53 protein-coding genes, 1 tRNA gene and 2 CRISPR repeat arrays (1 of these 56 cut by a window edge) are annotated in these 55,037 nt (G+C 60.3%); of the genes, 28 read left to right on the top strand and 26 right to left on the bottom strand.

The features are described 5' to 3' along the window. Nucleotide 1: 1 nt before the first annotated feature. Nucleotides 2-1,800: a CRISPR direct-repeat array (repeat unit 28 nt; unit sequence GTGCTCCCCGCGTGAGCGGGGATGAGCC). A gap of 63 nt (nucleotides 1,801-1,863) precedes the next feature. After that, nucleotides 1,864-2,077: direct repeats of the CRISPR family, unit length 29 nt; unit sequence GTACGCCCCACGCACGTGGGGATAGCTCG. Between the two features lie 237 nt (nucleotides 2,078-2,314). Beyond that, nucleotides 2,315-3,034 (top strand): trimeric intracellular cation channel family protein, encoded by a 720-nt coding sequence (locus HMPREF2760_RS12095; RefSeq protein WP_246816511.1) that lies wholly within the window; start codon nucleotides 2,315-2,317, stop codon nucleotides 3,032-3,034. Nucleotides 3,035-3,496: 462 nt separating this feature from the next. On the opposite strand, the gene HMPREF2760_RS12100 is transcribed toward HMPREF2760_RS12095, so the two are convergent. Beyond that, the gene (locus tag HMPREF2760_RS12100; protein WP_070562534.1) at nucleotides 3,497-3,685 is read right to left on the bottom strand and encodes a hypothetical protein; all 189 of its coding nucleotides are present in this window, start codon (nucleotides 3,683-3,685) and stop codon (nucleotides 3,497-3,499) included. Between the two features lie 479 nt (nucleotides 3,686-4,164). On the opposite strand from HMPREF2760_RS12100, the gene HMPREF2760_RS12110 reads away from it, so the two are divergent. Genes HMPREF2760_RS12110 through HMPREF2760_RS12120 form a run of 3 tightly spaced genes read left to right on the top strand, consistent with a single transcriptional unit; the run spans nucleotide 4,165 to nucleotide 8,903 of the window. Then, nucleotides 4,165-4,773 carry a TetR/AcrR family transcriptional regulator gene (locus tag HMPREF2760_RS12110; protein ID WP_070520882.1) on the top strand — a complete coding sequence of 203 codons (609 nt, stop codon included), beginning with the start codon at nucleotides 4,165-4,167 and terminating at the stop codon, nucleotides 4,771-4,773. 12 nt (nucleotides 4,774-4,785) lie between these two features. After that, nucleotides 4,786-8,424, top strand: a complete 3,639-nt coding sequence (gene mfd / locus HMPREF2760_RS12115; protein WP_070597557.1) for a transcription-repair coupling factor — start codon at nucleotides 4,786-4,788, stop codon at nucleotides 8,422-8,424. Then, nucleotides 8,424-8,903: a hypothetical protein gene (locus HMPREF2760_RS12120; RefSeq protein ID WP_070597559.1), complete on the top strand. Its 480-nt coding sequence runs from the start codon at nucleotides 8,424-8,426 to the stop codon at nucleotides 8,901-8,903. The genes mfd and HMPREF2760_RS12120 overlap by 1 nt, the downstream gene beginning before the upstream one ends. Here the strand turns inward: HMPREF2760_RS12120 and HMPREF2760_RS12125 are convergent. Then, the gene (locus HMPREF2760_RS12125) at nucleotides 8,900-10,387 is read right to left on the bottom strand and encodes an amino acid permease (protein ID WP_070597561.1); all 1,488 of its coding nucleotides are present in this window, start codon (nucleotides 10,385-10,387) and stop codon (nucleotides 8,900-8,902) included. The two genes, HMPREF2760_RS12120 and HMPREF2760_RS12125, sit on opposite strands and share 4 nt — an antisense overlap. 81 nt (nucleotides 10,388-10,468) lie before the next feature. Here HMPREF2760_RS12125 and HMPREF2760_RS12130 point away from each other — a divergent pair, with 81 nt between their 5' ends. Next, entirely contained in the window at nucleotides 10,469-11,083 is a 615-nt protein-coding gene (locus tag HMPREF2760_RS12130) for a MazG nucleotide pyrophosphohydrolase domain-containing protein (protein WP_070597563.1), read from the top strand. Here the strand turns inward: HMPREF2760_RS12130 and HMPREF2760_RS12135 are convergent. Further along, nucleotides 11,080-11,502 carry a hypothetical protein gene (locus HMPREF2760_RS12135; protein WP_070520896.1) on the bottom strand — a complete coding sequence of 141 codons (423 nt, stop codon included), beginning with the start codon at nucleotides 11,500-11,502 and terminating at the stop codon, nucleotides 11,080-11,082. The genes HMPREF2760_RS12130 and HMPREF2760_RS12135 overlap by 4 nt on opposite strands. A gap of 239 nt (nucleotides 11,503-11,741) precedes the next feature. On the opposite strand from HMPREF2760_RS12135, the gene HMPREF2760_RS12140 reads away from it, so the two are divergent. The 9 genes from HMPREF2760_RS12140 (at nucleotide 11,742) to HMPREF2760_RS12175 (ending at nucleotide 20,850) form a co-directional block, all read left to right on the top strand. Then, the gene (locus tag HMPREF2760_RS12140; protein WP_070597565.1) at nucleotides 11,742-12,533 is read left to right on the top strand and encodes a lysozyme family protein; all 792 of its coding nucleotides are present in this window, start codon (nucleotides 11,742-11,744) and stop codon (nucleotides 12,531-12,533) included. Nucleotides 12,534-12,676: 143 nt separating this feature from the next. Beyond that, nucleotides 12,677-13,954 (top strand): phosphopyruvate hydratase, encoded by a 1,278-nt coding sequence (eno, locus tag HMPREF2760_RS12145; protein WP_070520900.1) that lies wholly within the window; start codon nucleotides 12,677-12,679, stop codon nucleotides 13,952-13,954. A gap of 231 nt (nucleotides 13,955-14,185) precedes the next feature. Further along, on the top strand, nucleotides 14,186-14,689 hold the full coding sequence (locus HMPREF2760_RS12150) for a septum formation initiator family protein (protein ID WP_070530555.1): 504 nt from the start codon (nucleotides 14,186-14,188) through the stop codon (nucleotides 14,687-14,689). 34 nt (nucleotides 14,690-14,723) lie between these two features. Continuing rightward, entirely contained in the window at nucleotides 14,724-15,272 is a 549-nt protein-coding gene (locus HMPREF2760_RS12155) for a DUF501 domain-containing protein (RefSeq protein WP_070520905.1), read from the top strand. A 16-nt stretch (nucleotides 15,273-15,288) separates the two neighbouring features. Continuing rightward, on the top strand, nucleotides 15,289-16,242 hold the full coding sequence (locus tag HMPREF2760_RS12160) for a Ppx/GppA phosphatase family protein (RefSeq protein ID WP_070597567.1): 954 nt from the start codon (nucleotides 15,289-15,291) through the stop codon (nucleotides 16,240-16,242). Between the two features lie 87 nt (nucleotides 16,243-16,329). Next, nucleotides 16,330-16,406: transfer RNA gene (locus tag HMPREF2760_RS12165), tRNA-Leu, on the top strand. Nucleotides 16,407-16,666: 260 nt separating this feature from the next. Further along, on the top strand, nucleotides 16,667-17,470 hold the full coding sequence (locus HMPREF2760_RS12170; RefSeq protein ID WP_070597568.1) for a Bax inhibitor-1/YccA family protein: 804 nt from the start codon (nucleotides 16,667-16,669) through the stop codon (nucleotides 17,468-17,470). A 1,269-nt stretch (nucleotides 17,471-18,739) separates the two neighbouring features. Further along, on the top strand, nucleotides 18,740-18,991 hold the full coding sequence (locus tag HMPREF2760_RS12915) for a hypothetical protein (protein ID WP_070683832.1): 252 nt from the start codon (nucleotides 18,740-18,742) through the stop codon (nucleotides 18,989-18,991). A gap of 353 nt (nucleotides 18,992-19,344) precedes the next feature. After that, nucleotides 19,345-20,850, top strand: a complete 1,506-nt coding sequence (locus HMPREF2760_RS12175; protein ID WP_070597613.1) for a hypothetical protein — start codon at nucleotides 19,345-19,347, stop codon at nucleotides 20,848-20,850. Nucleotides 20,851-20,930: 80 nt separating this feature from the next. Here HMPREF2760_RS12175 and HMPREF2760_RS12180 read toward each other — a convergent pair whose 3' ends face one another. From HMPREF2760_RS12180 to HMPREF2760_RS12190, 3 genes are all read right to left on the bottom strand, one after another. After that, complete coding sequence (locus HMPREF2760_RS12180; RefSeq protein WP_070523942.1) at nucleotides 20,931-21,191, bottom strand: hypothetical protein; 261 nt, start codon at nucleotides 21,189-21,191, stop codon at nucleotides 20,931-20,933. Between the two features lie 48 nt (nucleotides 21,192-21,239). Beyond that, nucleotides 21,240-21,761 (bottom strand): transcription elongation factor GreA, encoded by a 522-nt coding sequence (gene greA / locus HMPREF2760_RS12185; RefSeq protein ID WP_010187368.1) that lies wholly within the window; start codon nucleotides 21,759-21,761, stop codon nucleotides 21,240-21,242. Nucleotides 21,762-21,878: 117 nt separating this feature from the next. Further along, nucleotides 21,879-22,370 (bottom strand): DUF4307 domain-containing protein, encoded by a 492-nt coding sequence (locus HMPREF2760_RS12190; RefSeq protein WP_070523944.1) that lies wholly within the window; start codon nucleotides 22,368-22,370, stop codon nucleotides 21,879-21,881. Nucleotides 22,371-22,487: 117 nt separating this feature from the next. Here HMPREF2760_RS12190 and mca point away from each other — a divergent pair, with 117 nt between their 5' ends. The 3 genes from mca to HMPREF2760_RS12205 are packed head-to-tail and all read left to right on the top strand — an operon-like array spanning nucleotide 22,488 to nucleotide 24,466. Further along, entirely contained in the window at nucleotides 22,488-23,378 is an 891-nt protein-coding gene (mca, locus tag HMPREF2760_RS12195; RefSeq protein ID WP_070524017.1) for a mycothiol conjugate amidase Mca, read from the top strand. Between the two features lie 3 nt (nucleotides 23,379-23,381). Next, entirely contained in the window at nucleotides 23,382-23,675 is a 294-nt protein-coding gene (locus HMPREF2760_RS12200; RefSeq protein ID WP_070523946.1) for a hypothetical protein, read from the top strand. A gap of 20 nt (nucleotides 23,676-23,695) precedes the next feature. Next, nucleotides 23,696-24,466, top strand: a complete 771-nt coding sequence (locus tag HMPREF2760_RS12205) for an isoprenyl transferase (RefSeq protein WP_070523948.1) — start codon at nucleotides 23,696-23,698, stop codon at nucleotides 24,464-24,466. Between the two features lie 14 nt (nucleotides 24,467-24,480). Here the strand turns inward: HMPREF2760_RS12205 and coaA are convergent, their stop codons facing one another. After that, the gene (gene coaA, locus HMPREF2760_RS12210) at nucleotides 24,481-25,407 is read right to left on the bottom strand and encodes a type I pantothenate kinase (protein WP_070523949.1); all 927 of its coding nucleotides are present in this window, start codon (nucleotides 25,405-25,407) and stop codon (nucleotides 24,481-24,483) included. Between the two features lie 195 nt (nucleotides 25,408-25,602). Between coaA and glyA the strand changes: the two genes are divergently transcribed. Then, a complete protein-coding gene (glyA, locus tag HMPREF2760_RS12215) occupies nucleotides 25,603-26,904 on the top strand; it encodes a serine hydroxymethyltransferase (protein WP_070523952.1) in 1,302 nt (433 codons plus the stop codon). On the opposite strand, the gene HMPREF2760_RS12220 is transcribed toward glyA, so the two are convergent. Continuing rightward, nucleotides 26,901-27,221, bottom strand: coding sequence for a DUF5997 family protein (locus HMPREF2760_RS12220; protein WP_083299207.1), 321 nt, complete (start codon nucleotides 27,219-27,221; stop codon nucleotides 26,901-26,903). The genes glyA and HMPREF2760_RS12220 overlap by 4 nt on opposite strands. A 98-nt stretch (nucleotides 27,222-27,319) precedes the next feature. Here HMPREF2760_RS12220 and HMPREF2760_RS12225 point away from each other — a divergent pair, with 98 nt between their 5' ends. From HMPREF2760_RS12225 to HMPREF2760_RS12245, 5 genes are all read left to right on the top strand, one after another. Beyond that, nucleotides 27,320-28,021, top strand: coding sequence for a LysR family transcriptional regulator substrate-binding protein (locus tag HMPREF2760_RS12225; protein ID WP_070597570.1), 702 nt, complete (start codon nucleotides 27,320-27,322; stop codon nucleotides 28,019-28,021). A 127-nt stretch (nucleotides 28,022-28,148) separates the two neighbouring features. Beyond that, on the top strand, nucleotides 28,149-28,811 hold the full coding sequence (locus HMPREF2760_RS12230) for an LGFP repeat-containing protein (protein ID WP_070597572.1): 663 nt from the start codon (nucleotides 28,149-28,151) through the stop codon (nucleotides 28,809-28,811). A 370-nt stretch (nucleotides 28,812-29,181) separates the two neighbouring features. Beyond that, complete coding sequence (locus tag HMPREF2760_RS12235; protein ID WP_070597574.1) at nucleotides 29,182-30,540, top strand: PhoH family protein; 1,359 nt, start codon at nucleotides 29,182-29,184, stop codon at nucleotides 30,538-30,540. A gap of 71 nt (nucleotides 30,541-30,611) precedes the next feature. Next, nucleotides 30,612-31,187, top strand: coding sequence for a GNAT family N-acetyltransferase (locus HMPREF2760_RS12240; RefSeq protein ID WP_070523963.1), 576 nt, complete (start codon nucleotides 30,612-30,614; stop codon nucleotides 31,185-31,187). An 82-nt stretch (nucleotides 31,188-31,269) separates the two neighbouring features. Beyond that, nucleotides 31,270-32,406, top strand: a complete 1,137-nt coding sequence (locus tag HMPREF2760_RS12245) for a hypothetical protein (protein ID WP_070597575.1) — start codon at nucleotides 31,270-31,272, stop codon at nucleotides 32,404-32,406. A 150-nt stretch (nucleotides 32,407-32,556) separates the two neighbouring features. On the opposite strand, the gene HMPREF2760_RS12250 is transcribed toward HMPREF2760_RS12245, so the two are convergent. The 4 genes from HMPREF2760_RS12250 to glpX all read right to left on the bottom strand — a co-directional run bounded on the left by HMPREF2760_RS12250 (nucleotide 32,557) and on the right by glpX (nucleotide 37,435). Then, on the bottom strand, nucleotides 32,557-34,131 hold the full coding sequence (locus HMPREF2760_RS12250) for an MDR family MFS transporter (RefSeq protein ID WP_070597577.1): 1,575 nt from the start codon (nucleotides 34,129-34,131) through the stop codon (nucleotides 32,557-32,559). After that, entirely contained in the window at nucleotides 34,125-34,736 is a 612-nt protein-coding gene (locus HMPREF2760_RS12255; protein WP_180952101.1) for a TetR/AcrR family transcriptional regulator, read from the bottom strand. Before HMPREF2760_RS12255 ends, HMPREF2760_RS12250 begins: the two co-directional genes overlap by 7 nt. 180 nt (nucleotides 34,737-34,916) lie before the next feature. Next, nucleotides 34,917-36,317 (bottom strand): class II fumarate hydratase, encoded by a 1,401-nt coding sequence (locus HMPREF2760_RS12260; protein WP_070530531.1) that lies wholly within the window; start codon nucleotides 36,315-36,317, stop codon nucleotides 34,917-34,919. A gap of 98 nt (nucleotides 36,318-36,415) precedes the next feature. Continuing rightward, nucleotides 36,416-37,435 carry a class II fructose-bisphosphatase gene (gene glpX, locus HMPREF2760_RS12265; RefSeq protein WP_070530529.1) on the bottom strand — a complete coding sequence of 340 codons (1,020 nt, stop codon included), beginning with the start codon at nucleotides 37,433-37,435 and terminating at the stop codon, nucleotides 36,416-36,418. 201 nt (nucleotides 37,436-37,636) lie between these two features. Here glpX and HMPREF2760_RS12270 point away from each other — a divergent pair, with 201 nt between their 5' ends. Then, complete coding sequence (locus tag HMPREF2760_RS12270; protein WP_070530527.1) at nucleotides 37,637-38,227, top strand: DUF4245 domain-containing protein; 591 nt, start codon at nucleotides 37,637-37,639, stop codon at nucleotides 38,225-38,227. Between the two features lie 4 nt (nucleotides 38,228-38,231). Here HMPREF2760_RS12270 and HMPREF2760_RS12275 read toward each other — a convergent pair whose 3' ends face one another. The 3 genes from HMPREF2760_RS12275 to xseA are packed head-to-tail and all read right to left on the bottom strand — an operon-like array spanning nucleotide 38,232 to nucleotide 40,154. Further along, nucleotides 38,232-38,585 carry a hypothetical protein gene (locus HMPREF2760_RS12275; RefSeq protein WP_070597580.1) on the bottom strand — a complete coding sequence of 118 codons (354 nt, stop codon included), beginning with the start codon at nucleotides 38,583-38,585 and terminating at the stop codon, nucleotides 38,232-38,234. Then, complete coding sequence (locus HMPREF2760_RS12280) at nucleotides 38,586-38,873, bottom strand: exodeoxyribonuclease VII small subunit (protein ID WP_070597582.1); 288 nt, start codon at nucleotides 38,871-38,873, stop codon at nucleotides 38,586-38,588. Nucleotides 38,874-38,912: 39 nt separating this feature from the next. Further along, entirely contained in the window at nucleotides 38,913-40,154 is a 1,242-nt protein-coding gene (gene xseA / locus HMPREF2760_RS12285; RefSeq protein WP_070597584.1) for an exodeoxyribonuclease VII large subunit, read from the bottom strand. Nucleotides 40,155-40,296: 142 nt separating this feature from the next. On the opposite strand from xseA, the gene HMPREF2760_RS12290 reads away from it, so the two are divergent. Beyond that, the gene (locus HMPREF2760_RS12290) at nucleotides 40,297-41,256 is read left to right on the top strand and encodes a 4-hydroxy-3-methylbut-2-enyl diphosphate reductase (protein WP_180952102.1); all 960 of its coding nucleotides are present in this window, start codon (nucleotides 40,297-40,299) and stop codon (nucleotides 41,254-41,256) included. Here the strand turns inward: HMPREF2760_RS12290 and HMPREF2760_RS12295 are convergent. The 3 genes from HMPREF2760_RS12295 to HMPREF2760_RS12305 are packed head-to-tail and all read right to left on the bottom strand — an operon-like array spanning nucleotide 41,253 to nucleotide 44,626. After that, the gene (locus HMPREF2760_RS12295; RefSeq protein WP_246816501.1) at nucleotides 41,253-41,996 is read right to left on the bottom strand and encodes a DUF6542 domain-containing protein; all 744 of its coding nucleotides are present in this window, start codon (nucleotides 41,994-41,996) and stop codon (nucleotides 41,253-41,255) included. The genes HMPREF2760_RS12290 and HMPREF2760_RS12295 overlap by 4 nt on opposite strands. A gap of 35 nt (nucleotides 41,997-42,031) precedes the next feature. Further along, the gene (locus HMPREF2760_RS12300) at nucleotides 42,032-43,102 is read right to left on the bottom strand and encodes a DNA recombination protein RmuC (protein WP_070597615.1); all 1,071 of its coding nucleotides are present in this window, start codon (nucleotides 43,100-43,102) and stop codon (nucleotides 42,032-42,034) included. Nucleotides 43,103-43,138: 36 nt separating this feature from the next. Continuing rightward, a complete protein-coding gene (locus HMPREF2760_RS12305) occupies nucleotides 43,139-44,626 on the bottom strand; it encodes an AI-2E family transporter (protein WP_070597588.1) in 1,488 nt (495 codons plus the stop codon). Nucleotides 44,627-44,673: 47 nt separating this feature from the next. Here HMPREF2760_RS12305 and ychF point away from each other — a divergent pair, with 47 nt between their 5' ends. Both ychF and HMPREF2760_RS12315 read left to right on the top strand, forming a co-directional pair. Beyond that, on the top strand, nucleotides 44,674-45,759 hold the full coding sequence (gene ychF / locus HMPREF2760_RS12310) for a redox-regulated ATPase YchF (RefSeq protein ID WP_070597590.1): 1,086 nt from the start codon (nucleotides 44,674-44,676) through the stop codon (nucleotides 45,757-45,759). Between the two features lie 31 nt (nucleotides 45,760-45,790). Beyond that, the gene (locus tag HMPREF2760_RS12315) at nucleotides 45,791-46,981 is read left to right on the top strand and encodes an amidohydrolase (protein ID WP_070530515.1); all 1,191 of its coding nucleotides are present in this window, start codon (nucleotides 45,791-45,793) and stop codon (nucleotides 46,979-46,981) included. Here the strand turns inward: HMPREF2760_RS12315 and HMPREF2760_RS12320 are convergent. The 6 genes from HMPREF2760_RS12320 to HMPREF2760_RS12345 are packed head-to-tail and all read right to left on the bottom strand — an operon-like array spanning nucleotide 46,978 to nucleotide 51,924. Further along, nucleotides 46,978-47,820, bottom strand: coding sequence for a MurR/RpiR family transcriptional regulator (locus HMPREF2760_RS12320; RefSeq protein WP_070530512.1), 843 nt, complete (start codon nucleotides 47,818-47,820; stop codon nucleotides 46,978-46,980). The two genes, HMPREF2760_RS12315 and HMPREF2760_RS12320, sit on opposite strands and share 4 nt — an antisense overlap. Nucleotides 47,821-47,831: 11 nt before the next feature. Further along, nucleotides 47,832-48,632 carry a phosphonate ABC transporter, permease protein PhnE gene (gene phnE, locus HMPREF2760_RS12325; RefSeq protein ID WP_070530510.1) on the bottom strand — a complete coding sequence of 267 codons (801 nt, stop codon included), beginning with the start codon at nucleotides 48,630-48,632 and terminating at the stop codon, nucleotides 47,832-47,834. Next, nucleotides 48,629-49,423 carry a phosphonate ABC transporter, permease protein PhnE gene (gene phnE / locus HMPREF2760_RS12330; protein ID WP_046649249.1) on the bottom strand — a complete coding sequence of 265 codons (795 nt, stop codon included), beginning with the start codon at nucleotides 49,421-49,423 and terminating at the stop codon, nucleotides 48,629-48,631. The genes phnE (HMPREF2760_RS12325) and phnE (HMPREF2760_RS12330) overlap by 4 nt, the downstream gene beginning before the upstream one ends. After that, nucleotides 49,420-50,220, bottom strand: a complete 801-nt coding sequence (phnC, locus tag HMPREF2760_RS12335) for a phosphonate ABC transporter ATP-binding protein (RefSeq protein ID WP_070597593.1) — start codon at nucleotides 50,218-50,220, stop codon at nucleotides 49,420-49,422. Before phnC ends, phnE (HMPREF2760_RS12330) begins: the two co-directional genes overlap by 4 nt. 31 nt (nucleotides 50,221-50,251) lie before the next feature. Next, the gene (locus HMPREF2760_RS12340) at nucleotides 50,252-51,238 is read right to left on the bottom strand and encodes a phosphate/phosphite/phosphonate ABC transporter substrate-binding protein (protein WP_070597595.1); all 987 of its coding nucleotides are present in this window, start codon (nucleotides 51,236-51,238) and stop codon (nucleotides 50,252-50,254) included. 32 nt (nucleotides 51,239-51,270) lie between these two features. Next, a complete protein-coding gene (locus HMPREF2760_RS12345) occupies nucleotides 51,271-51,924 on the bottom strand; it encodes an HAD family hydrolase (protein WP_070597597.1) in 654 nt (217 codons plus the stop codon). 144 nt (nucleotides 51,925-52,068) lie between these two features. Between HMPREF2760_RS12345 and HMPREF2760_RS12350 the strand changes: the two genes are divergently transcribed. Beyond that, nucleotides 52,069-52,977, top strand: a complete 909-nt coding sequence (locus HMPREF2760_RS12350; protein ID WP_070597598.1) for a cation diffusion facilitator family transporter — start codon at nucleotides 52,069-52,071, stop codon at nucleotides 52,975-52,977. Here the strand turns inward: HMPREF2760_RS12350 and HMPREF2760_RS12355 are convergent. Further along, nucleotides 52,963-53,925, bottom strand: coding sequence for a winged helix DNA-binding domain-containing protein (locus HMPREF2760_RS12355; protein ID WP_070597600.1), 963 nt, complete (start codon nucleotides 53,923-53,925; stop codon nucleotides 52,963-52,965). The genes HMPREF2760_RS12350 and HMPREF2760_RS12355 overlap by 15 nt on opposite strands. 11 nt (nucleotides 53,926-53,936) lie before the next feature. Beyond that, nucleotides 53,937-55,037 carry the 3' portion of a succinic semialdehyde dehydrogenase gene (locus HMPREF2760_RS12360; protein ID WP_070597602.1) on the bottom strand. Its footprint extends 447 nt past the window's final position, so only the last 1,101 of its 1,548 coding nucleotides appear in the window; its start codon lies beyond the right edge, outside the window; the stop codon is at nucleotides 53,937-53,939.

The following is a 55,037-nucleotide window of genomic DNA, read 5'->3' on the forward strand; positions in this document are numbered from 1 at the left end:
CGTGCTCCCCGCGTGAGCGGGGATGAGCCCCACAAGGAGGTAAGCGCTAATGGCACGCCACTGTGCTCCCCGCGTGAGCGGGGATGAGCCCTATCCAGTGTCGTTTGAGGACGTATTCGACGTGTGCTCCCCGCGTGAGCGGGGATGAGCCCCCACCACACCACCAACGACTTCAAGGTTGTAAGTGCTCCCCGCGTGAGCGGGGATGAGCCCACGGCTTTACCGCTACTTCCGCCCCCGGAGACGTGCTCCCCGCGTGAGCGGGGATGAGCCCCACAGCAGGGGAGCAGTCGTGAGATGGGAGAGGTGCTCCCCGCGTGAGCGGGGATGAGCCCGCAGTAGAGCAAGTCAACGCCCATACTCGGGCGTGCTCCCCGCGTGAGCGGGGATGAGCCCACCGCCATCTTCCGCTGCTCCGCCGGTTCTACGTGCTCCCCGCGTGAGCGGGGATGAGCCAGGACGGGGCGGGCCGCTTCATTGACACGGTTGGGTGCTCCCCGCGTGAGCGGGGATGAGCCCAAGACACTCCCTGGGAACTGGGATGCGCTGCCGTGCTCCCCGCGTGAGCGGGGATGAGCCGTGGGTTCCCTACATGCGGACGGCTAATGGCTCGTGCTCCCCGCGTGAGCGGGGATGAGCCCCATTAGCCTCCAGATACGCCTGGGCATAAGCAGTGCTCCCCGCGTGAGCGGGGATGAGCCGAGCAGGTCGTATGCCTGCGTGCCGACAAGCAGGTGCTCCCCGCGTGAGCGGGGATGAGCCGGGTGGGCTGTACGCGGAATCGCCAAGAAAGACGTGCTCCCCGCGTGAGCGGGGATGAGCCGGCCTGCGCGCTATCCCCGAGGACCGGCTCATGGTGCTCCCCGCGTGAGCGGGGATGAGCCCTCCTACCAGCCCCTCGATTCCATCTGCGACCAGTGCTCCCCGCGTGAGCGGGGATGAGCCCGCCGGTGGTAGGGGTAAGAGTCTTGCAGATGTGTGCTCCCCGCGTGAGCGGGGATGAGCCCAGTCCACCAGTGCCCGCCGTCATGGCTACACCGTGCTCCCCGCGTGAGCGGGGATGAGCCGGGTGAGCTACTCGGGTTGCAGCGTTCCAAGGTGTGCTCCCCGCGTGAGCGGGGATGAGCCCGGCGGCGAGGGCAAGAAGGGCCGTATTTTCGTGTGCTCCCCGCGTGAGCGGGGATGAGCCCGGCACCCGCTTCAACGTCATCGACATCGACGAGTGCTCCCCGCGTGAGCGGGGATGAGCCGATGACGGGCGAAACAGTGTTGAGGGCTTCGTAGTGCTCCCCGCGTGAGCGGGGATGAGCCTCCACCTGGACTATCGAGCGCGCCAAGAAGGCTGTGCTCCCCGCGTGAGCGGGGATGAGCCCTCTTCATCCTCGGCCTCAGGCCACAGGTCGATCGTGCTCCCCGGGTGAGCGGGGATGAGCCCAAACTCGCCGCCCCCGTAAGAGCCGATCTTCCGTGCTCCCCGCGTGAGCGGGGATGAGCCGCAAAGTCCAGAGCATTCGGCGCGCCACCAATAGTGCTCCCCGCGTGAGCGGGGATGAGCCGCCTTCCACAAGGCCATTCCACGCGGAGACAATGTGCTCCCCGCGTGAGCGGGGATGAGCCGCGAAGAACTGCACGGCGGCGTTGATGTAGCAGGTGCTCCCCGCGTGAGCGGGGATGAGCCGCTGCGCAGCACGTAGGGGTTACTACATTTGCGGTGCTCCCCGCGTGTGCGGGGATGAGCCCAACTAGGCCCGCGCCCTCACACCACTCGCTAAGTGCTCCCCACCTGACCGCGGAAGCGCTAGGACGACTACAGTTTGCTATAGTCGGATCTACTGTCGGGACGGCGTCCGTGCAGTTGTCGGAGAGTACGCCCCACGCACGTGGGGATAGCTCGCAAAAGGCCTCTAGTTCTTTAAGGTTTGCGGTGTACGCCCCACGCACGTGGGGATAGCTCGCGAGGACACCCAAGCGCGTGACAGGTCGTCAAGTACGCCCCACGCACGTGGGGATAGCTCGTCTCGGGTCACTGACTTCGGGTCAAGCAACATGTATGCCCCACGCATGTGGGGATAACCTAGGTAGCGCTCACCACGTAAACAGGTATGAGTTTGTATAGACCGTTGGAAGCGTTGTGTCCAACGTGGAGTCGAGCGAGTTTCCCAGTCGTTGTTGTTTTCGATATGGCGTGCACTCCGTTGCAGAATTTCGCGCTTTTCTTCGCTGGAGTTTCAACACTGTCCTAATTTCGTAGTTTTTCTTTTCATGAGAAAACTAGGTCTTCTCCTTTCGCAGTACGCTAGGGTCAGTATCTGTGATTCAGGACGTCGACCCGCTCATCCATTCCCTGTACCAGGTCTTTGATCTCATCGGTGTGGTACTCAACGGCATTATCGGTGGCACGATTGCACGCCGTAGGGAATTCGACATTATTGGCTTCGTCTTTCTGGCGCTCTTTTCGGCGCTGGCTGGCGGCATGATCCGTGACATGCTGATCGCCAGCGGTCCGGCTGCGGCTATCTCTGATCCGCTGTATCTCACGCTGGCGTGTGTGGGCGCGCTCATTGCTTTCTTGACGGACCTGAAGGGCAAGGCCTGGGAAATCTTCCTCGAGCACGCGGATGCTGTCATCTTGGGCGTATGGTGCACGACTGGATGCGTGAAGGCGCTGACCCATGGAATGCCGTTCATCGCCTGCGTATTCTTGGGCGTTTTGACCGCAGTGGGTGGCGGAATGGTACGCGATGTTGCTTCCGGCCAGATTCCCTCGGTCTTTGGCGGCAGCCCACTCTATGCCGTGCCGGCGGTGCTTACAGGAATCGTGATGGCATCCTTCGGGCACTTTGACAAGTTTGCCCTCGGCATGGTCATCTCGCCCTTCGTGGGCTTTGGCCTAGCAGTTATGGCGTATTGGCGCGGATGGGTGCTTCCGCGCGCTGGCATTGCTCCCTTGAACTACACCGCGGCGCAGGTGGCATCGATTGCACGGAAAGCTGAAATTAGGGGCTTTCGGCGAGGCCGTAGAAAACGTAAATAGGTTCTCGGCCGGACCTCGGCCTATCTACAGCTCCTATTGGTTGCTGATTTCTTGGTTTTGATTAGACCTGTTTATTTTCCTCGGGATTTACAGCAAGTTCGTTAGCCGCAGGCTTTTGTTGGTTTCGGTTGAGGAAAGTCCTCACGAGAGGAGTAAGGGATGCTAAGCCAAGGATCGTAGCGCCGACGAAAGACTCCGGTGGCTCCAGAAAGAGCAAACAGCAGAAAATGCCGGCAATGGAAGCGAATGTAATGAACGCGGCGACGCGAAAGCCAGCCTTGGCCTCCCAAAGGGCGTGATCGAACGCCTTCTGAGTGTTCAGCCGATCCGCAATTGTGTCTTCGTGGGCGTCGTCCAGAATTCGCTCGCCAAGCCCTGGCTGAATTTTCTCGCAACCATTGATGATGTGGGGTGGAGGAATGGGGCCGGCGTACGTATGGCCGATAATGGGGCCATATTCAATTAATTGCCCGTCGATCCCTGGGATTGCCGGTTGATTTGGCGGCTGATCCTGCCCCCAATTTGGTTGAATACGCGGGTCTGTCGGGTCTGAGTGCTGCGACGGGCGACCGACAGGGCCTTGTCTACCTGACCCGAGTGGCTGAAGGTGATCTTGTCCATCCCGCGCACCGTGGAGTGGAACATCGTCATGACTCAGACCGTACCTTTTCTATGGTTCGTCTGCCTGAGTTACACAATAAATGAGAGGAATAGGCGGGATTGGAGCTGTAGTGAGCAGCCGGACGCAACTGCCGTTTTCTCTGCTGTCACATCCGTATACCCCTGTGTGATGATGCCCGCGGAAAGAGTCTCGCTAGGGCCTCGCTAGCGAGTCTTCTTACTGCCGTCAAAGTCAAAACGAAACACCGCTCTCCTGTGTCAATACAGGTAGAACGGTGCATTATTTTGCTTCCCCACCAGGACTCGAACCTAGAATGACGGTACCAAAAACCGTAGTGTTGCCGATTACACCATGGGGAAACGCGCCCACATTATGAGCGCTGGGGGACATGTTACCCGACGGGTGCGTATCAGACCTAAACAGGTGGCCAAGACTCGCGTTCCCGTTGCTTGCGGCTTACTTTTAGCTGGTGCGGGCCATGTCCGGTGAGGGAGATACAGTAGAAGACATGGTTCGACAAAGGATGACCGGGCGTGAGCGCCGTGAGCAGTTGATCTCCATTGGCCGTGCGGCCTTCGCAGAGCGCGGTTTCGATGGCGCCAGCGTGGAGGACATTGCGGCACGCGCCGGTGTGTCTAAGCCAGTGGTCTACGAGCATTTCGGCGGCAAGGAAGGCCTCTACGCCGTCGTCATTGATCGCGAGCTTGTCGCCTTGGAGAAGGTCGTGACGGAATCGCTACAGACGGGTTCTTGGCGCGAGCGCATCGAGCAGGGGGTCGTCGCGCTGCTGACTTATGTGGAAGAGGAAACCGATGGTTTCTTGATCCTCGTGCGCGATTCCAAGCCAGGGGATGAGCGTAGTTTCTCCACGTTGTTGAATGCAGCAGTTAATCAGATCGCGCACATCCTCGGTGAGGCCTTTGAACACCGCGGGCTCGACCCAGAGCTGGCGGTGCTTTACGGCCAGGCGCTCGTCGGCATGGTGGCCACCACAGCCCAGTGGTGGCTGGATGAGCGTGAGCCTTCGCGTGAGACAGTTGCCGCGCACATCGTTAATCTGTGCTGGAATGGTCTTTCCGGCATGGAAGCAGCACCGAAGTTGAAGGGAGCCAAGTAGGTGGCAACGCCGATGCTGGGCGGGCTTTTAAAAGTAGCCGCCTCAGATCCGAAACTTAAAGGCCTCGCCTCCCAAGCGGGGGAAGCCTCATTGCACATTACTGGCATCGACCAGGCCCGCCCCTGGGCCATCGGTACCTTGGCGCACCACGCACCGGTGCTGGTGGTGACCGCCTCCGGGCGCGAGGCGGAGGACCTTACCGCGGAGCTGACAGCCATGCTGGGGGATAAGGTCGCTTACTTCCCGGCATGGGAGACGCTTCCGCATGAGCGGTTGTCGCCGGCCGCGGATATCGTCGGCAAGCGCGCGCGTGTGCTCGACCTCGTGGGAGCGGGCAAAGCCCAGGTCGTGGTGACCTCCGCCCGCGGGTACTGCCAGCCCATCCTGAGCAAGGTGGAGGGCCGCGCGCCCATTTTCCTGAAGGAAGAGGACGAGCACGAGCTCGCGCATATCCTGTCGGAGCTAGAGTTTCGTGCTTACAAGCACGTGGACATGGTGGCCAAGCGCGGTGAGTACGCCACGCGCGGCGGCATTCTTGATGTCTTCCCGACAACCTCGGATTACCCGGTGCGCGTGGAGTTCTGGGGCGATGAGATTACGGATATCCGTCAGTTCTCCGTGGCTGACCAGCGCGCCATCCCCGAGATCGAGGTGGGAGAGGTCGCCATCTATCCCGCCCGCGAGCTGCCGATCACCAATGAGGTCGCCGCGCGCGCCCGCGAGCTGGCGCAGAAGTTTGGGGGCAACGCAGCGCTGGCGGAGCTTCTGACCAAGGTAGGGGAGCACATCCCGGCCGAAGGTATGGAAGCCGTGCTGGCCGTGCTTGCCGACGCCCCCTTTGTCACCCTCCCCGAACTGCTTGCCCCGGGCACGCACGTGCTGCTCGTGGCACCGGAAAAGATCCGCACGCGAATTGCTGACCTGGAATCCACCGATGCGGAGTTCTTGGCGGCTGGCTGGGAGGCCGCCGCAATGGGTGCGGATGGCCCGTTGGCTGCTGAGGGCTTGGATACCTCGGCGTCGAGTTATCGCTCCTATGAGTCGTTGGAGGCGACGTGCCGGAATATCGAAGCCCCGTTGTGGACTTTCGCCCCGCCGGGAATGTTTGCGGCGGCTGAATCGGAGACTCTGCCGCTGGACTTTGAACCCGGACCAACTCCGCGCGGTGATATTCCAGAGATTGATGCCATGATGGCGCAGCTTCTGGCGCACACGACGGCCGGCGGGCGTGCCGCCTTCATTGCCCCTGCGCAAGGCGCTATCAAGCGCATGGTGGAGCGCTTTGCGGAGAAGGGTATCCCCACGAAGGTGGCCACACCTGGCTGGGAGCCGAGTCCCGGCGAGGTCACGCTCTACCAGGCCTTGTCCCATGCTGGTCTGGTGTTCCCGAAGGTACGCAAGCTCAAGGACGCTGAGGCGCTGCCGCTGGTGGTCATCACGGAAACCGATCTGACGGGTAACCGTGTGGGCGATATTGCGGGGGCGAAGCGTCGCCCAGCAAAGCGCCGTAACCGCGTGGATCCCCTCGCACTCAAGCAGGGGGACTACGTGGTGCATGAGACTCATGGCATCGGCAAGTTCCTCAAGATGGCCGAGCGCACCGTTCAATCCGGTGACGAGACTTCGCGCCGCGAATACATCGTGTTGGAGTATGCCGCCTCCAAGCGCGGTCAGCCGGCTGACCAGCTGTGGGTCCCCATGGATTCGCTGGATTTGCTGAGCAAATACACCGGCGGTGAGACGCCGACGTTGTCCAAGATGGGTGGCTCGGACTGGAAGAACACCAAGAAGAAGGCGCGCGCCGCGGTGCGCGAGATCGCCGGTGAGCTGGTGGAACTCTATGCCAAGCGCCAGGCCGCACCCGGTCACCAATTTGGCCCTGATACGCCGTGGCAGGCGGAGATGGAGGATAATTTCCCCTTCGTCGAGACCGAGGACCAAATGCTGGCCATCGACGCCGTCAAGCAGGATATGGAATCCACGGTGCCGATGGACCGCGTGGTCGTCGGCGATGTGGGCTATGGCAAGACCGAGGTTGCGGTGCGCGCAGCCTTCAAGGCCGTGCAGGACGGCAAGCAGGTCGCGGTCCTCGTGCCCACCACTTTGCTGGCCCAGCAGCACACCGATACTTTCCGCGAGCGCATGCAGGGCTTCCCGGTGGATATCGAGGTGCTTTCGCGCTTTACCTCGGCCAAGGAATCCAAGGAGATTCTGGCTGGTTTGGCGGATGGTTCCGTGGACATCGTCATCGGTACCCACCGCCTGCTGCAGACCGGTGTGCAGTGGAAGAACTTGGGCCTCATCGTGGTGGATGAGGAGCAACGTTTTGGTGTCGAGCACAAGGAGCACATCAAGGCGCTCAAAGCCAGCGTGGACGTGCTCACCATGTCCGCGACGCCGATTCCGCGCACCTTGGAGATGTCCATGGCGGGCATCCGCGAGATGTCTACCATCCTGACCCCGCCGGAGGACCGCCACCCGGTCCTGACCTATGTGGGCGCGTATGAGGATAAGCAGGTGGCCGCGGCCATCCGCCGCGAGTTGCTGCGCGACGGCCAAGTCTTCTTCATCCACAACAAGGTTGCGGATATCGAAAAGAAGGCCCGCGAGCTGCGGGACCTGGTCCCAGAAGCGCGTATCGTCGTGGCACACGGCCAGATGAACGAGGACGTCCTTGAGCGCACCGTCCAAGGATTCTGGGACCGCGAATTCGACGTCCTGGTGTGTACCACCATCGTGGAAACCGGCCTGGATATTGCGAACGCGAATACCCTCATCGTGGAGAACGCCCACCACATGGGCCTGTCCCAGCTGCACCAGTTGCGCGGGCGCGTGGGCCGCTCCCGCGAGCGCGGCTATGCCTACTTCCTGTACCCGAAGGGCGCCACGCTGACGGAAACCTCCTATGACCGCCTGGCCACCATCGCCCAAAACAACGATCTGGGCGCCGGTATGGCCGTGGCCATGAAGGACCTTGAGATGCGCGGCGCCGGCAACGTGCTGGGCGCCGAGCAATCGGGCCACATCGCCGGTGTGGGCTTTGACCTCTACGTGCGTCTTGTCGGTGAGGCAGTGGAGACCTTCAAGGCGCTCGCGCGTGGTGAGACCCCCGTGGTCACGGACGAAGGACCGAAGGAAATCCGCATCGATCTTCCGGTGGATGCCCATATTCCGGAGTCCTATATCAACTCCGAGCGCTTGCGTTTGGAGGTCTACCGCAAGCTGGCGGCCTCCAAGGACAACGCGGACCTGGCACATGTGGTGGAGGAAATGCAGGACCGCTACGGGCCCATTCCGGAGCCGGTCGAGCGCCTGCTCGCCGTGGCTCGCCTGCGCCACCAGGCCCGCCGGGCCGGGGTCAGCGATATCACGGTGCAGGGCACGCGCATCAAGGTCCATCCGGTGGAGCTGGCGGATTCCAAGCAGGTACGCCTCAAGCGCCTCTTCCCAGGCTCCAACTACCGTGCAGCGGCCAAGGCCATCCAGCTCAACTTCCCCAAGGCCGGACGCAACGTCACGGACCCCAAGTTGCGTGACATCGAACTCCTCCAGTGGGTGGCGGACTTCTTGGCCTCGATGTTCGAACTCGAGCGCGTCGACGTCAGCGGTGCTAAGACTAAGAAGAATGTCATTAGCGTAGGAGAAAAATAATGGACGCCAGCACCGCCGCCGGAATTTCTCGGTCCAATCCCAGAATCGTTCTAGTGGCGGTGTGGATGGCCGCCTCGCTGCTCAGCATCCCCGTCTCACTGGTGATCAAGTTCAGCGGTGAGAACGGTGGCTGGCTCACCTTCATGCTGATGATGTTCGGAGTAATCCTGGTTGGCATCTGGGTGCTGCTTGGTTTACTCCCGCTGTTCATCCGCGGTGATTACACAAGCAAGCTGGCATGGGCGTGGGTGTCGCTGGCTTTAGTGTTCATTGGCTTTATCGTGGGCAATGCCAACGTGCCGGATTTTGGGGACGTCGGACCAGCCACTGTTCCGACGTGGTGGTTTGGCAACGAGGAAGCGGCCTCGATCACTGGAGGCATCTTCCTCGTCATCAGCGCTATCGGCCACGTGTTGTGGATAGCAAGCTGCATCGCCTATGCGGTGCTATCGCGCCGCTCGGCGCCCCAGGTTTTCTAGAGCGCTAGGCGGCCCGTGCTCAAGCCCCACACCGCGGCAACCGCGCCGATAACTACCAGCGCTACCACGAACCATTCGAAGGTGTTGAACACGCGTTCCTTCTTGTACAGGCGGGTGGCCACATAAGGAATCATGCTGGGGACCACGGCCAGCGCGCCGAGAAGAACATAAACCGGGTCGGCGGCATAGATGAGCCACAGGGAATAGATGAAGGCGACGAGGCCGATGCAGAGGTGACGGCGATTCTCTCGGCGGCTCACCTCCGGACCTGAAATATCGAAGCGCACCCCGGCATGCGGGTGAGTCAGCCCCTTGCCGCGCACGGCCAAGAGGACCAGGTAAAGGGAAGAGAAGATGTAAGGCAGCAGGTACATGATGGTGGCCAGCTGCACCATCGCGTTATAAGAGGTTTCATTGAGGAAGAAGACGATAACGAAGAGCTGAATCGTCAGCGTAGAAATCAGCTGCGCTACCCACGGCGCACCGGCGATGTTCACGGTGCCGATCTTGCGGGGGAGAAGACCATCGACAGCCATCAGGACAATCGGCTCCGCGCACAGCATCTGCCAGGACACGTAGGCGCCGAGCACGGAGAGACACAGGCCGAGGGAAATGAGAGCGCCGCCCCATTCGCCTACGGCCGCGGTGAGCACGGACGCCATCGAGTTATCCGGCAGCGCTGCGAGCTCCTCCTGGGTAAGCACGCCGAAGCTCAGCGTGGACACGGATACCAGCAACGCCAGAACGCTGATGAAGCCGATGACGGTGGCGCGGCCGACGTCGGCACGCGTGCGCGCCTGCTTGGAGTACACGGATGCGCCCTCCACGCCGATGAAGACCCACACGGTAAAGAGCATGATGCCCTGAATCTGCTCGAAGAGGGACTTATCGGAGGCCTCACCCCAGAAATCAAGAGTGAATTTGTCGCAGCTAAAGCCTACGAAAGCGAGGATGACGATGAAGGCGAGGATGGGGACGATCTTGGCCACGGAGGTGACCATGTTCATGATCGCCGCCTGCTTAATACCGCGCGCCAGCACAGCAAAGATTCCCCAGGACAACACCGATACGGCGATGGCGGAGACCCAGCGGTGGTCGGCGTCAAAGAAAGGCACGTAGTGGCCAATGGTGTTGAAGAACAAGGTGGCGTAGCCCACCTGCGCCATGACGGAACCGAGCCAGTAGCCCCAGCCGGACGTAAAGCCAATAAAGTCACCTAAGCCGGCGCGGACGTAGGAGTACACACCGGAGTCGAGGTGTGGCTTGCGGTGGGCAAGAATCTGGAAAACGAAGGCGACAGAGAGCATGCCGACGCCTGCGATGAGCCAGCCGATGAGCATGGCGCCAGGGCCGGCCACGGAGGCGATGTTCTGCGGAAGAGAGAAGATTCCGGCGCCCACCGTGGAACCGATGATGAGCGCGATGAGCGTCCACAACGTCACAGAGTGCGTGCGCGGCGATTCGGTGAGATTGGAAGTGGTCATTGGTTAAAAATACCCCTTTAGGCGGGCGTTTGCGCAACTGCAGCGAAAGTTCAAAGAACTGGGGACCTATACTCGTTGCTTATGACTGTCCTGTTGTTAGATCCGCGCTGGCCCACGTTAATCCCTATGGAGGCCGTTGGGAAACTGCAGGGCCCTGTTGTTTTCACTGATGAAGTTCCGGTGAAGGTGCGCTGGGACTTTGATTCACTGTTGTGCGGTGAGGATCCGGAAGGCCATGGTGTTGTGGTGAGCACAGATCCATCACACCCGCAGGTGCGTGCGCTTATCGACGCTGATGCGGACCTCATCCTCGCCCCCTCCCTTGAGGAACCGATGTGGAAGGCACGTGAGGTGATGTCGCGTGCGCGGCGCATCGGGGAGTGGGAGCGCGATCAAACCCACGAGACCTTGCTGCCGTATCTAGAAGAAGAGTCGGCGGAATTCGCCCAGGCGGTGCGGGAGCGTGCCACTGATTCCGAGTTGCTTAAGGAATTGGGCGATATCTTCTTGCAGGTCCTCTTTCACGCCGAGATCGCGGCACGCCGTGGGGCTTTTACTCTCGACGATGTCGCGATGTCTTTCGTCAACAAAATGCGCTCCCGCGCGCCCTACCTTTTCGACGGCACGGAGGACGTCGTGGGGGTAGAGGAGCAGGAGCGCCTGTGGGCCGAGGGTAAGGCCCGCGAAAAGAACTAACCCTTCTGGATCATCGAGGACAGCAAGGGAGCGTAGTCAGCGATCGTGGAGGATAGGCCGGTGCCACCGGTAGCGAGAGTGTCTTCCTTGACGATCTTGCACTCGAGGGCGCGGTCGGCGGTCTGGCCGGAGTACTTTACGGCGGCCAAGGCCAGCGGGCCGAGTTCCTCAGAGTTTCCCAGTGCGGTGAGGTTCTTGGACAGCTGGTTGCGGGTGGTGTTCGGAGTAAGCAGCTCGCCCTCGGTGCTCTGATCAATCAGCGTCAGGGTGCTGCGCAGGGTGTTGCAATCAGCGGACTGGATGCCCTGGGAGAGGAAGCCGCCCAGCTCAGTCAGGGAAGCGGCAGAAGCGGTGGCGGGGGTGATTGCGCCGAGGGCGACAACGGCGGAAGCAGTAGCGAGGATACGACGGATGGACATGGAACTCCTTGGCTAAGAGAAAGACACGTTTCTAGAACGGACAGTGATAGAACGTGGAGCACCAGCAGGGCCTCGGCTCTCTGTTCAACGCTGCAGTGTAGCGCAGAATGTTACGCATGGGAACATTTGGACATAACTTTTGTTCCGCGATTGTCGTAGGTCTTGCCTATACGGTCGCCTCGTGGCGCCCTCTGTGTCGCTCGACCCCCTTCCTGCAACGGGCTGTAGTATTCACCTTTATGACGCAGGGGCTTAGGAGGATCGGGGGCTGTGGCCTCGGCATTGTCTTGGCCATCATTCTGATCATTTCCTTGGTGGCCTGGAGTCTTTCCTTCCTGGATAAGCCATCCCCGTTCCGGCAGCTTTCCCCCGTCCCAGAGGAACTTCCACCCGTGGGCGGGGCAGAGGTGCCCGCTATTGATGTCGACGGGCTGGGGCGCACGGCGGACAAGCTGACGTGGTGGTCCGACCAGCTTGCCGACGCCACCAGTATCCCCGCCCAGGCATTGCGGGCCTACGGCAACGCCGAGTTGATCGCGCGGCAATCCTGGCCGAACTGTAATCTGCGCTGGAATACCCTCGCCGGTATCGGCTGGGTAGAAACTCGTCACGGGACCTATAACGGAAGCCTCTTCGACCGTTCATCCCTCGATGAGAATGGTTATCCCGACCCGCCCATCGTGGGCATTCCTCTCGACGGAACTAACAACACCACTTTGGTTCCTGATAGCGATGGCGGCGCCATTGATGGCGATGCCGAGTTTGATCGGGCGGTTGGCCCCATGCAATTCATCGCTTCTTCGTGGGAACATCTAGGTCGAGATGCCAACGGCGATGGCGTTGCTGATCCCAATCAAATCGACGATGCCGCGTTGGGTGCTGCCGCACTGCTGTGTCACGGAGATAGGGATCTTTCCACGCCAGAGGGATGGCGTTCGGCCGTCCTCAACTACAACCAATCTGAGGACTACCTGCGCAAAGTCGCAGCAGCCGCAAATTCCTACGCCATTGAACAGCCTGCCGTGTCCTAGCCTCTTTCTAGATCTATGTCACGTTGTCCGTTTCCGCCCGACACGTTCCGAAGTTTTCTGGAACAATTGTCCCCAGGTGGTTTGGGAGCCCCTCCCAGAACACGAACCCAAGATCAATTTGGCTCTATAGGAGTGAAAGCAGCATGGCTGACATCATCCACGTAATGGCACGCGAAATTCTTGATTCCCGCGGCAACCCCACCGTTGAGGCTGAAGTATTCCTCGACGATGGTGCACGCGGTGTCGCCGGCGTTCCGTCTGGCGCTTCCACCGGTGTTCACGAGGCTCACGAGTTGCGTGACGGTGGTGACCGCTACTTGGGCAAGGGCGTTCTGAAGGCTGTTGAGAACGTCAACGAAGAGATTGCTGATGAACTTGCCGGCTTCGAGGCCGATGACCAGCGTCTCATCGACCAGGCCCTGATCAAGCTGGACGGCACGGATAACAAGTCCCGCCTCGGCGCCAACGCCATCCTGGGCGTGTCCATCGCAGCCGCCAAGGCCGCTGCCGAGTCTGCTGGTCTTCCGCTCTACCGCTACATTGGCGGCCCGAACGCTCATGTCCTGCCCGTTCCGATGATGAACATCGTCAACGGTGGTGCCCACGCTGACTCCGGTGTTGACGTTCAGGAGTTCATGATCGCCCCGATTGGCGCCGAGTCCTTCAGCGAGGCTCTGCGCATGGGTGCACAGGTCTACCACGCACTGAAGGCCGTTATTAAGTCCAAGGGCCTGTCCACCGGCCTGGGTGACGAGGGCGGATTCGCTCCGGAGGCTGAGTCCACCAAGGCAGCTCTGGACCTCATCGTTGAGGCCATCGAGAAGGCCGGCTTTAAGCCGGGCAAGGATGTTGCCCTGGCCCTCGACGTTGCATCCTCCGAGTTCTACAAGGACGGCAAGTATCACTTCGAGGGCGGCGAGCACACCGCTGAGGAGATGGCCAAGGTCTACGAGGACCTCATCGCCAACTACCCGATCGTGTCCATCGAGGACCCGCTGCAGGAAGATGACTGGGAGGGCTACACCAAGCTCACCGCAGCTATCGGTGACAAGGTGCAGATTGTCGGCGATGACTTCTTCGTCACCAACCCGGCTCGCCTGAAGGAAGGCATTGAGAAGAAGGCCGCCAACGCTCTGCTGGTGAAGGTTAACCAGATCGGTACCCTGACTGAGACCTTCGACGCCGTTGAGCTGGCACACCGCAATGGCTACCGCACCATGATGTCCCACCGCTCCGGTGAGACCGAGGACACCACCATTGCTGATCTCGCCGTTGCTCTGAACTGCGGCCAGATCAAGACCGGTGCTCCGGCCCGCTCTGAGCGCGTTGCCAAATACAACCAGCTGCTGCGCATTGAGCAGGAACTGGGTGACGCCGCAGTTTATGCCGGCCGCTCCGCATTCCCGCGCTTCCAGGGCTAGGAATTAACTCCGGTTTCCAGCAGTGGTCTGCACAGACCACTCGCTGAACTACTGGTGAAACAAAAGGTGCCACAGAAACTGTGGCACCTTTTAGTCGTTTTGATCGTGGCACCTTTCCTGTTGTCCGGCCCCGAACAGGCCCAGCCCAAAACTTCTGAGGCGCATGTTATTTCTGGGACACGTCGCGCGCCGCACAGCACCTGGGCCGGTCCGGGATACAATGGCTTTCCGATGGCACGCACTACTTCTCCCCGCACGAAACGCCGGAACACCGTTCCGGTTCGCACGCGTGCCCGCGATGAGCAGCGAGCTAAACGGAAGAAAGCACCGGTGCAGGCCAAGGGGCTAGACATCCTCGGGATCGGTGTGATCATCGCTGTAGTTCTCGTAGTACTGCTATCCATTGCCGTTCCGCTGCGAAATTACTACCACGGCCAATCGGAGATTGCGCGGCTGGAAAGCTCAATCGTCGCCAAGCAGGCACAGAAGGATGACCTCCTCACGGAGATTGACAAGTATCGATCCGAGGAATACGTCAAGGAGGAGGCGCGCCGCCGCTTCGGTGTCATGGATGAAGGCGAGATGGCCTTTCGCATCATGGATCCGCGCATGGACTCTGGTGACACGGTGACCTCAGAGCGTCGTGAGGATGCCGACGACCGCGAGTGGTACACGGTGCTGTGGGATTCAGTATCGGAAGATGCGGAAAACCTACCGGAAACACCTGCTGAATAGGACTCATCCATATCTCCATGTCACAATGGTTCCTATGACCGTGACCGATGCTGACCTTGAAGTCGTCCGCGAACAGTTGGGTCGCGCCCCGCGCGGCGTCGTGGACATTGCTTACCGCACCCCGGACGGAGCCCCAGCGGTGATTAAAACCGCACCCAAGCTTCCCGACGGCACCCCGTTTCCCACCCTTTACTACCTCACCGACCCGCGCCTGACTGCCGAAGCATCGCGCCTTGAGGTCGCCCATGTCATGAAGTGGATGGAGCAGCGCCTCGCCCAAGAAGAGGACCTGCAGCAGGATTACCAGGCAGCGCACGAACACTACCTGGAAACCCGTAACGCCATGGAAGACCTGGGCACTGAGTTTTCAGGTGGCGGCATGCCAGAGCGCGTGAAGTGCCTCCACGTTCTCATCGCTTATGCCTTAGCTGAGGGGCCGGGCCGCGTGCGCTTTGGTACCGAGGCCGTCGCGATGGCTGCGGAGCACGGTAAACTCCGGGGAAGCGCCATCCCTGAGGATTGGCCCACCGTGGGGGACCTGGGCATCGACATGACCCAGTTCGATTTTTCTAACGCCGGTTAAAAGAAAGGCTAGCCCTATGACTCGCGTCGCTGCTGTCGACTGCGGAACCAACTCCATTCGCCTGCTCATCAGCGAGATTCAGGAGGATGGCAAGATCCGGGACATCACCCGCACGATGGAGATCGTTCGCCTTGGCCAGGGCGTCGATGCTACCGGTGAGTTTGATCCTGAAGCTCTTGCGCGGACTCGCGTAGCGCTCGAAGGCTACGTCAAACAAATGAAGTTTGAAAAGGTCGAGCGCGTGCGCATGGTCGCCACCTCGGCCACTCGTGATGCAAAGAACCACCGCGAGTTCTTCAACATGACCGAAGAGCTTCTTGGTGAAATCCAGCCGGGGGCTCGCGCGGAGGTTATTTCCGGTGAGGAAGAGGCACTGCTGTCCTTTACCGGTGCGGTGGGGGACCTGCACTCTGAGGAGGGCCCGTATTGCGTCATCGATTTGGGCGGTGGTTCGACAGAGTTCGTCGTGGGGACAATCGACGGCGAGATCCTCGGCTCGCACTCTGCTCAGATGGGGTGCGTGCGGCTTACCGAGCGCATCATGCGCACCGATCCTCCCACGGAGGCCGAGATTGAGATTGCTAGCGACTATGTTGCTGAGCGCATGGCCGAAGTGGAGAAGATCGTTCCTATCGACAAAGCCCTAACCTTCGTTGGCTGTGCCGGTACGTTTACGACTCTTTCGGCGCTTGCCCAGGGGATGGAGCGCTACGATGCCGACTCCATCCACGGTTCCGAGCTTCGCTTCGATGCGCTGCGGGTGCTTACCCGACAGATGATTGGATTGCCTTCGGATGTGCGCGCTCTCAACCCCGTCATCCACCCTGGGCGCGCAGATGTCATCGGTGGTGGATGCGTGGCCATCGAGGGCATCATGACGATGATTGAGCGCAACAGTGAAGCCCGTTCCTTCTTCATCAGCGAGAAGGACATCCTCGACGGCATCATTAGCGGCCTCGCCGCCAGCTAGCGAGCTCAAACCAAAAGAGTTGCGCAGAAGCCGACCCTATTTTCAGTCTATGCCTACCCGTGCCCTAAGATGAGTGGGCACGGTTTGGCCCCCATAGCCCAATCGGCAGAGGCAGTCGACTTAAAATCGATTCAGTGTGGGTTCGAGTCCCACTGGGGGCACCATGACCAGCGGAAACGCTGAATTTAACGGGGCGAAGGAAGCGAACGCTTCCCAGCGCTCCTCTTCATAGTTTGCGGCAACAGGGGCGCCGGCAAGCGCAGTGCTTGTCGACGCATTCCTGTTACACGTGGACAATTTTGCGAATTTTGAGATTTTTGGGAACTTCCTAGCAGTGGGGAGCGTTGATCTTGATGAAACGACAAATAAGGCGGCCATAGGGGCCGCTTTTTAGAGAAAGACTGTGAAAGGAATCGGGATTCGCGTGCGTTCTAGCAACCCCGTCATGAGTTCCCTCTCGTCCAGCCAAAGTCAGACCCAGGGTGGAAATCCCTACGGTCAGAGCGACAATCCATTTATTCAGGAGAATCGCAGCGCCGATCGGCCGCTGACTGTTGATGATGTCGTGACCAAGACTGGCATTACTCTTGGCGTCATCATTGTCATGGCCGTGCTCAACTTTGCTGTTGGTGAGTTGATTAACCCAGGCATCGCGATGATTCTTACCCTGGTCGGTGCGCTCGGCGGTTTCATTACTGTTCTTGTCTCAACGTTTGGCAAGAAGTTTGGTTCTGCAGCCGTCACGTTGATCTATGCCGTGTTTGAAGGCCTCTTTGTGGGCGGATTCTCCCTCATGTTTGCCGGCGTATCCTTCGGCAATTCCGATGGCATGGCACTTATCGGCCAGGCAATCATGGGTACCGTAGGTGTCTTTATCGGCATGCTGATGGTCTACAAGACCGGTGCCGTCAAAGTCACCCCGAAGTTCAACAAGATCATGTTCGGCCTCATCGCCGGCGTGGCAGTGTTGGCTCTGGGTAACATGCTGGGCGCTATTTTCTTTGGCTTTAATCCGCTACGTGATGGTGGCATGCTTTCCATCATCTTCTCCCTCGTCTGCATTGTTCTGGCGTCCTTGTCCTTTATGACAGACTTCGACCAGGCAGACCGCCTGATTCGCCAGGGGGCTCCGGCGCAATATGCCTGGGGTATCGCTCTTGGTTTGGCCGTGACCTTGGTCTGGCTGTACACGGAGATTCTTCGTCTGCTGAGCTACTTCAGGGACTAATTAGTCTCATACCGCTTCTGCGAAACCGGCGGCTGGCACCATAAGCTTTGTGGTTGCTGGCCGTCGGTTTCTTTGTGTGCGTGGCGCATCTCTTTTGGAGCAAGGGTATAGCGCCCGTTAGGTGCGGGCGGGATCTTGGCATTGACTGTCGCGAGCTAATGCAGATTGCAACAGTTAGAACAGGATTTCCCTTCGCAAATATCTATTTGTGTACCAATTACGGTATAGGTGGCGAGTACCTCAAGGCGGGTGACGTGGATGACTGCGGGGGTAGCTATGGTTGCAAATCTGAGGTCCTGTTCGGTTCTTGTGGGCGAAATGTTCGATTTCTTGGGTGGGTGAGTCTTTGTCTTGCTGTTAACAGGCTCCGTGAGCCGTCCGCTGGAAATGAAGGCAACTGCATCGGCAAGCACCTGTTTCCGTGCCTAGCCCTGAGCTTTACGCGACCATGCCGACAGAATTGGGTTTTTCATGTTCCCAAGGATGCGATGCTCTAAGGGGCGTGGGGCAAAGCGGGCAAGATCGCTGCTCAATTGAGGAAAAACGACACCCCAAAAATTGACAGTGTTGTAATTCGGGTACCCCCAATTGGTTATAATCGGCAGCCAAGACACATGTAGCTCACGGCGGGTATCCAAGCTCCATACAGGCTACGACCAGCTATTATTAACGGATAGTTCTATTAGTGTGAGCGAATAGTTACAATAAATGTTCATATAGAAAATGACTAATTTGGCACCGGCGCGACTTCTTGTTCTTTCTCGTGCATTCTGGTCGCAGAAGTCGCTCGGAGCTTAAAGCTCAAGGGAGGGGCTTCTAACGGTCAGGAAAGTTAGTTGAAGGGACACCATGAAGCGAATCGGGGGTCTTGTGATGATGGCGGTTTGTATCGGGGTGCTGTCAAACTGCGCATTACCGCTCGGCCTCAGTGTTCGTGGCGATGGTAGTAACGCGGGGGACTTTCGCAATTCTCCTGACATGAAAGCCGGCGGTGGCTCAGTGGACTCGGGGGTCGCTGATGCCACCGCCACGACGGCGCGAGAGTCTCAAGATCAAAGTGAGCAGTCTCGTGCAGGCGGTGGGGTACTTCCACCGCTAGGTGAATTTGACCGGACAGTGCCTGGATTCCAGGTGTTTGATCCGTGTAGCGCGAGCGCTGTCACTGCATTTGAAGGGAGAGGATTAGCTTTCGCTGGTTCAGTCAGACGTGAGACTGGATATCGGTCTTGCCAATTTGAGGCTGAGGACATTGATGGAAGTAGCGCTAGTGTGAGCATTGAATCGAGAGACTACAATCTCACCGAGATTCGCTCTGCGTTTCCCATGGGGATCGAGGTAAAAGGGGAAAAGGGGGAATCCATTTACCTTGTTGAAGAAACCCTTGTATCCAATGTGACTTGTACCGGATATGTGGAGACTGTACAGGGGACACTCTCAGTTTCCTGGACCAATTTTTCTGATGCTATTTCGATAGTCGATAACTGCAAAAACGTTGAAAGGGTAATTGGGTCCGTCATTTAAATCGGTGGGGCTCGGGGTAAACGATGATTGTTAATATAGGGAATCTAAAGCAACAGGTCGACGCAATTCATAATTTGGGCCGGAATATATCATTAGCTGGACAAAGGGCGCACAGTCCACTTGATGGAGGATTCTCCACCATCACCGGCCTAAGTGAGGTCGGCACAATACACCAGCGTGTGCTGGCAACGGATCCGGGGTCGGCGCGGAATTCTTTAGAGGGTTTTAGGGGGCAGGTTTCTTGGCTTGGGGAGGCACTTAAGACGGAGCTGGCAAGCTTCGAATCGCAGGATGAGCTTACGAGTCGGGGGTTGGATGTCGCTGACGCTGGTGGGGGAGGCGGGGCGGTATCGATGCCGATCGTGTCGCAACCAGACCCGGGATACAGCCCGTTTGGGTTCACCATCCCGATCGTGGACACCGGTGCTTCCATCATGGGCTTAGCATCGAACTTGTTTAGCACGCGCTTCTGGGATGTGTCGGAAGCGAATGCGCGGTGGGGCGCATTGAGTGGGGAAGTCGCAGAAATCGTTGCGGGTCTTGAAAACTCGGCCGCGTCTTTGGAAGCTGAGAACGACAGTGAAGCCACCACACGCGCAGCGCAGAAGATTCGTGAAGTTGCGCAGGCGGGTACACACTTCATTGCCAATGCGAGCGTCATGCAGCAGAAGCTGTTCGGCTTCCAAGCGCAGCTGATGAATGTACAGCCGGAAGCCATCGCCTTGGCCTTTGAGGTGGCGGCAATCCCAGAGCCTGCTACGCGTCAAGCCGCTGAGCAAGCGGCCTTGGTCTATATGCAGGGCGTCCTTCAACAGCAAGTGATTTCCGCTATGCCGTATCAGCATGCGCTTATGGACGCAGCGCCGCCCAGCGGCGGCGGAGACACCAGTACGCATTTCGGGGCAGTCATGGGCGACGGAAATCGCTACAACACCGATGGAGTCACATGGCCGAAGCCAATAGCCGAAGCGATAGAAAACGGCACCATGGGCCCAGGCTCCTTTGGCGTTGCGGACGGCCACATCCAAGGTCTGGAAAGCGTGGGGATGGGGGCTGACGATATCGCACGCTTTCATAACGAGCTACACAATCGTGGGCGCAGCATCCTCAGCGAGCTTGGTTTCGGAGACGCATTAGCGCCGATCAATGCAAGTGAGGTGAATACCTCGGCTGCCAACGCAGGCTTGAGCGCCCTTGATCCCGTTCGGGGAGGAGCGCCAGGATCGTTGGCAACTACCAGCGGCGCGGCAAACATGCCATCTGGTGTAAACGGGCTCGGAGGTCTAGGCAGCGGCGCTGTAGGCCAGGGATTGGGAGCCATTGGTCTTGCTGATGGCCGTGGGAACAAGCTTCCCGGAGGCGTGGCAGGCCACAGCGGTCGCTTGCCGGAAATGTCGGCGAATCCAACGACAAACGCAGCGGGGTTCGGAGGCGCGGGCGCTTCATTCGGTGGGCCGCAGACCGGAACGCATCCGGTATTAGGAGGCCTTCCTGGGGCCGTAACAGGAACTGGACAACAGAGGGAAGGGCGGACGTCGCTAAGCGGAGGCAGCCTCGTCGGAGGCGGTGCCATCGGTACAGGAGGTACCGGGGGCGTCGGCAACGCTGGTGGCGCTGGTGGTGTCCTGGGAGCCCCGGGCGGAGCGAGTAGTGCGAGGCAGGGAGTCGGCAGTGCCCGCGGTGCGGGGATGCGCATGATGCCCATGATGGGTGGCATGGCACGCGGCGGCGAAGGCGAAAGGCGGGTCAAGTCCGTCACGACTCAAGTAGAACGCGACCCCAACCGCCGTGATCTGCTCGGCGAAGCACCCGCAGTACTGCCAGGGGTTATCGGGGATTGGGTCCGGGAGGCAAAGTAGAAAAAGACGGCGGACCCCAGAAAGCTAAAAGCGGCGCCCCAACTATCGGGACGCCGCTTCATTACCAGTTGCCGTTGAACCTACTGCTGAACCGGAGCAGTGGTGTATTCAGCCGGAGCAACCTCGGTTGCAGCAACGGCCTCGGACTCAGTGGCTGCTTCGGACTCAGCCGCAGCCTCGGAGGGGGCGGCTGCACCTGCGCCGGGAGCCTCACCGGCAAAGGAAGCGCCGGTGTCAACCTTCTCAGAGGAATCCTGTTGGTTCGGAGGGTGGCAGGCAGCAAGGGTGAGACCAGCGGAAAAAACCAAACCAGCGGCAGCGAAACGAGTGAACTTCTTCATGGGTTAAAACTCTTTCTCGGAAAAACGATGACCTAAGAGCAGTATAAATTAGGACTTGCGCGGAGTTGCGGCCTTTGCGGAATCATAAGGCGCCGCAGAGACCACGGTGACCGACAAGGTCTTGCCATTCGGCGCCGTGTACTCGCGGGTCTCGCCCTCAGCAGCACCCAGGAGTGCAGCGCCCAGCGGGGACTGCTCGGAGTAGGTCTCCAAGTCCTTGTTATCGGAAGCAGCGGCGCGGGTACCGATGAGGAAGGTCTCGCGGTCCTCCTCGTCGCCGTTGTAGTACACGTGCACAACGGAACCGATGTGGGCAACACCCTCCTGGACGGCGGTGCGCTCGGTGGTGGAGTTCGCCAGAACCTCGGAGATCTGCTTGATGCGGGCCTCTTCCTGGTCCTGCATCTCACGGGCTGCGTCGTAACCCGCGTTCTCCTTGAGGTCACCTTCCTCACGGCGCTCATTAATCTCCGCGGCGACGACCGGGCGGTGGTCGATGAGGGCCTGCAGCTCGGCCTCGAGCTTGGCCTTGGTTTCCGGGGTAATGTACTGCTTCTGCTGCTCAGCCATAGTGCAACCTTCCGTTTACGGTTCCTAATGAACGGGTCTATTTCTCATTGGATGGGCCAGAAAGCGCAGGTGGCGCGGCCCATTCAGAACGCTCAACATACTAGCACAGCTGGGCTTTTACTCGCCGGTAGCCTCACCCGCTGTATCCATCGTGCTGGTGTCCAAATAGGACGGGATGCTTCCGGAGCAACCGTAGGCGCCACCGGCGACGGCTCTGTGGTTGGTGGGGATATCCACCGCGATGCGTTGAGCGGACTCACCGCCAGCAGGCACGGCGACCTCGCGGCGCCCCACCTCAGCCTTGGAGTAGTCGAAGGCCTGGACAATGCAGTATGCAGGTTCTTCCACGCGGTTGCGGGTGATGTCTACCCACACGCGCGCTGTGTCATCAGACAGGATCTCGTGGGTGACGTAGGAGATATCTGCGTTGACCTTTTGCTGGCTGCGGAAATACTGAACGCCGTAGACAATGGCCGCAATCAGCATAGCCAGGAATACCAGCACCAGCGCCCGGTTGGTCCATGAGCCTTTTGTGCGAGTGGACTGAGAGGAAGAACCGTAGCGGGACTGCGAGCGTGCGGGTTGAGAAGCAGGTTGGGCGTCAGACATGAGTCTGATTCTATCCAACAGTCGCCGCGAAGAAACTATCCACTAGACTAGGCCTCTGTTTAATGCCTCTGTATTAATGAGGCGAAGTAGGGACGATGTAGGGAGATGTATCACCCAGTGAGCACGAAGCGCCTTTTGGCTATCCACGCGCACCCTGACGATGAGTCCTCGAAGGGTGCTGCGACGACCGCAAAATATGCCGCGGAGGGGGCGGAAGTCCTCGTCGTGACCTGCACCGGTGGCGAGAGGGGAGATATTATCAACCCGGCCATGGATCGCCCCGGTGTCCTTGAGAACATGGGCAGCATTCGCCGTGAGGAAATGGCGAAAGCAGCCGCCGCCTTGGGCGTGCAACACCGCTGGCTTGGGCACATTGATTCGGGCCTTCCTGGTAACCCGCTCGCGCCCAATATCAAGGACTTACTACCTGAGGGCTGCTTTGCGCTTAAGGAAGATGATGACGTAGCCCAAGAGCTGGTTGAAATCATCCGTGAGTTCCGGCCCCACGTCATTATTACCTACGACGAGAACGGCGGCTATCCACACCCGGATCACCTCATGGTGTACCGCGCGTCCATGCTGGCGTGGGAAAACGCGGGTGACGCGGCATACCACCCAGAATTGGGTGAGCCGTGGGAGCCGCAGAAGCTGTACTACACGCATGGCTTCGTATACCAAAGGATGAAGATCTTCCATGATCTTCTTCTGGAGGAAGGCAAGATCAGTCCATATGAGCCGATGTTGGCGCGCTGGGATACGACGTTCGGAGACATCATGGCGCGGGTAACCACACAGGTCGAATGCGCGGATTACTTCCAGAATCGTGAGGATGCGCTCCGTGCGCACGCAACCCAAATTGATCCAGCCGGTGCCTTCCTAGCCACGCCCGTGTCCGTACAGCAGGAGCACTGGCCCACGGAGGAATTCGAGTTGGCCAAAACTCGCGTTTCTACTGCACTGCCGGAAGATGATTTATTTGCGGGAATTCCAGAAGTAGGGGAGTCTTAAAGCATGAACGCTTTCTACCTCGCAGCGCACGACGTCGCCCTGCTCGCCCAAGGAAGCCAAAGCGGGCCGGTTGGACCGGAGTTTGGTAAGGCTTCGCCTATTGGTCTGCTCATCCTCGCCCTGATGGGTGTTGCTGTCCTTTTTGCAGGCTGGAATTTTCACCGCCGCTATTCGCGCTTCCGTCGTCGAACCATGTTTGCGCAGGATCACGGCATCGATCCGTTCAATGATGAGGCGATCGATTCGGCAATGAAGGAAGCCGGCATCCTCGATAACAGCAAGAAGTCCATCTTTTAAGGTAGAGGACGATTCCCACCGTGAAGTTCCTAAGCCAGCTCCTGTACCCCCTGTACGAAGCGCGTCTGACACGTGAAATCAAGAACAAGCCGCAACCACGCCACGTGGCAATCATGGCTGATGGCAACCGCCGCTGGGCGCGCGAGGCTGGATTTACGGATATCAGCCACGGCCATCGGCAGGGCGCGCGGAAGATCAGCGAGATGATCTCTTGGTGCCAAGGCACCGACATCGAGGTTGTCACTATCTACCTGCTCTCGACGGAGAACCTGAAGCGCAGCGAGCAGGAGGTGCAGCTGCTCTTCGACATCATCTCGGATGTCGTCACGCACCTCTCCCAAGGGGACTTGGATTGCCAGATCCGGCTCGTTGGGCACCTAGATCTGCTCCCTGAACAGGTCACGGCCAAGATGCAGAGCGCGGCTGAGGCCACGGAGGATCATCAGGGCGTCATCGTTAACATCGCGGTCGGTTATGGTGGGCGCCAGGAAATTGTGGACGCCGTGCAGAGTTTCATTCGTGGCGAAGCCCGTAAGGGGTTGAGCGCTGAGGAAATTGCGGACAACGTGACGGCGGAGGCCATTACGGGCAACCTTTATACCAAGGGCTTGCCTGACCCCGATCTCGTCATTCGTACCTCCGGCGAGCAGAGGCTGTCCGGCTTTCTGCTGTGGCAGGCCGCTTACTCGGAGATCTGGTTCACGGACACCTATTGGCCCGCATTCCGCCGGGTGGATTTCCTGCGCGCCTTGCGTGACTATTCGCAGCGCTCGCGCCGCTTCGGCCGCTAGCCCTGGCGATCGGGCTAGAGCTTACGCATCCTCACCCGGTCAACCAGGTGGTGCGAGCCCTTGCACAGAACCAGGGAGGCGCGTACCCGGGTGGGCAAAATGTTCTCGATGAGGTTGGGCAGGTTGATGGACTGCCAGATTTCACGGGCCTGCACGTAGGCCTCCTCGTCCGTCATGTCCGCGAAGGACGCGAAGTGCGCCCCTGGTTCGCGGAAGGCAGTGTGGCGGAGCTTGAGGAAGCGATCAATGTACCACTTTTCGATGTCGTCGACTCGGGCGTCCACGTAAACAGAGAAGTCGAACAGGTCCGAAACCATGAGGGTCGGCCCGGTTTGTAAGACGTTGAGGCCTTCCAAAATGAGGATGTCCGGCTGGCGAACCTCCTGAAACTCACCAGGAACAATGTCATAGGACACATGCGAGTACAGCGGTGCGGTTACCAGCGGCTTGCCGGACTTAACGTCGGTAACAAAACGCATGAGCGCGCGACGGTCATAAGACTCCGGGTAGCCCTTGCGCTGCATAAGCCCGTGCTCTTTAAGGTACGCGGTGGGGTAGAGGAACCCGTCGGTGGTCACCAGATCAACCTTCGGGTGGGAATCCCAGCGCTGTAGAAGAACTTGGAGCAAGCGCGCGGTCGTTGACTTGCCCACCGCGACGGAGCCGGCAACGCCGATGACGAAAGGAACGTGCGTGGGTGGGTTTCCTAAGAATGCCTCGGTAGCGGTGGTGAGTTTTTGGCGGGCCTCAACCTGCATGTGGATGAGACGGGATAAGGGCAGATAGACCTCAGCCACTTCAGTGAGGTCGATGCGGTCACCGATGCCGCGAAGTTTTTCCACCTCGGTCGCCGTTAGCACCTGTGGCATGGATTTACGCAGGGCACGCCACGTATCGCGGTCAAAATCGAGGTACGGGCTCGCATCGGTCATTCGCGCCATGCCGACTATTGTTCCACTCGGCTGGGCGCCTGTGGCAATCGCCCCGAATGAAAAGATTCTCGGAGGCCCCCACGCGGGGGATGCGGGCGTTAGGATGTAGAACTAGCTTCGGCGATTGCAGAGCCGGTGGTGTCGTGCCGCGGGCGGGCGCCGCGGGCTTTATTGACCATCTCTACGAAGGGACATCACGCTTTCATGACCACTACGAACAATTCAGACGTGCGCTACCAGGAGATGCGCGATCTCGACCCCGAGGTCTTTGCTGCTATTAACGGTGAGATTGCTCGTCAGCGCGATACCCTCGAGATGATCGCGTCGGAAAACTTCGTCCCCCGCGCGGTTCTGCAGGCGCAGGGCTCTGTTCTGACCAACAAGTATGCCGAGGGCTACCCGGGGCGCCGCTACTACGGCGGCTGCGAGCACGTTGACATCGTAGAAGATCTGGCTCGTGATCGTGCCAAGGCGCTTTTCGGCGCTGATTTTGCCAACGTCCAGCCCCACTCCGGCGCCCAGGCTAATGCTGCTGTGCTGGCGTCGCTGATCCAGCCGGGTGACAAGATCATGGGCCTGTCCTTGGCTCATGGTGGGCACCTGACCCACGGCATGAAGCTGAACTTCTCCGGCAAGCTTTACGACGTCGCCGCGTACGAAGTTGACCCGGAGACCATGCGCCTTGACATGGATAAGGTGCGCGAGCAGGCTCTGGCTGAGAAGCCGCAGGTGATCATTGCTGGTTGGTCCGCTTACCCGCGCACCATTGATTTCGAGGCTTTCCGCTCCATCGCGGATGAGGTTGGTGCGTACCTGTGGACGGATATGGCGCACTTCGCGGGCCTCGTGGCAGCTGGGCTGCACCCCTCCCCGGTGCCGCACTCCGATGTCGTGTCTTCTACCGTGCACAAGACACTGGGCGGCCCTCGTTCCGGTCTCATCCTGGCCAAGCAGGATTTTGCCAAGAAGATCAACTCCAACGTCTTCCCGGGGCAGCAGGGCGGACCGCTCATGCACGTCATCGCGGCGAAGGCTATTGCGCTGAAGATCGCGGCCACCGAGGAGTTCAAGGAGCGTCAGGAGCGCACCCTGGAAGGCGCGCGCATTCTGGCTGAGCGTCTGACTGCCGAGGATTGCACCAAGGCGGGCGTCGACGTCCTCACTGGCGGCACCGACGTGCATCTTGTCCTAGCGGACCTGCGTAACTCCGAGCTCGATGGCCAGCAGGCGGAGGACCTCCTCCACGAGGTTGGCATCACCGTGAACCGCAATGCGGTGCCGAACGATCCGCGCCCGCCGATGGTCACCTCCGGCCTGCGCATTGGTACCCCGGCCCTGGCTACCCGCGGCCTCGACACGGCGGCCTTCACCGAGGTTGCCGACGTTATCGGTACTGCACTGGCAAACGGTAAGAACGCGGACGTCGCCAAGCTGCGCGCCCGCGTTGAGAAGGTCGCCGCGGACTTCCCGCTCTACGACGGCCTTGAGGACTGGAAGCTGGTCTAAGCTTCCTTGCGCTCTTCAGCGTGGGCTTTCCGGGCGGCTTCGAGCCACTCGGGCATCGCGCTGAGGAGCTCTTTAATTTCCGCGGTGGTGAGAGGGCGGTCCATCTCGTTCTTCTTCAGCGCGGTCACGGAGATTCCCAGCTTTTGTGCCACGACCGGGCGCGGGTGGGGGCCCTCGCGGCGTAGGGTAGCGAGCCACTCCGGCGGGTTCTCCTGTAAGTCGCGCAGCTGCGCGTGGGTTACCGCGTTGGCTTGAAACTCCTCCGGGGCGGCCGGCAGGTAGATGCCCAACTTCTTCGCTGCGGTTTGTGCACGCATGGCGGTGCCGGAAGGCTGCTGGGTTTCGTTGGCTGGGGTTTCACTATTCGGGGTATCAGTCACGCTCACAACGCTAGCAGCACCGTAGTATGAGGTGCATGCTCCGCCTTGTCTTTTCCACTGGCACAGAACCCGGCAAATGGTTTCGTCGCTACCGTGATTCTCACTCTCCAGAGTCCCTGGTAACCGTCGACGCCGATGACGCGATGGACGTTCTTCTTGCTCATGAGGCAGATCTAGCGCTGACCCGCTTGCCGGATTCGCGGGTTGATGACAGCTTCCACGTCGTCCAGCTCTATGAGGAAGCACCCGGCATCGCCGTTCCGAAAGATTCTGTCTACGCGGAGGTTGGGGAGGACGTCACGCCGGAGGATGTTGCCGAAGAAATAGTGAATTACCGGATTGCGCAGGATGGCAGCGTCGATGTGCCGGCGCTGCGCACCGCTTTGCAGGTCGTGGCAGCCAACGTGGGCGTAGCCATCGCGCCGCGGCCTTTGTTGAAGGTGCTGAGTAAGAAGCAGGTCGTGGCACTGGGCTTGGAGGACCCCACTGTGGCGCGCACAGTGATTGCACTGGTGTGGCGCCGGGCTGATGACGGCGATGAGATCCAAGACTTCGTCGGGGTTGCAAAGGGGAGGACGCGGAATTCTTCTCGCAATTCCGCCCAGAAACGCAGCGCACGCGACAAAGCAAAAGCTAAGCAAGCGCGCAGAAAGTCCCAAGGAAAGCCTCAAAGAGGCTCGGTTTCCAAACCGTTATCAAAAAGATATAGGGGTTCTCAACAGCGGAAACGGAGATAAAGCAACGTCTTTGTTGTCAAATCATAGGTTCTGTGGTGGCAGGAAGTGCTGGCCATGCCTACGGTGGGCTTCGTTCTCAACAAAAGTACTTAGAACAGTGCTCAACTAGACAGAAAGGCTTAAGAAAATGAAGAAGATGACTCGTCGTTTCGCTGCAGGTATCGCCGCTGCCACCCTGTCCCTGGGTGTCGTTGCTTGTTCCGACGCTGAGGATGCCGCTAAGGATGCTGGCGACGCTGCTCAGTCCGCTGCGTCCGACGCTACCGATGCTGCCGGTTCTGCCGCTAAGGACGCAAAGGATTCCATGAAGGACTCTGAGTCCGCCGATTCTTCCGAGGCCGAGGGCTCTGAGGGAGCCGAAGGCAGCGAAGGTGCCGATTCTTCTGAGTCGGACTCTGCCGAGTCGAAGGATGGCTCCGGCGCTGAGGGCGACAAGGAGAGCGTGTCTACCGCCAATGGTGACGTAGAGGTTCCTTCTGATTTCGCTCAGGCCATCAAGGAGAAGGCTGCTGAGTGGGGTGATCCGGAATCCATTGAAAACACCGACAAGGGAAGCGTTGCTACCTTTGCTAAGGACAAGCTGCTGGCATTCGGTGAGGGTGACGGCGCCCAGCCGATCATCGGCAAGATCGCAGAGACCTGGACCGAGGAAGGCGGCCTGGAGAGCAAGGTTGGCCTGCCGACTGGCCCGGAGCAGGCCGAGGGCAACGGCTGGGTACAGGAGTTCACCAATGGCACCATCTCCTGGATGCAGGGTGAGTCCGGTGAGTACGAGGCCACCATCAACTAAGCGCTCATAAAACGGCTCGCTGCCTTGTGAGCTAAAGCGACAAAGCTCCGCACTGATAACACGGTGTGGAGCTTCTTCGTTTTTCACGGTCAACGCGTGAAAGTGCAGGGCCGAAGAATGTAGCTGCAGTGTTGGGGGAGTGGGGGAGAGACGACAGGCTCGTAGAGCCTGATGGGGATGGTGTGACGCTGGTGATTGTCGTTTTAATACTGTTCATCTTGCACCCATGTAATTTCAACCTTTGCTCTCTAGCGTGGACGGTGTCCGGACGCTAAGAACAGTCTCCGGATCGTTCGAAAACCACCAGCTTCACCATGCCGTCCCAGGTCGATGAGTTGGGGCGGGCATAACAAGGGAGAACCCTGCCGCTATGACCAATCCTTCCGTCCTCACCGAACAGCCGCACGAGGCCGCTGTGGCAACCAAGACCTATGTCATCGATACGTCCGTCCTTCTCTCAGATCCCTGGGCGTTGCGTAAGTTTGCTGAACACGATGTGGTACTGCCCATCGTCGTTATTTCTGAGTTGGAAGGAAAACGTCATCACCCGGAGCTTGGCTGGTTTGCCCGCCAAGCTCTTCGCTTTTTGGAGGACCTTCGTGCTACCTATGAGGCGTTGGACCAGCCCCTGCCCGTAAATGCAGCGGGCGGGACTTTGCGCGTGGAACTCAACCACCAGGATCAATCCTTGTTGCCAGCGGCCTTTCGCGGGCCGGAGGGAGATCACCGGATTCTGGCCTGCGCGCTGAATCTCCAGCATGAGGGCAAGGACACCGTCCTGGTGACTAAGGACGTCCCATTGCGTGTCAAGGCTGGCGCTGTGGGCCTGCAGGCGGATGAATACCATGCGCAGGACGTCGTGCTCACCGGTTACACCGGCATGGCTACGGTGCCGACCAGCGCTGAGGTCATCGATGAGCTCTACGGGGAGGGCGAGGTGCTTATCGACGGATCCGTGACCACCGCCGGCACCCGTGTCGAGGACCTGCCGGTGCACTGTGGCATTACGCTGCAGGCAGGCGGGCAGTCCGCTCTGGGCCGGATGACGGCTGAGGGCACCGTTCGCTTGGTGCGCGGCGATGCGAATGTCTTTGGCCTGCAAGGCCGCTCTGCTGAGCAGCGCGTTGCCCTGGACCTTCTCTTGGATCCCTCCGTTGGAATCATGTCCATCGGAGGCAGGGCGGGCACTGGTAAGTCCGCGCTGGCGTTGTGTGCTGGCTTGGAGGCAGTGCTGGAGCGCGGCGAACACCGTCGCATCGTGGTGTTTCGCCCCATGTATGCGGTGGGTGGGCAATCCCTGGGATACCTGCCGGGCTCTGAAAGCGAAAAAATGAATCCATGGGCACAGGCCGTCTATGACACTCTGGAAGGTCTGGTATCCGAAAACGTCATGGACGAAGTCCAGGACCGCGGATTGCTGGAGGTTCTCCCGTTGACCCATATCCGCGGCCGCAGCCTGCATGATTCTTTCGTCATCGTCGATGAGGCCCAATCGCTTGAGCGCAATGTGCTGCTGACTGTTCTGTCGCGCTTGGGGCGGGGCTCCCGAGTTGTACTGACGCATGATGTTGCTCAGCGCGATAACTTGCGCGTTGGCCGCCACGACGGCGTGCAGGCAGTCATTGAGAAACTTAAAGGGCATGAGCTCTTTGCACACGTCACGCTGCAGCGCTCTGAGCGCTCTGCCATTGCAGAGCTGGTCACTGATCTGTTGGAGGGGGAGAACTAACGCGTTCGCGCGCGGCGATCTCTCTGCCCTCAGCTTGGCATTGACGCCGTGTGCTCAGTAATAATTGTTCCATGAGCGACAACGCGAAAGACAAGAAGAAGGATTTCCGCATCCGTCCCTTCAATGCGGCGGACTATCCGCAGATGCGAGAAATCTATGAGCAGGGCCTCAACACTGGCCACGCTACCTACGAGACCCGCTCGTTGACCTTTGAAGAGTTCAAAAACGTCAAAATCATGGCGTCAGTTTTCGTCGCTGTTGAGGCGGAGGATGATTCAAAGGTTCTCGGCTGGGTGTGCGCCGCGCAGGCGTCTACCCGCACCGTGTTCCACGGCGTCGTCGAGGATTCCATCTACCTGAGCAAGGAAGCCCAGGGAAGGGGCATCGGTGGCGCCTTGCTGGATCAGCTCATCGAGGTCTGCCGCGACCTGCATAAGTGGGCTATCCACTCGTGGATCTTCCCGGAGAACGAAGGTTCCGCCGGCCTCCACAAGTCCCGCGGCTTCGTCAAGGTAGGCACGTACTCCCACATGGCAAAGATGACCTACGGTGAGCTCGCCGGCCAGTGGCGTGATACGGACGTGTATGAGCTTCTTCTGCCGAAGCCCGAGGAGAAGAAGGCAGCAGCCAACCAGAAGAGAAAGTAATTATCCTGCTTTTCTAATGGAAGGGCATGAGTGGGGATAGAATTAAAGCTGTTCTCATTTCCCCTCGCTTAGAAGGTGAAGCATGTCCTTGCGCACTTCTGTCCTTGCCCTTACTACAGCCGTAGCCGTGTCGGCGGGTGCTTTCTCCGCACCTGTTGCCACGGCAGCAACCTATCCGTCGGCTGGTTCCGTTCCCGTGGCCGCTCTCGACGTCAATCAGCCTAACGGCGCCCTGGCCTATGTCTTTGCCGAGCCAGTGATGCAGTCCGACATCGACTTGGTTACCCGCCAAGTTCGCGAGCTGCGCGGCAAAGCCTGGGACACCAATCTGCCCTTCAACGGCGGAACCCTGCAGCAGGCCGCTAGTGCCGCTGGCTACCGCACCCGCGACGCATATGTGAATTCAATCTCCTGGGACCGCGGTCTCGAGCACGCGGTTTTGCAGCGTGCTGCTGAGGGAAACTTCTTGTTTGATCATCGCCGCGCAGTTGGCACACGTACTCCTGAAATCCTGGACAATTACAATACGTTGGACAACCTGACCACGACGGACATGGAACATGCCGTTGAATCGTGGTCTACAAGCAGAAGCGGCGGTCCCAGCGAGTGGGACTACCTTGTCCGAGAGAACGGCCAATGGTCAACAAATAATGGTCACCTGTACACGATTCTTAATCCTGAATACGTGAAGTTTGCGCAGGCTCAAATCGGAGAAGTGACAGCTGGTCTCTATTCGGCCGATGATAAGCCGTCCGAACCGGCGCGGTTGACGGCCGGTCGCCACGCATTCCCCATCGCCGTGCCGGAAAGCGCTATAAACCGTGCTGAACTGATGACCACGGGAGGCACCTCGGTCGGAAGCCAAGGAAGCCTGGGTTTGCGCATCGATGGATTCTGGGGAGCGAAGCTGGGGGTTCCGGTGGCGGCGCCCAGCAGTAGCGACCCAGAGGTCCTTGAAGTCAACGAGGACGGAACCTACACAGCAAAGTCTGAGGGCACCGCGACCGTCACCTTTAACACCTATGTTCTGCGCAATGGCCAGGCAAAGGTCTCGGATAACCAGATCACCAAGACCGTGAAGGTGACCAAGAAGTCCCTCGGCGGGGACTTGAGCTCCGGCGGCACGAACATTGGTGCCATCGTGGGCATCCTCGCCGGCGTGCTCGCGCTCATCGGCGTGGCTGCCCAGGTAGCACGCCAGTTGGGAATCTTGCGCTAAGCATCATGACAATAAGAAATCCTCGCTACGTGAATGCTCGTAGCGAGGATTCGTTCTTACTTCACCCGGTTTCTACGCCGAGGGGACATCCCAGCTCCCAGACCACCGTTGCTCGTCGTCAAGCGCCAGCTTGTCTCGAAGCAGTGGCTTCTAATCAATCGTCTCCTTGAGGTGCTCCTCGCGGACGGGGAGGATGAGGAGGAGCGCGATGATGGCCATAGGAACCATCAGCAGGATGACGGGGGTTAGGCCGTCGTTGTAAGCGTTGAGGATAACGTCCTTGATGGGGTCCGGCAGCTGAGCAACCAGAGCCGGGGTGAGGCTGGAAGAACCACCATTAGCGCTGGCAAACTTCTCCGCGAAGGGCTTGCCTGCCGCACCCATGGACTTGATGGCAGCGGGCATGTTGGCGGCCATTTCATCCTTCATGTTGTGGATGAAGAGGGAGCCGACGAGGGACGCGCCGATGGCGGAACCGATCTGACGGAAGAAGTTATTTGCGGCAGTCGCGGTTCCGACGAGGGCGATGGGGAAGGAGTTCTGGACAATGAGGACCAGAACCTGCATGACGAAGCCAAGGCCGATGCCGAAGACGAGGAACTCTGCACCGAGCTGGGTCAGAGAGGTGTCTGCAGTCAGCTTGGACATCCAGAACAGCGCACCAGCAGTGATTGCTAGGCCGATGATGGGGTAGCGCTTGTAGTGACCGGTGCGGGCGATGATGAAACCGACGGCTGTGGAGGTTCCGATCATGCCGACCATCATCGGGATCATCATGAGACCCGCCTTGGTCGGGGTCAGAGTGTGAACCATCTGCAGGTAGGTTGGCATGTAGCCCAGCACGCCGAACATCGCCAGGCCCAGCACCATGCCGGCAGCGGTCGTGAGAACCATGTTGCGGTTCTTGAACAGCTGCACCGGGATGAGCGGCTCCTTGGCCTTGGATTCGACGAAGACGGTGATGATGGCACCGATGACCACGGTGATGCCCAGGCCGATGATGATCGGGTCGGACCACTCGTATTGGGTTCCGCCCCAGGTCGTCATAAGGATCAGGGAGGCGGTGGTGATGGAAATGAAGATGGCGCCGAGGAGGTCAAACTTGCGCAGGTCGGTATCGCCGACGCGTAGGTGGAGGACCAGGGTGCATACGATGATGGCGAGCAGACCCAGCGGGATGTTCATCCACATGCCCCAGCGCCAGCCCGGGCCGTCAGTGAACCAGCCACCGAGGACCGGGCCGAGGACGGAGGAGAGTCCAAAGACGCCGCCCATGATGCCCATGAACTTGCCGCGCTCACGGGAGGTGGTGACCTCCGCGATGATGGATTGGGAGGAAATCATCATGAAACCAGCGCCGAAACCCTGCACGGCGCGGCCAATGATGAGCAGGTTCATCGAATCAGCGAAGCCGCCGAGCGTGGAACCGATGACGAAGACGCCGATGCCGCCAATGTAGAGCCACTTGCGGCCCATCATGTCACCGAGCTTGCCGGAGATAGGCATGGCGATTGTCATCATGACCAAGAAGGCGGAGATGACCCAGCTCATGTGGTCCACGCCGCCGAGCTCGCCAACGATGGTGGGCAGCGCGGTGGCGAAAATCATCTGGCCCAAAGAGCTCATCAGCATGGTGAGCACGAGGGCGGAGAATACGAGGGCAAGGTTGTTATCCGGCTTGCCGCTGCCGGCCTGGGAGGCCGGCTTAGCCGCGGTATCTACCATGTCAGTCCTTTCGAAAATTTGTTAATGAGTGTGAGCGCAGATTCGAAGCGTTCCTCAAAGGGGATGTCGCAGCTGAAATCTGGCGACGCAGTGGCTATCCAGAATGCTTCCCTGATAGCAAAGGCAATGAGTATCGCCTCAGTCTCAGCCGTGACCTCGGGCATCTGCCGCAAGGAAGCATCCTGGTCAAGGCGCTCGGTGATGAGCTCCAGGATCTCGTTCGATTTGGCCCGCTTACGGCTGAGTGCCGCCGCTGCGGCATCGCTGTCCCCAGAGATCCGACGGCGACGCTCAGTGATGACCTCGTTGACATGCTGGCCAACGAGGTGTCCTTTAATTAGGTCGACCGCCAGCCTGAAAACGCTATCCGTAGGGGCGCTAAGGAAAGCCTTCTTCTGTTCCTCGGTGAAATCGTGACTCGGCGCACCGAGCACAGCAGTGTCTTTGGAATCAAAATAATTAAAAAACGTGCGCCGAGAAATCCCCGCTGCGTCGCAGATTTCCTCGACGGTAACGTCGGCGAATCCACGCTCATCCACGAGACGGGTGGCGGCGTCTTCGATTCGCAGGCGCGTCTTGAGGCGCTTCTGCTCGCGTAATGACATTTCTTCTTGCACAGAGTGCAACAGTACACCCAGTGCAAATTTGCACCAAGTGCAATTCGGGTGATTTTTGAAAGGGAGATCTAAAAATATGACGGTGGTTACTATGACGCTGAGCGTGGGCGTTGAAAACGACGAAGGCCGCCCTCCCGAAGGAGAGCGGCGGCGTTCGCGAAAGCGAGCTTAGAAGTTGTCGCGGTCGCGGTTGGTCATGGTGAGAACGTTGAGGCGCTCATCGAGCTCCTCCTCAGTGAGGTTCTCTCCGTCGACGAAGCCGAGGTCGATGACTGCCTCGCGGACAGTGATCTTCTCGTGCAGTGCGTGCTTAGCTGCCTTGGCTGCGTTCTCGTAGCCAATCTTGGAGTTCAGCGGGGTCACGATGGAGGTGGAGGACTCCGCAAACTTCTTCATGCGCTCCTCGTTGGCCTCGATGCCGTCAACGCACTTCTCAGCGAAAACGCGGGAGACGTTGGCCAGCAGACGGGCCGACTCGAGAACGTTGCGAGCCATCATCGGGATGTAGACATTGAGCTCGAAGTGGCCGTTGGAGCCGCCGAAGGCAACGGCTGCATCGTTGCCGATAACCTGGCCAGCGACCATGGTGGCTGCCTCACACAGAACCGGGTTGACCTTGCCCGGCATGATGGAGGAGCCCGGTTGCAGGTCCTTCAAGTGGATCTCGGACAAACCGGTCAACGGGCCGGAGCCCATGAGGCGGATGTCGTTGGCAATTTTGTTGAGGGAGACAGCCACGGTGCGCATGGCGCCGGAGAACTCCACCAAGGCGTCGCGAGCGGCCTGGGCCTCAAAGTGATTCTTGGCCTCAGACAGCTCCTTGACGCCGGTGAGCTTCTTGAGCTCCTCGGTAACCTTGCCGCCGAAGTCAGCGGAAGTGTTCAGGCCGGTACCGGTTGCGGTGCCGCCGATGGCCAGCTCACCCAAGCGCGGCAGGGTTGCCTCAATGCGCTCAATGCCGAGCTCGATCTGGCGAGCGTAGCCGCCAAACTCCTGGCCCAGGGTGATCGGGGTGGCGTCCATCAGGTGGGTGCGTCCGGACTTGACCATGTCGGCGAATTCCTTGGCCTTAGCCACGAGGGATTCGTGGAGGACCTTGAGGCCCGGGATGAGGTCGTTGACGGCAGCCTCGGTCGCCGCAACATGGGTTGCGGTGGGGAAGGTGTCGTTGGAGGACTGGCCCATGTTCACGTGGTCATTCGGGTGAATCTCCACGCCATTGTTGTGGGCGATGGAAGCGATGACCTCGTTCGTGTTCATGTTGGAAGAGGTACCGGAGCCGGTCTGGAAGACATCGATCGGGAAGGCATCGTTGTGCTTGCCTTCTGCAATCTCGGTGGCTGCCGCAATGATAGCGTCGGCCTTCTCCGCATCCAGCTTGCCGGAATCCTTATTCACCTGAGCGCAGGCGGCCTTGAGAAGACCGAGTGCGCGGATCTGGGCAGCTTCAAGGCCACGGCCAGAAATGGGGAAGTTTTCCACAGCGCGCTGGGTTTGGGCACGCCACAGGGCATCGACCGGAACCTTGACTTCGCCCATAGTGTCGTGTTCGATGCGGTATTCAGTCATGAAGTCACCTTTTCTGTGAGATGAGAATTGTAGAGTTCTTTATGTGTGCCGTGGCACGGCATTGATGGCCACCGTAGCACTCTTCGCAGGAAAGTGGATTAGCTTTCCTTATCGTGGGGGTTGGTGTAGTCCACCACGGAGTATTCCTGCAGCTTAGCCAGCTTATGGATGGAGTCGACGTAGCGGATCGTGCCGGACTTGGAGCGCATGACCAGAGAACGGGTCGTGGCGCCGTTGGGGCGGTAGGATACGCCGCGGAGCATGTCGCCATTGGTAACGCCGGTTGCGGCGAAGTAGCAGTTTTCAGAAGAGACCAGATCGTTGGTGGTGAGGACGCGATCAAGGTCGTGTCCGGCCTTGCGTGCCTTCTCTGCCTCTGCTTCATCTTTAGGCCACAGCTTGCCTTGGATTTCACCACCCATACACTTCATGGCACATGCGGTGATGATGCCCTCTGGGGTGCCACCGATACCCATCATCATATCGATGGAGTTGGTGTCCTGGCAGGTGGCGATGGCGCCGGCGACGTCACCATCCATGATGAGGCGAACCTTGGCGCCTGCCTCACGGATCTGGCGGATAAGGTCATCGTGGCGCGGGCGGTCGAGTACGACGACGGTCAGGTCAGCTGGCTTGATGCCCTTGGCCTTGGCCACGGATTTGATGTTCCACTCCACAGACTCATTGAGATCGATTGAGCCAACAGCCTCCGGGCCGACAGCAATCTTCTTCATATAGAACACTGCGGAGGGGTCATACATGGTGCCGCGCTCAGCAGCAGCGATGACGGAAATAGCGTTCGGGCGGCCTTCTGCCATAAGACGGGTGCCGTCAACCGGGTCGACGGCGATGTCCATTTCTGCGCCCTGGCCGGTGCCGACTTTTTCTCCGTTGAACAGCATGGGGGCCTCATCCTTTTCGCCCTCACCGATGACGACGACGCCGTCCATCTCTACGGAGTTGATGAGCTTGCGCATAGCATCCACCGCGGCGCCGTCACCTTCATTCTTCTGTCCACGGCCAACCCAGCGACCCGAGGCGAGTGCTGCTGCCTCAGTGACACGCACCAGCTCCATGGCTAGGTTGCGATCGGGGATATAAGACGTGTTATCAGACATGTGTGATTAGTCCCTTTCTTTTCAGGTGGCTCGGCCCGGGGTGGGGGACAACCCGGAATACATATTCCATTCTTCCACTTTTCCCTCGTATCCAAGCCCGAATGCCTCCCCCAGAAGAGGGTCTCAACCGCGTTGACCGCCAAAAGGGCAGGTGGGAGGTCGCTGTCGCGAGTGCGGGAGGCGGCGTGACATACTGGGCGGGTGGCATCTGAAGATAAACCAAAGATTTTTGAGGACGCGCGCGATATCACCCTGACGGTGGGCGTCATCCTCATCATGATGTTCCTGGCGGTTGGCGCAACGGGACTGTGCTCGATCAACCCGGAAAAGCCGGGGCCCGTGCAGAACGTGGATGCCGCTACGTTTCTGGAAATGGAGGCGCGCGGCAGCGGGGCCGTCATCAGGGAGCCCGTCATGCCGGAGGGCTGGCAGCCTACGGCTGCACGGCGCAAGGAGATGGGCGGCGAATCCGGTGCCGTGGTGAGCTGGCTTACCGCCGAGGAGGGCTACGTGGAATCGGCGCAGACGCAGTTGGCGCTTGGCGATGTCCCCTCGGCCTACGACTCCAACTATCGTGGCAACTCCGAGCGGCGTGAGGTGGCGGGCCACGACGTGGAAATCCTGAGCAGTGACGATAAAGATGTGCGTCCACTGTGGATTACTGACTTGGGTGATGCCCGCCTCGTTCTTACGGGCTCTGCCTCCGACGCTGATTATGAGACGGCCCTCACCGCCTTCGCGGAAGCTGAGCCGCTCCAAATTGCTGAGGATGGCAGCGTCGTCAGCGAGTAAATAGTTAGCGGAACGTCACGCTTTGAAGCGTTTCATCCCACTCCACCTCGACGGCATCGCCGGCGGCACTGGTGAGAGACTCCGGGTCGAGCCCACTCAGGCGCGTCTTGCCCAGGTAGACATCGACCTTTTCGTGTTGGGACTTGCCGGGGAAGAGGGTAATTTCGATGAGCTTATCAGCGCTAAAACGCAGGACGATGGAGCCGGAGAAATAGCTGATTTCCTCTCCGCTCACGGTGTGCGGCGGGCCGAAAAACTCCTCGACGAGCTGGCGTGAATCTCCAAAGACCATGGATCCCGCTCCGCCCGACTTGGAGACGAAATCGACGCGATCCCCCGGGTAGCCGTAAATCTTCATTTAATCCTCTCCTGCTTCTGCATTGGCGGTTGCGCTATCGGCGCCCTCGGTATTCTTGCGGAGGGCTTCCTCTACGCGCTTCGATGCGCCGTCGAGGTGCGCCTCGCAAGCTTTTGCTAGGGCCTCGCCGCGCTCCCAGTATTTAAGAGACTCGTCCAAGCCCATCTGGCCCAGTTCGAGGATCTTTACGGTCTCAATGAGTTCATCGCGGGCTTGTTCATAGCTCAGTTCTTCTACCGGTGGGAACGCGTCCTGGCCGGGTTGGCCGGCACCAATTGTGTCAGTCATGGGGTCAATTCCTTTTCTCTTGTGCTCTAATGAATCGTTTTAATCTGCGGCCTGGGAGGCCATTGCGGCGGCGGTAATTGAACCATCGCCAACGCGGATGCGCAGCTGCGATCCCGGGGGAGACTGCGCATAGCTCGTGACAACCTCTGGTCCGCTACCGTCGCGAGGCAGCACCTGAACGATGGCGTAGCCCCGTTCAAGTGTGGCCGAGGGGCCCAAGGCTGAGACGCGAGCACGCAACGAGGCTACCTGGTTACCTTCGCGATCCAACTGGTGCGTAACTACCCGGCGAATCAGCGCGAGGTTGCGCTCAAGCTCCTCGCGGCGCGCGTTGATTGGCACCATGGGATCGGCGAGGACCGGGCGGGAGCGGATGCTCTCGAGGCCGCGGCGTTCCCTGTCCACCCAGCCGCGCAGCGCTGCCGCTATGCGCGAGCGGGCTTCAGAGATCAGCGCATACTCTTCGGCGGCGGAAGGAACAACGCGCTTGGCCGCATCGGTGGGCGTGGCGGCGCGCAGATCGGCGATATCATCCAGCACCGGGTGGTCCGGTTCGTGTCCGATGGCGGAGACAACCGGGGTGCGGGCGTCTGCCACAGCGCGCTGGAGCGCCTCCTCGGAGAAGGGAAGCAGATCTTCCACCGAACCACCGCCGCGGGCGATGATGATGACATCGACTTCCGGGTTCGCGTCGAGAGTCCGGAGCGCGTCAATCACCTGGGTAACGGCAGTGGCTCCCTGGACAGCAGTGTTAATGACTTCGAACTGAACCGCTGGCCAACGATCCTGCGCCACGGAGAGCACATCGCGCTCGGCATGGGACCCGCGGCCGGTAATGAGGCCAATCTTCTTCGGTAGATAGGGAAGCGGCAGCTTACGGGAAGCGTCGCACAGACCCTCCTGACGCAGCCGCTGGCGCAGCATCTCTACCCGAGCAAGAAGGTCACCAATACCGACGTGACGGATCTCCGTGACCCACAGGGAAAAACTTCCGCGTCCGGCGTAGAAGGCGGGCTTGCCGTAGACCACGACGCGGTCGCCATCCTTGAGCGGTGAGGGGGCGTTGCGGATGAGCGAGGTGTTGCATGTCAGCTGAACAGATTTTTCCTGTTCGACATCACGCAACGTGATGTAGGAGAGCTTCCATGTTGGCTTCATGTTCAGCTGGGTGATCTGCCCCTCCACCCAGAGGAAGCCGAGGCGCTCGATCCAGCCTTTGACTTGGTCATTGACCTTGCCGACGGGCCACGGCGTTTCCGCGGAATTGGCCGGTTGGTTCACGCGCAGTCCTTTCTCTTGAGTGGTCTAGTCTCTCGGGTATGTTCCGTCCAGTGTAAGAGGCGTGCCGGACATCTGGTGCTACCGGTCGAGCCTGGCAAGCTGTAACTACAGTATGCGCGCGACTTTCGATACTCTGGGAGCCATGACTGAAACTGCAAAGAAGGTGCTCCTGGCGGCTCCCCGCGGCTATTGCGCCGGCGTGGACCGTGCTGTTGAGACAGTGGAAAAGGCGTTGGAGAAATACGGCGCCCCTATCTACGTGCGCAAGCAAATCGTGCACAACCGCTTCGTTGTTGAATCCCTGGCTAAGCGTGGTGTCATCTTTGTGGAGGAGGCTTCCGAAGCCCCTGAAGGCGCTCACCTTGTATTTTCTGCACACGGCATTGCGCCGACGGTGCGCAAGGAAGCGGAGGAACGCAAGCAGTTAACGCTGGACGCAACGTGCCCGCTGGTGACCAAGGTGCACAAGGAAGCACAGCGCTTTGAGCGCGATGGCTATCACATCTTGCTCGTCGGCCACGAGGGCCACGAAGAGGTCGAAGGCACCGCCGGTGAGGCCCCAGAGGTTACCCACTTGGTGGATGGCTTGGACGGCGTCGACAAGCTGCCGGATTTCCTCCACGATGAGAAACTCATCTGGTTGTCGCAAACCACGTTGTCGGTTGATGAAACCATTCAGATCGTCAATAAGCTGCGTGAGCGCTTTCCACACCTGGAGAATCCGCCATCAGATGATATCTGCTACGCTACTCAGAACCGTCAGGAATCGGTGAAGGCCATTGCCCCGAAGTGTGATCTCATGATCGTCGTCGGGTCCCAGAATTCCTCCAACTCAAAGCGTCTCGTCGAGGTCGCCCTAGAAGCAGGCTCTAAGGCCTCGCACCTCGTAGACTTCGCTTCGGAGATCGAAGAAGCTTGGCTGGAGGGCGTGAACACCGTCGGTGTGACGTGTGGCGCATCCGTGCCTGAACTGCTGGTCCGTGAGGTACTGGAATTCCTGGACGAGCGTGGCTACCACGACGTTGAGCAGGTGACGACCTCCACGGAGACCATCACATTCTCCTTGCCGCGCGATCTGCGTCCGGCACGCACCGCGCGTTAATCCTCGTCGTAGAGATTCTCTTCCAGCGGCTGGGAGGACCGCTGGGAGCGCTCCCGTGCGCGCCGCGCATTCTCTGCCGATTCAGCGGCGGCACGGCGGAATTCCTCCCGCTCATCTGCGTCGGGGGAGGCTTGTTTGCGCTGTTCGCGCTCCTCGGCCTGAATACGGCGGCGTTCTTCGCGGTCGCGCTCCCGGACTCGGCCGGAGCCTGTGGCTTCACGAGCAAGGAGCTCGGCTACGGAAAGACGCTCGGAGCGGTTTCGAAGGTCGGAAGCTGCGTCGGTGCGGCGCTTTTCCTGGGCTTCAGCCTCACGGCTCTTCGCTCGATTGTCGCTGCGCCACAGTCGCAGGACTGCGAGTAGTGCGCAGGCAATAACTGTGACAATGAGTACGGGGAAGTGCTGCAGCAGCGGGAATGCCGTGGTGAGAAGCGCGGTCTTAGAAAACGGCGACGCGCCTTCTGGCAAGGCTGACGTGGAACTGATGAAGCCACCGCCCACGGTTCCCAGCGCGTAGAGCAGGGGCAATGAAATTACCAGCATGTAGAGCCCGCGGGTTTCAACCAGCCAGGTGACGGCGAGCGATCCCAGTCCAAAAATCAGGGCGAACGGCAGACCCACGCTGCCAAGCACTCCTGAGACCGTCAAAGCCACGAGCGCTACGACGAGCCCGAGGAGAAGCGCTCGGGTAAGCGGCATCCCGCGGCGGGGAGGGCGGCGACGATTTTTGGCAACTGACACGCCCAGAGAGCTTACCGGGAATGTTGGCCAAACCGTTATTCATTCTGGGCGCGCCGCGGCCAAGAACCGACACGGCGCGGCTCCACGGGCAGACGGTCGACGCGGGCGGGGACGTCCAATTCTTTGAGCCGCCGTGCAGTGACCGAAACGCGCGAATCCAAACTAGCCAGGCTTGCGTTATAGGCCTCGACCGTGCGCTCCAGCCCGCGGCCCACTTTGTCGTAGTGCTCATTAAGAGTGTTGAGCCGGGTGTACAGCTCGCGGCCCAGACGCTGGACCTCGCGGGCTTTATCCGAGATCTCTTCGTGCTGCCAGCTCACCGCAACGGTACGCAAGAGCGCGAAAAGGGTGCTCGGGGTAGCGATGACGATGTTGCGCTCGAAGGCGAACTCGAGCAATTCAGCGTCGATAGACAAGGCCGCGTCCACGAAGGTGTCAGCGGGGACAAAGAGGATCACAAATTGTGGCGTGGGGGAGAAGGCCTCGATATAGTCCTTCGACGCCAGTGCCTGCACGTGGGAACGCATGAGGTGCGCATGGCGGCGTAGGAATCCAGCCCGCTCCTCCGGGTCTTCGGTCTCCATCGCATCGAGGTAGGCGCTGAGCGGTACCTTGGCGTCCACGATAATGCTGCGCCCGCCGGCCAAGTGAATGACCAGATCGGGGCGGACGAGCGAGCCATTGATGCGGGCGTTCACCTGAGAATCAAAATCCACGTGCTTGCGCATACCGCCGAGCTCGACGACGCGCTCGAGCTGCACCTCGCCCCAGCGTCCCCGAACATTCGGGGAACGCAGTGCGCCGACCAGCTTGTCCGCGCGATCAGACAGGCGTGTCGACGTGCGGGTCACCGCTTGTACTTGGCTGCTGAGTGCTGCGAGCGATGTCGCCCGATCCTCCTCGATTTCTTGGAGCTGGAGGCCCAAACGGTCCATGGCCTTCTCTAGAGGGGCGAGTTCTGCTTGGCGGCGTTGAGACTCTTGAAGTGCACGGTGTTCCTCTGATGGCTGGGCGGACTGTGCGGAATAGGCGCGGGCCAGCCAGCCCAGAGCAGCCCCGATGATGAGGCCGAGGAACAAGAGCACTACGGGAAGGGAAGACGTCATGCCTGTCATCATGGCACGCGCCCCGGACATGGAGGCTTAGCTCTTGTCTTTTGATTGCAAAATCTGTTCGAGAGCGCCAATCGCTCGCTTGATTCCCGCGCGGGCACCGCTATCTCGTTCGCTGAAGTCTGCGTCAACGTCGACATCGATCTTTTGGTCCAACGGGCTTGTGCCGTCGTGGGCTACATCTTCCGCAGCGCCTTCGGGTGCGGCGTGGTCCGGGATGGACAGCCATTGTTCGCGCTTCCGGTCGCCCTGCTGCTGTGTGTAGCGCCCGATGAGGAAGCCGGCGACCGTTGAGAATTCCAAGTCTTCGGCGGTCCTTTCGCCGGACTGGAGCATCATCATGTCTTGGAAGTAGCGGTAGACCACCGCGATGGTCGCCGCCGCCGGAACGGCGAGGAAGCCGCCGACGAGGCCGAAGAGCGCGGAACCTACAGTCACAGAGATCAACACGATGACCGGGTGCAGGTTCATGGCCTTCGATTGCAGCCACGGGGAGAGCACGTTGCCCTCAAGCTGCTGAACTAAAAGGACCAAGCCAAGAACGAGCAGTGCTTTGGTAAAGCCCAAGGAGACCAGCGCGATGGTCACGGATAGCGCACCAGCCACAATCGCGCCCACGAAGGGGATAAAGCCGGCGATGAAGGTGATGATGGCCAGCGCCATGGCCAAAGGCACCCCGATGAGGGCGAGGCCGAGGCCGATAAAGATGGCGTCGACAAGCGAGACCACCGCCTGCGCCCGGACGAAACCGCCTAGCGTGGTCCACACACGGGTGAGCAACTCGGTGAGGTGCCAGCCGGTCCGGCGGCCCGTGGCCTGGCGCAACCAGGGGAGGAAGTTGTGGCCATCTTTAAGGAAGAAGAAGGTCAGCACCACGATGATGAAGAGCGTGACCACGATGGAGGTCGCCGTGCCAATTCCTGTGAACACGGAACCCGCAATTGAGCCGGCCTGGCGCTGCAGCCACAGGGCGATCTCATCGATGTATTGGCCGATCTCATCCGGATCGAGGTTGAGCGGTGGACCCTGTGCCCATAGCTGCAGGCGCTGAATGCCTTCCGCAGTTTGCAGGTACAGCGTTTGGGATTGCCGTGCAAAGTCCGGAGCAATGAACATGAAAAGCGAGCCCACCGCAGTAAAAGACACGAGGATGGTCACTGCCGCAGCCAGGGCCGACGGCAACCCCTTGCGCCGCATGGCGCTCGCAACAGGGGCAAGCACGGTGCAGATGATGAGCGCAATGAGAACCGGCAAAATGCCACGCCAGAAGTTGCCCAGCATGCGGAACGAGGCATAGAGGAATAGCCCAATAATGGTCAGGCGCAGTGCCCACAGCGATGCGGACTTGATGACCTCGCCGACCACCACGGAGCGATCCACTTGGTTGCCTGGCGGGTGCGGCGAGACTGCGTTCAGTGAAGCAGCATCGACGGAGTCATCGAAACGCCCGCCGAGCGCTGCCTCAGCGGCGGCGAACTCAGAGGAAGAGGCGTTGGGGGATGGCTGATCAGAACTCACCCCACCATCTTGCCTTAAAAGATCCGGGGTGCGTTAGGATTGGCCCCGTGAGTCTTACACTTGGAATCGTCGGCCTGCCCAATGTGGGCAAGTCCACTTTGTTTAATGCCCTGACCCGTTCCGACATCTTGGCGGCGAATTACCCGTTTGCCACCATCGAGCCCAATGTCGGACTAGTGGAGCTTCCCGATTCCCGCCTGAACCGCCTCGCGGAAATCTTCAGCTCCGAACGTATCCTTCCGGCCACCGTGTCCTTCGTGGATATCGCCGGGATTGTGGAAGGCGCTTCCAAGGGTGAAGGCATGGGTAACGCCTTCCTCGCCAATATTCGTGAAGCTGATGCCATTTGCCAGGTAGTGCGTGCCTTCGCTGATGAGAACGTCATCCACGTCGACGGCGAGGTCAACCCGGCACACGATATTTCGGTCATCAACACCGAGCTCATCCTCGCGGACCTCCAGACCATCGAGAAGGCCCTGCCGCGCTTGGAAAAGGAAGCGCGCAAGAACAAGGATCTGGCAGAAACCGTTGAAGAGACCAAGAAGACCCAGGCCATCTTGGAGGATGACCGCACCCTCTTCGCTGCTTCCAAGAGCAACGAGATCGACCTGTCTCTCCTGCGCGAGCTGCACCTCATGACCGCGAAGCCCTTCCTCTATGTCTTCAACTCGGACGAGGCTGTCCTCACCGATGAGGCCAAGAAGGAGGAGCTGCGCCAGCTCGTAGCCCCGGCGGAGTGCGTCTTCCTCGATGCCCAGACTGAAACCGAGCTCCTTGAGCTCGACGAGGCAGAGGCTCTGGAATTGCTGGAGTCTGTCGGCCAGGAAGAGCCAGGCTTGGCGACGTTGGCCAAGGCCGGCTTCGCCACCCTCGGCCTGCAGACCTACCTGACCGCTGGCCCGAAGGAAGCCCGCGCATGGACCATCAGGCAGGGGTCCGCGGCACCGCAGGCCGCGGGTGTCATTCACACCGACTTCGAGAAGAAGTTCATCAAGGCAGAAATCGTCTCCTTCGACGACCTTGATGCTGCTGGCTCCATGGCGGAAGCCCGTAACGCCGGCAAGGTGCGCCAGGAGGGTAAGGAATACATCATGCAGGATGGCGACGTCTGCGATTTCAAGATCGGCGGCTAGCTCGTGCGCTCATAGCGCGTAGGCTGTGGGCATGAGTATCGCCCACATCCTAGACCGAGCAGCACATGCCACGCAGTGGCAAGAAGCCCTGTACAAGGACCTTCACCAGCATCCTGAGCTCAGCATGGAGGAGGAGCGCACCCGCGGCGTCATCGCGGGCAAGCTCCGGGAGTTTCCAGGGGTTGAAGTGCTTGAACTCGGCGGGGGAGTCGTCGGCATCCTCCGCAACGGTGAGGGTTCGACCGTTTTAGAACGCGCTGACTTCGACGGCCTGCCCGTCACTGAAGACACTGGCTTGGACTACTCGGCCACGGGCGAGGTTATGCACGCCTGTGGCCACGACACCCACGTGACCGCCTTGCTTGGTGCCACGGAAGCGATGGCGAAGGCCACTGACGCGTGGTCCGGTACTTTCATCGCGCTCTTTCAACCGGGCGAGGAAACCGCGGAGGGTGCACAATCCATGGTGGACGCGGGACTTACCGGCAAAGTCCCCACGCCTGACGTGGCCTTTGGCCAGCACATCTTTATTGATAAAAACGCCCCGGCCGGCACCGTACTGATTGCGCCCGGCCCGGTCTTGTCGACAGCGACCTCACTCACGGTCACCGTTTATGGCCACGGTTCCCATGGTTCGATGCCACACCTCAGCGTCGATCCAGTCGTCTTGGCCAGCTCCATAGTGTTGCGGCTGCAGACCGTCGTGTCCCGCGAAGTCGATCCTCACCAGTTCGCCGTACTGACCGTCGGCGCGCTGCAAGCGGGGTCGAAGGCCAATATCATCCCGGATTCGGCCACCCTGCGCATCAATGTCCGCGCCTATAGCGAGGAGATTCGAGAGCAAATCGTTGAGGCCATCCACCGGATCGTCAACGCCGAGTGCCAGGCAGCGATATCCCCACGTGAGCCGGAGATCACCGAAAGCGATAATTACCCGCTCACTGTCAACGATGAGGAAGTCACGAACAAGGTGCGCGCGCAGCTTGTCGACGTCCTCGGAAGCGACAACGTCCTCGACATGGAACCGTGGACCGCATCGGAGGATTTCTCGAGGATCCCCGATGCCTTTGGTACTCCGTATTGCTTCTGGGGTTTTGGCGGGCGTACTGATGGCGCGTCCATTCCTAACCACAACCCGCGTTTTGCTCCGGAGTTGCAGCCGACGCTCAGCACCGCGACGCAGGCGCTCATCGCCGCGGCCTACGCCTACCTGGGAAATTAATCTTCCATCGCCGATTGGAGCACGGAGAGCACCGTGCGCCGTGCCGCGGAATCATCGAGGTGGGAATCCACCAGCGTCACGAGTGCTTCAAGCACCAGCAGAAAAGCAACGCGCGAGGCATCCTGCAGCTCTGCACGAAATGTCCCATCCGGGGAGGGGATGACCAGCGTGTAGGAGGCGAGCTCCGCCAAGGGCGAGGAGGTAAACGAGGTCAGCGCGATGAGCTTCGCGCCCGCCTCGAAGGCTGCGGTCGCGGCTTTGAGCGTGAGCGTGGTCGACCCTGAACCGGAAACGACGAGGCACACGCACTCTGCGTCTAGTTGCGTCGCCGCGATGTGCTGGCCCATGGCCTCCGCCACGAACTCGGCTGGGCGCCCGATGCTTGTGAGGCGCAGCGCCATGGTCTGCGCCAAGGGAGCAGAGAGGCCATTGCCCACGAGGAGAACACGCTTGGCCTGCGCTACTGCCTCTACTGTCGCGGCTAGCTCATCCTCGTTGAGCAGGGAAGTAAGCCCATGCAGGTAGTTGCTGAAGGAGGCAATCTCGGTACTCATGCGGCCGACGTGGGTGGAATCGGCACCCGCCGGCGGGGTGGGGCGCTGCGCAATCTCCTGCGTGAGCGCCACACGCAACTGCTGGTACCCGTCGTAGCCCAGCGCTTTCGCGGTGCGGATGACGGAGGTACGGGACGTGCCTACCTTGGCCGCCAGCTGGTCCGCAGTGGCGTGCAGGACGAAGTCCATGTCTTCGAGGATTGCCTGGGCCACGCGTTGTTCGATGGGCTGCAGGCTCGGCATGCGCGTGGTGATGTGCGCGGAGAGTGGGGCGGAATCAGTCATAGGGGTATCTATCAGGTGAATTTGGCGGCCACGATGCGGCGGCGGATAGCGCCGGAGATGGCGTCGATGGACATGGTGATGACGATGACCACGATGAGCAGGACGCCGACGACGTCCCACTGGCGGTACTGCGTATAGCCGGTGAGCATGTCACCGATGCCTCCCACGCCGATGAGGCCGAGGACCGCGGAGGTACGCACGTTGATCTCAAAACGGTAGAGCGCGAGCGAAGCCAGCTCCGGTTGGACAATGGGCCAGGTTCCCCAGCGCACCATTTCTGCCAGGCTGCCGCCGGCTGCCTTGACCGCGTCGGCCGGGCCAGTCGGTGCGGTTTCAATGGCCTCATAGGTCCACTTCGCGTGCGTGCCGATGCCGCCGATGGCCAGAGCTAGCGCGCCCGTAAACGGGGTTAACCCGGTGACGGTGAGGATAATGATGGCGATGATGATCTCCGGTACCGCGCGGATGATGGCAAACAGCGCGCGCAGTGGTAGGCATACCCACCCCGGGGAGACCGTATTGGCAGCTAGGACACCGAGGATGGTGGAGAGGAACACGCCGAGCAGCGCACCGATCCAGGCCATCGCCACGGAGCGCCAGGTCTGCAGGAGGGCCTCACCCAGCTTGGACCAGTCCGGGTTGGAGAACATGAGCACGAGGTAGTGCCAGATGTTCGAGGGCAAATCTTTAAGAGCCGTCAGATCAACGCGAATGTAGCCAAAGGACAGCGCCAAGATCATAAGGATTCCGGCCCACGCAGCGAAGACTCCCCAGCTGCGGGAGCGGGAGGGAAGTACATGTGCAGTGCTCATCGCAGCCTCTTTCGCAGGTTGACGGACACGATCTCCAGGGCGATGACCACGACGAGCAGCTCGAGCACGATGGCGGAGAGTGCGTCATAGCGGTAGAAGCCGCGGACTTCGTCGATCAGCAGGCCAATGCCACCAGCGCCCACGAGGCCGAGGACCGCGGAGATGCGGACGTTGAGCTCGAGGGAGTAGATCACCTGGCTGGCAAAGACCGGCCAGGTCTGCGGCAGGGCAGTAACCCGGTTGATCTGGGTTTGCGTGCCGCCGGCGGCGCGGCCGGCCTCCATATAAGAATCATCTGCGGAGTCGATGGCTTCGGAGACGAGCTTGACCACGATGCCGACGTCGAAGAGCACCAGCGTGATGATGCCGGGCAGGGCACCGACGCCGAGCATGGCCACGAGGATGGTGGCGTAGACCAAGTCGGGCACCGCGCGGACAACGTTGACGATGCCGCGCACTAGCGAGCGCCACGGTGTCGATGGGTTGGTGGGCCGCGCCGCCCACAGGGATAGGGGCAGAGCGATGACCGCGGAGATGGCGGCACCGACGACGGCCATGGCGAGGGTTTCAAGCATCGGCTCCCACGTGCGCGGGAGGATGGACCAGTCGGGGCTGAACATCAGGGCCAAGCGGTCGGCGCCGTTGCGCCAGTTGCGAGCGATCTGCCCAAAGTCGATCTCGATTCCGCCCCAGGCGGGGACGCAGGTGGCGATGGTGAGCGCGAGAAAAGCAGCCAGCCCGCCAAGGATGCCGGGCCAGTTGCGCTGCCGTGGGGGAAGTACCGCCGTCATGCCCGGCTCTCCTGACTTCCCAGCTGGTCTTCCTCGCGGATGCGGCGGCCGTAGATGGCTTCGAAATCCTCCACGGTGGAGCCCGCGGCGGGCCCATCGAAAACTATCTTGCCGTGGCGAATGCCGATGATGCGCGAGGCGTAGTCTTGCGCCAGATCCACCAGGTGCAAGTTCACCAGGGTGGTCAGGTCCCGCTCGGTATTGATGCGGCGTAGATCCTTCATCACGGAGTGGGCAGTGGGCGGGTCTAGGGAGGCGACGGGTTCATCGGCCAGCATGATCGCCGGCTTCTGGGACAGGGCGCGGGCGATGGCCACGCGCTGCTTCTGGCCGCCCGACAAGGCGCCGGCCTTATTCCACGCCTTGTCGAGGATCCCTACGGAGTCGAGGGCTTCGGCGATGATTGCTTTGTCCTCGGCGGTAGAGATTCCCAACAGGGTGCGCCAGCTGGGATTGTGAGAAAAGCGCCCGACGAGGACATTGGAGAAGACGCTCGCGCGGTCCGCCAGGTTGAACTCCTGGAAGATCATGCCGATGCGGCCGCGCAGCTTCCGCAGCTGCGCTCCCTTCGCCGCAGAAATCTCGTGGTCGCCGACGAAAATCTTGCCGGATGTCGGTTGCACGAGGCCGTTGATGCTGCGGATGAACGTGGATTTGCCAGAGCCGGACAGGCCGACGATGGCGACGAATTCGCCGGGAGCGATGTCCACGGAGACATCGTCAAGCGCCAGCGTTCCGTTGGGGTAGCGCACCGAGACATTCTCGAAGCGGATTCCCCACGCTTTCTCCTCCATCATGGGTGAAGCCTTTCTGAGTAGGGGCGTCAGGCTACTGGGCGAAGCGCTCGTTGACCTTGCGCGCCATATCGATGGATTCCTGCTTGGCGGGAACCCAGTCGGTGATGTCGAAGATGGCGGACATGGTGTCCGGGTCAACCTCGGAGAAGCCGTCCATGAGGTCGGTGATCTGGCCGCGCAGATCCTCCGGCACCTCATCAGAAATCACGACGCCACCGTTGGGGTACATGTCGGTGTAGCCGAAGACCACGAGCTTCTCGGCCAGATCTGGGGCCTCCGATGCGTCGATGGTGGAGCGCGCATCCCAGAAGCTGAAGCCCACCTCGGCATCGCCGTTGTAGACCGCCATGATGGAGGCATCGTTGGAGGTCACTGGCACCTTCTTGAGGCTGTCGACGTCGATGCCCTGGGATTCCATGGCCATGACCGGCAGCTGGTATCCGGCGGGGGAGGTAGCACCCAGCATGGCGACGGTGGTCTCCCCATCGATCTTCTTGAGCGCCTCGAGGCCCTTCGGACCCTGGCCCTTGTTCTCCTCCGGGGTGGCGGTGCCGTTGCAGTACAGGTAGTCGGCACCGCTGGCAGCATAGGTGGAGGCCACCGGCTCGTCCTCGCAGTACTTGTCGGGGTTGTTGGTGACGAACTGGCCGGCGTAGGAATCCGCGCCGAAGCGCTCGTCCTGCAGCACGGCGTGAGCGCCGTACATGTCTTCGGCGGAGGCCAGCTGCGCGGCGGAGGCGATGGCGATATCTGCTTGGCCGGAGCCGATGGCCTCGACGGCGGCCTGGTAGTCCTTGGTCACGACCCCCTCGACCTCGATGCCGAGCTCCTCAGAGAGGTAGTCAGTCAGCGGCTTTGCGGTGGTGACGAGATCGTTGACCTTCTCGTTCGGGATGAGTGCGAGGGTGAGCTTGTCGGGGGAGTTCGAGCCATCGGTTGAGGAGGAGTCAGAGGAGCAGGCGGTCAAGGAGAGCGACAGTGCAAGGGCGGAGGCAGCGAGGGCGGAGAAACGGCGCATGAGAATGTCTTTCTGTGTCGAGGGGTGGAGTGCTAGAAGGCGGAAGATAGTTCAGAAAAGATGTCGGTGACGCGCTGAGCGCGCCACGTGGGGTTGGCGTCTGCGGGGGTGGCGAACGGTGTTTCCAATAGAACGGTGTGCCCGCCACGGGCAGCCACGGGAGCGAGATCGAAATCCCAGATATCGCCGAAAGCGATGATGGGGCTATCGGGGAAATCAGATTCGAGGATTCGAGTCAAGCCGTCGGGCTTGCCCACCCTCGTGTAGATGGCGTCGAAGGAGTTGCTCAGCCCCAAAACCTTAAGCGCCTCTGCGAGGCCAGTTTCGGGGGAGTTGGTGGCGAGAACCACGCGGCCGGGATACGAGCCTAGAAACTCGGCGAGGCCTTCGGGCGCTGTGATTCCGGTGTCCGCAAGGTTTAGTCGGGAGGCCATGTAGGCCTGTTGGCAGGAGTCCTCCGGGGCATCGCAATCCGTGGCGAGGCTGCGGACGAGGTCGTAGCCGTCGCGATAGTGCACTAGGGAGGCGTCGTTCGTTGAGAGCATATGCTCGGCGGTGTGGGGGATGGAGTGGTTTCCGGTTGCCTCCCCGATGTGGCGAGCATAGGCCAGCACGGGCCCGTGGCCCAGGCTAACGGTGCCATCGAAATCGAAGAGGAGAACTGGGGGAGATATGTCTTTGGACATGAAGTACAAACTAACGACGGTTTATGTACTTTACGACCACACGCGGTAAACAATGCGTGAACAGTACGTACACACTTGCCTTTGGTACCCTGACTCACGGTAAATAGAAATTTTCCTCAGCGAGGGACATATAGAAAGACGCACATGTCTCTTCCAACCGAGCAACTGCTGCTCGAACGCTTCATGAAGCTCTCCATCGCCACCGCAGTGGCCACGATCGCGCTCAAAGTCGTCGCTGCTGCGGCGACGGGATCGGTGGGCTTTCTTTCCGACGCCCTCGAATCCGGCGTGAACCTCGTAGCCGCCGTCGTGGGGTTTGTGGCTATCAAAATTGCGGCGAAGCCGGCAGATGCAAACCACCAGTTCGGCCACGGCAAGGCCGAGTATGTTTCCGCGTTGGTAGAGGGCGCGATGATTTTCGTGGCCGCCGCGATGATCATCTACACGGCCATCCGCCGATTTCTGGCTCCGCAGCCGCTGGAGCAACCTGGGCTCGGCCTCTTACTGTCACTCATCGCCTCCTTGCTGAACTTGGGCGTGGGCCTCCTGCTCGTGCGCGCAGGCAAGCAACACCGCTCAGCTACCTTGCAGGCGGACGGAAAGCACTTGCTTACCGACGTCTGGACGTCCGTCGGCGTCCTCCTCGGCATTGGTGCGGTCGCACTGACTGGCTGGCTGTGGTTGGATCCCGTCATTGCGCTGGCAGTGGGCATTAACATCTTGTGGACTGGGTATAAGCTGCTCAAGGAATCCTTGAGCTCCCTGTTGTCGGAGTCCCTGCCCAAAGAGGAACACGCCAAGTTGGATGCTTTGCTCAATGAGCTGGAGGGCCGTCACGATGTTTCCTTCACCTCACGCCGCACGGTCGCGGCAGGGCGCCAGCGCCTTGTTTACCTCACCATGGATGTTCCCGGCGAGTGGACGGTGCTGCACTCGCACACAATCGCCGACCGCATCGAAGACGCCATCGATGAGCTTTTTCCCGGCGCCGAGGTCTTCATTCACGTCGAGCCCGAAGGAACGGTTCATCGCCGCATCCTACGGATGCCGTAAGCTGGCTACACCGCGCCCGCCTTCCATGACCCACGGCCAACTGAGGCCATTTCGAGTGAGGACGTTTGCTCGGATCTCATCGGGCACGATCCAATCCTTGTTGGCATAGCCCAGCAGGTATTCGTCGAAGGCGGGGAGTTCGAGCCGGATTTTTAAGGCACCGTCGATTTCGCTCGCGGTGACATCCTCCTGCCAGCCCGCCATCCACAGTGTCTGCCCGTCATGGCTAACGGTCGTGGCCTCCGTGCTCGCAAGAGCCTTGGCAGCCTGGGATTTGCTGAGCTTGGACCATGTTTGGAGGTCGGCTACGGATACGGGGCCGTGGCCTTCGACATAGCGCTGGGCTAGCTCTGAGAGTGGCTTCTCTGGCTTGCGCTGGACGCTAGGCAGCGCGTCGACATGGAGGAAGGTCTCTTGGTTGCCAGCTTTTGGGCCCTGTACCAAGTCACCGGCACCGCCGAATGCGCGGAGTAGGTGGGAGCCCCTGCCTTCTGTGGGGTTCACTCCAGCCTCAGCGAAAATCTCGTAGACTTCCGTGCGAGTGAGAGGCTCGGTGGCTGCGCCATGTAGTGCTTCCGAAGCTGCTGCCACCATGTCTTCGCTGAGCCCCAAGCTCGGTCGCCGAGATTTCTGGCTGGAGGCCACGCGCGGATAGAGCAAGCGGGACATCCAGCGGACGTCGGCGGCCGGCATGAAGTGCAGCGTGCCGCGCTGTGGCCAACAGCGCACCACGCGATAGTGTCCAACTTCACCGAGCACCTCTTGATCAGTGCAGCCGGCGCGAAGGGCAAGTGCTGTGATGCCGGCATCGTAGGTCTGACCCTGCAGAGCGAGGAGATGCTCAGCGACGTCCAGCGCCGAGGCGAGCTGTGATCTCGCGGCCGATGGGGCGAGACCTTGAGCAATGAGCCGGCGTGCTAGAAGTTCGTCGCGGTTAAGTTCCTTCATGGCTGTCTACATTAGAGCCGGAAGGTCTTCATCAGCTGCATGCCCGTCGATACCAGCTGGCGGAAGCGCTCCGGTGAGACGTACTCCGACGGCGCAAGTGGGTGCAGGCGCTGCTCGGCCACGGTGCGCTCGTTGGCCCACAGGCGCATGCCGGTAATGCCGTGGCGGTGGTTCAGGCCAGATTCCTTGACGCCTCCACCTGGCGCGGCGATAGAACCGTAGGCGGCGGCGAAGCCTTCGTTGATGTTGACCATGCCGGCCTCTAGCTGGGAGGCAACCTTCCACGCGCGGCGGGAGTTTCCGGACCACACTGAGGCAGAAAGACCGTAGGTGGTGTCATTGGCGCGCTGGATGGCTTCGGCATCGGAGCTCACCGGGTATACCGCCAACACTGGGCCGAAAGTCTCGGTGGCATAGAGATCCATCTCTGGGGTCACGCCGGTGAGCACGGTGGGCTCATAGAAGAAGGGCCCAAGATCCGGCCGAGCCTTTCCGCCATAAACCACGGTGGCGCCCTTGGAAACGGCGTCCTCGACGTGGGCGACCACGGCATCGAGCTGGCGCTGCGAGGTCAGTGAGCCGATGGTGGCAGCATCGGAGAATGCCGCCCCGAGCACTTGCTGGTCCAGAGCGTTCTTGAGTTCTGCGAGGAACTCCTCAAAGACGCTCTCGTGGACATAGGCGCGCTCGGCGGACATGCACAGCTGCCCGGAGGAGGAGAAGGCGGTGCGTACCGCACCTTGGGCGGTGGGTTTAAGGGGGGCGTCGTCAAGCACGAGCATCGGGTTCTTGCCGCCCAACTCCAACATGGTGGGGATGAGGCGCCCCGCGGCCCGGGTGGCAATCGACTTGCCAGCCTGGGTGGAACCGGTAAAGGAGAGGCCATCCACCAGCGGAACCAGGGCGTCACCCACCTCGGCACCCCGGCCGGGAACCAGCTGCCAGGCGGCCTCCGGAAGGCCCGCCTCAATGGCGAGGCGCCGAAGCAGAATTGCCGTCAACGTGGTCTGGGAGTCCGGCTTGTGCACCACGGCATTGCCGGCGGAGAGCGCTGCCAGAACATCGCCCACACCCAGGGACAGTGGGTAGTTCCACGGGGAGATGAGCCCCAC

Source organism: Corynebacterium sp. HMSC065D07, from assembly GCF_001810695.1.
Classification (GTDB): Bacteria; Actinomycetota; Actinomycetes; order Mycobacteriales; family Mycobacteriaceae; genus Corynebacterium; species Corynebacterium hesseae.

What these genes read in the sequence shown, in the direction of transcription:
- HMPREF2760_RS12260 (WP_070530531.1), bottom strand. Translation starts at nt 36,317, where the DNA reads ATGACTGAATACCGCATCGAACACGACACTATGGGCGAAGTCAAGGTT.
- HMPREF2760_RS12100 (WP_070562534.1), bottom strand. Translation starts at nt 3,685, where the DNA reads ATGACGATGTTCCACTCCACGGTGCGCGGGATGGACAAGATCACCTTC.
- HMPREF2760_RS12110 (WP_070520882.1), top strand. Translation starts at nt 4,165, where the DNA reads ATGGTTCGACAAAGGATGACCGGGCGTGAGCGCCGTGAGCAGTTGATC.
- HMPREF2760_RS12345 (WP_070597597.1), bottom strand. Translation starts at nt 51,924, where the DNA reads ATGTCCAAAGACATATCTCCCCCAGTTCTCCTCTTCGATTTCGATGGC.
- HMPREF2760_RS12235 (WP_070597574.1), top strand. Translation starts at nt 29,182, where the DNA reads ATGACCAATCCTTCCGTCCTCACCGAACAGCCGCACGAGGCCGCTGTG.
- HMPREF2760_RS12245 (WP_070597575.1), top strand. Translation starts at nt 31,270, where the DNA reads ATGTCCTTGCGCACTTCTGTCCTTGCCCTTACTACAGCCGTAGCCGTG.
- HMPREF2760_RS12150 (WP_070530555.1), top strand. Translation starts at nt 14,186, where the DNA reads ATGGCACGCACTACTTCTCCCCGCACGAAACGCCGGAACACCGTTCCG.
- HMPREF2760_RS12130 (WP_070597563.1), top strand. Translation starts at nt 10,469, where the DNA reads ATGACTGTCCTGTTGTTAGATCCGCGCTGGCCCACGTTAATCCCTATG.
- HMPREF2760_RS12200 (WP_070523946.1), top strand. Translation starts at nt 23,382, where the DNA reads ATGAACGCTTTCTACCTCGCAGCGCACGACGTCGCCCTGCTCGCCCAA.
- HMPREF2760_RS12135 (WP_070520896.1), bottom strand. Translation starts at nt 11,502, where the DNA reads ATGTCCATCCGTCGTATCCTCGCTACTGCTTCCGCCGTTGTCGCCCTC.
- HMPREF2760_RS12175 (WP_070597613.1), top strand. Translation starts at nt 19,345, where the DNA reads ATGCCGATCGTGTCGCAACCAGACCCGGGATACAGCCCGTTTGGGTTC.
- HMPREF2760_RS12180 (WP_070523942.1), bottom strand. Translation starts at nt 21,191, where the DNA reads ATGAAGAAGTTCACTCGTTTCGCTGCCGCTGGTTTGGTTTTTTCCGCT.
- HMPREF2760_RS12220 (WP_083299207.1), bottom strand. Translation starts at nt 27,221, where the DNA reads ATGCGTGCACAAACCGCAGCGAAGAAGTTGGGCATCTACCTGCCGGCC.
- mfd (WP_070597557.1), top strand. Translation starts at nt 4,786, where the DNA reads ATGCTGGGCGGGCTTTTAAAAGTAGCCGCCTCAGATCCGAAACTTAAA.
- HMPREF2760_RS12255 (WP_180952101.1), bottom strand. Translation starts at nt 34,736, where the DNA reads ATGTCATTACGCGAGCAGAAGCGCCTCAAGACGCGCCTGCGAATCGAA.
- phnE (WP_046649249.1), bottom strand. Translation starts at nt 49,423, where the DNA reads ATGACGGCGGTACTTCCCCCACGGCAGCGCAACTGGCCCGGCATCCTT.
- HMPREF2760_RS12240 (WP_070523963.1), top strand. Translation starts at nt 30,612, where the DNA reads ATGAGCGACAACGCGAAAGACAAGAAGAAGGATTTCCGCATCCGTCCC.
- HMPREF2760_RS12155 (WP_070520905.1), top strand. Translation starts at nt 14,724, where the DNA reads ATGACCGTGACCGATGCTGACCTTGAAGTCGTCCGCGAACAGTTGGGT.
- HMPREF2760_RS12315 (WP_070530515.1), top strand. Translation starts at nt 45,791, where the DNA reads ATGAGTATCGCCCACATCCTAGACCGAGCAGCACATGCCACGCAGTGG.
- eno (WP_070520900.1), top strand. Translation starts at nt 12,677, where the DNA reads ATGGCTGACATCATCCACGTAATGGCACGCGAAATTCTTGATTCCCGC.
- HMPREF2760_RS12140 (WP_070597565.1), top strand. Translation starts at nt 11,742, where the DNA reads ATGACGCAGGGGCTTAGGAGGATCGGGGGCTGTGGCCTCGGCATTGTC.
- HMPREF2760_RS12340 (WP_070597595.1), bottom strand. Translation starts at nt 51,238, where the DNA reads ATGCGCCGTTTCTCCGCCCTCGCTGCCTCCGCCCTTGCACTGTCGCTC.
- HMPREF2760_RS12225 (WP_070597570.1), top strand. Translation starts at nt 27,320, where the DNA reads ATGCTCCGCCTTGTCTTTTCCACTGGCACAGAACCCGGCAAATGGTTT.
- HMPREF2760_RS12350 (WP_070597598.1), top strand. Translation starts at nt 52,069, where the DNA reads ATGTCTCTTCCAACCGAGCAACTGCTGCTCGAACGCTTCATGAAGCTC.
- phnC (WP_070597593.1), bottom strand. Translation starts at nt 50,220, where the DNA reads ATGATGGAGGAGAAAGCGTGGGGAATCCGCTTCGAGAATGTCTCGGTG.
- glyA (WP_070523952.1), top strand. Translation starts at nt 25,603, where the DNA reads ATGACCACTACGAACAATTCAGACGTGCGCTACCAGGAGATGCGCGAT.
- HMPREF2760_RS12275 (WP_070597580.1), bottom strand. Translation starts at nt 38,585, where the DNA reads ATGAAGATTTACGGCTACCCGGGGGATCGCGTCGATTTCGTCTCCAAG.
- coaA (WP_070523949.1), bottom strand. Translation starts at nt 25,407, where the DNA reads ATGGCGCGAATGACCGATGCGAGCCCGTACCTCGATTTTGACCGCGAT.
- HMPREF2760_RS12280 (WP_070597582.1), bottom strand. Translation starts at nt 38,873, where the DNA reads ATGACTGACACAATTGGTGCCGGCCAACCCGGCCAGGACGCGTTCCCA.
- HMPREF2760_RS12190 (WP_070523944.1), bottom strand. Translation starts at nt 22,370, where the DNA reads ATGTCTGACGCCCAACCTGCTTCTCAACCCGCACGCTCGCAGTCCCGC.
- HMPREF2760_RS12250 (WP_070597577.1), bottom strand. Translation starts at nt 34,131, where the DNA reads ATGGTAGATACCGCGGCTAAGCCGGCCTCCCAGGCCGGCAGCGGCAAG.
- HMPREF2760_RS12125 (WP_070597561.1), bottom strand. Translation starts at nt 10,387, where the DNA reads ATGACCACTTCCAATCTCACCGAATCGCCGCGCACGCACTCTGTGACG.
- HMPREF2760_RS12290 (WP_180952102.1), top strand. Translation starts at nt 40,297, where the DNA reads ATGACTGAAACTGCAAAGAAGGTGCTCCTGGCGGCTCCCCGCGGCTAT.
- HMPREF2760_RS12230 (WP_070597572.1), top strand. Translation starts at nt 28,149, where the DNA reads ATGAAGAAGATGACTCGTCGTTTCGCTGCAGGTATCGCCGCTGCCACC.
- HMPREF2760_RS12320 (WP_070530512.1), bottom strand. Translation starts at nt 47,820, where the DNA reads ATGACTGATTCCGCCCCACTCTCCGCGCACATCACCACGCGCATGCCG.
- HMPREF2760_RS12300 (WP_070597615.1), bottom strand. Translation starts at nt 43,102, where the DNA reads ATGACGTCTTCCCTTCCCGTAGTGCTCTTGTTCCTCGGCCTCATCATC.
- phnE (WP_070530510.1), bottom strand. Translation starts at nt 48,632, where the DNA reads ATGAGCACTGCACATGTACTTCCCTCCCGCTCCCGCAGCTGGGGAGTC.
- HMPREF2760_RS12355 (WP_070597600.1), bottom strand. Translation starts at nt 53,925, where the DNA reads ATGAAGGAACTTAACCGCGACGAACTTCTAGCACGCCGGCTCATTGCT.
- HMPREF2760_RS12120 (WP_070597559.1), top strand. Translation starts at nt 8,424, where the DNA reads ATGGACGCCAGCACCGCCGCCGGAATTTCTCGGTCCAATCCCAGAATC.
- glpX (WP_070530529.1), bottom strand. Translation starts at nt 37,435, where the DNA reads ATGTCTGATAACACGTCTTATATCCCCGATCGCAACCTAGCCATGGAG.
- HMPREF2760_RS12160 (WP_070597567.1), top strand. Translation starts at nt 15,289, where the DNA reads ATGACTCGCGTCGCTGCTGTCGACTGCGGAACCAACTCCATTCGCCTG.
- greA (WP_010187368.1), bottom strand. Translation starts at nt 21,761, where the DNA reads ATGGCTGAGCAGCAGAAGCAGTACATTACCCCGGAAACCAAGGCCAAG.